A 44,775-nucleotide genomic window follows, 5' to 3' on the forward strand; every position below is an offset into this window, starting at 1 on the left:
CAGACGCCTCAGAAGAACGTGCTTCCGAAGACGGTGGCCACCGACAGCAGTAACTGCAGCGGCGCGTCGATGCGAACGGAGTCGGTAAAGCGGGAACCGCCGGGGCCGTAGACGAACAGGATCGTCCGATAGCCGATCGGGCCCAGGAAGGCAGTGCTCGCGGCGCTGGTCGGTCGGCGAAACCGTCGCCTTTACTCGCGCCGGCCCCGCGCACTCGAGTATGACCGACGACGCGAGCGGCGAGGACGAGAGCTTCGAGGTGATACCGGCGGTCGACATCCAAGACGGCGAGGTCGTCCAGCTCGTGCAGGGGGAGCGCGGGACCGAAAAGACCTACGGCGATCCAGTCGCGGCCGCCCAGCGGTGGATCGACGCCGGGGCGGAAACGCTGCATCTCGTCGATCTCGACGGTGCGTTCGAGGGCGAACGGGGGAACGCAGCGGCCATCGATGCGGTGATCGACGCCGTCGACGTACCGACACAATTGGGCGGCGGAATCCGCACCGCCGAGGACGCGATCGATCTGCTCGAACGCGGCGTCGATCGGGTCATCCTCGGTACCGCAGCGGTCGAGCGCCCCGAAATCGTCGCGGCGATCAGCGAGGACCATCCCGGCAGCGTCGTGGTCAGCCTCGACGCGAAAGACGGCGAAGTCGTCGTCGAGGGATGGACCGAAGGGGCGGGCATCAGTCCCGTCGAGGCCGCCCGCCGGTACGCGGATCTCGGGGCCGCCGCGATCCTCTTTACGAACGTCGACGTCGAGGGGCGACTCGAGGGCGTCGCCACCGAGCCGGTCCGCGAACTGGTCGACGCGACCGACATTCCCGTGATCGCCAGCGGCGGCGTCGCGACGCTCGCGGACGTACGGGCCCTCGAGGACGCCGGTGCGGCAGCGGTCGTCGTCGGGAGCGCGCTCTACGAGGGGAATTTTACGCTCGCAGAGGCACAGGCGACGGTCGACGCCGACGAGTAGCCCGCGGTCGTTCCCCGCATCTCGATTCGACGAATAGTCAGGGAGTCGATACCGACCAGTAAAGCTGTCGAACACGCCCGGATAGTCGCGTGTGTTGTCTTCCTCCGGCAATGGTGGTCATCGGGCCGCTCACCGCTAGTCGCGGCCTTGCCGTCGTGCTCGGCGCGTCCCGGGCACGAGTCGGCCGACAGTGAGGCGGTCGGACGGCGTCACGGGTCGACCGAGAGAGGCACCGACTTCGAGGCGTGAGAGGGCGGCGTGTGACTCGCGGAGCGCCCAGCCGGCTTAGCTGTTGTAGCCGTGCCCGACGTAGAGGGCGAGGACGTTGGCCGCCAACAGGAGGAGGAAGGTCAGCGTGACTGACGGATCGCCGAGACCCTGTGCGAGGAGGGGGAGATGCACGAAGGGCAGGGCGATGGCACCCCAGAACGACAGGAACTGGGTGGGCCCTTTGAGCGAGTGGACGAACCGCTCGGCGTAGTCGCGGCTCGGCTCCGTCTCAGGGCTGGATGGGGCGATCGATTCGTTCGAAACGGGGGAGGGGTTGGACATCGAAACGGGTCACCTCTTCTCGAGTACGACATTCAGCTACCGGATCATATAATCAGCCGAAGATTGGCGTCGTTTCGGACCGTTTCATTCCCGCTAATGAGAGGCAAACGACGTTTTGAAACTCGATCTAACGTACGGAGACATTTTATAGCCCATTTTCAGCCAATAATCACGAATTCCGACTGACGCGGGAACTGGACTCGATCGATCCCGTTGACGGCGACGAGCGGAACCGCCTTGTATCGGGGGCGGCATGACTCTCCCATGAGCGAGCGAACGGCGACTGTCACCCGTACGACCGCCGAGACGACGATCGAGTGTACGCTCGAGCTAGACGGCAGCGGGACGGCCACGGTCGAGACCGGTATCGGCTTCTTCGATCACATGCTGACGTCGTTCGCCAAACACGGCCTGTTCGACCTCGAGGTCGACTGTGACGGCGACCTCGGGATCGACGACCACCACACGGTCGAGGACGTCGCGATCGTACTCGGTGAGGCCATCGACGACGCGCTGGGTGACCGGGCGGGAATCGTCCGCTACGCCGATCGGCGGGTGCCGCTCGACGAGGCCGTCGCGGGGGTCGTCGTCGACGTCAGCGGGCGGCCGCGATTCTACTTCGACGGCAGCTTTTCGCAGGCACGGATCGGCGGGTTCACAAGCGACATGGCCCGCCACTTCGCCGAATCGCTGGCGATGAACGCCGGGCTCACACTCCACCTCGAGGTCGACGGCGAGAACGCCCACCACGAGGTCGAGGCGCTGTTCAAAGCGCTCGCCCGGAGCCTCGACGACGCGACGCGACGCGACGAGCGACGCGAGGGGACGCCGAGCACGAAGGGAACGCTGTAGCCGTCTGCCGCGCGGTATGCCGGGAACGCGTCCGGACGTGGAATCGAAACGGGCGTGGGCCGTCAGCTTACGAGCGCCGCAGCTTGCCCCCTTTTTCGACGAACTCGCCCTCGGCGACGGCGTAGTCGACGATCGCCGCTGCTTCGGGGCGCTCGAGGTCGTAGGCTCCCGCCGCCAGCTCCTCGACGGCGCTGCGTTCCATCGGAAACTCGCGGTTGCGGAGGAGGCGAATAACCTTGCTGTAAGCCGTCGGCGGGCCGGTCGGCGCGTCGGTCGTAGCTTCGTCGGGCGGCGACTCGTCGGCTGCCTGGTCGGTCGAACCGGCCGCGGCCGCCGTCCCTGTCTCGGTCCCGTCCGACTCGGTCGAGCCGTCGCCGGCCGCCCGCTCGGTGCGCTCGAAGGTGATCCCGTCTTCGAGGACCGACTCCGCGGGCGCTCCCGACTGCGATCCCGAGCCGGGGTCAGGGTCACCCTCGGCCCCCGCCCCGTCTCGAGGGCCCGTCCGCTCATCGCGCTCCGCTGCCGCGTCCGAGACGGTCGCGTTCGGACTGGTGGTCCGCCGTCGCTTCTCCGTCGATCGGTCGGCGCTGGCCACCACGTCCTCGGAGCCGTCGGCTGGGTCGGTGGGACGTCCGTCCCGATCGCGATCCGCAGCGTCGGGGCCGCGCTCGGCACCGGCCCGTGCGAGCAGCGGTTCGAGCAGCGTCTCGAGTCGGTCCTTGCAGTCACGGCAGGGAACGACGCGGCGCTGTTCGGTCTCGGTCGGCTCGAGTTCGGGGGGAACGATCTCGAACGCGCCGATCGCCTCGGCACCGCAGAAGTCACAGCTCCGGAGTTCGCGCATAGTGTCGGCCTGCACGGGAACGGTGAAAAATCATCCGTCAGACGACGTTCCGGGCGGCCGACCGCGAGCGGATCGCCGACGCCGCCGGCCGAGGCCGATCACCGGACATTATACCGGCGCAGCCGTACACTCGGCAACGAATGTTCGACGAGATCATGGAGAAGTTCGAGGGATCGCCGAGCCAGCAGGCGGTGATCCGGCTGCTACTCGAGCGCGGGTTCTCGGTCAACGACGACGGCCGGGTCGTCTCCGGCGGCATCGAAATTCCGAACACGGGAATCGCCCGCGAGATCGGCGTCGACCGACGGGTCGTCGACTCGACGACGGATGTCATCCTCGAGGACCCCGAGCTACGGCGGATCTTCCAGAACATCTCGCAGGTCCCGAGTCTGATGGATCTGGCACCGGTCCTTGATCTGACCGTCCTCTCCGTCGAAGTGACCAACGCCGAACAGGAGGGGATCGTTGCCGAAGTCACCGGCACGCTGGCCGACCACGACATCTCGATCCGCCAGACGATCAGCGAGGACCCCGAGTTCACCGACGAGCCGCGGCTCTACCTGATCACCGACGAGGAGCTCTCGGGCGAGGTCATCACCGCGATCCGCGACCTCTCGTTCGTCCGAAAGATAGAGATTCAGTGACCGACCGTCAGTCGTCGCCCCCGACCGCGACGGTGTCCGCGAAGTCGTCGAGGATCGACTCGAGCGCGCTGGTGAGTTCCTCGAACCGTTCCATCGACATGTCGTCGGTCGTCACCCAGACGCCGTGTGGCCCGCGAATGACCCGCGAGAGGTACCCGTTCTCGAACATGCGGATGGTCGCCTGATACTCGCCGAGTTGCGTGTTCCGGTAGGCCGACTGGGAGCGAAAGCCCAGCCGCTCGTGTTCGGCGAAGCCGATCAGGTCCGCGGTCTGTTCCAGATCCGACCGGAGGTACAACTGCTCGATGTCGTCCTCGGTAAAGTACGTGATGCTGCGCAGTTCGTCACCCACCGTCGTCCGACAGCTACTGTAGATCTCGTCCGCGAGTTCGGCGTCGATGGTCTCGCCGTTCATGTGTCCACACAGCGCATGGAAGACCAATAGCGTACGGGTCCCAGCGAAACGTTCACACGAGACTGCTCCGTCTCCCCGACGCGAAACGGACGGGACCGACGGTCTCTTTTCGCGGCCCGGCGTAGCACCGCTATGACTCGCTTCGAGACGCCATCTCCGCGTCGGAACGGCCGCCGACGAGACGAGGGAGGGCGGCCGTGAGCCGGGCGTATCGCACCGTTCCGGAACCGGCCACCGCCGAGTTCGTCGTCCAGGGCTCGGAGTTCATCGGGCACGTCCGGCCCGTCGAATCCGTCGACGCGGCCGAAACCTTCGTCGACGCCGTCCGCAAGGAGTACGCCGACGCGACCCACAACGTGCCCGCCTATCGCGTCCGGGCCGGCGACGAGGAGACGGACGGCCACTTCCTCCGGGAGTACTCGAGCGACGACGGCGAGCCCTCCGGCTCGGCCGGGAAACCGGCGCTGAACGTCCTCGCGCAACAGGACCTCGAGAACTGTGCGGTCGTCGTGACGCGCTACTACGGCGGGACGAACCTCGGCGTCGGCGGCCTCGTCCGGGCCTACTCCCGCGCCGTGAAAGAGGCAGTCGAAGCGGCCGGCATCGTCGAGGAGCGGCCACACGAACAGGTCGTGATCACCGTCGCGTACGACGATTCCGGAACCGTGCGATCGATCTTGGAGAGCGAGGGCTACGAGTTCGCGGCCGACTACGAGGCTGCAGTCACCTTCGACGTGCGCGTCCCGCGTGCGGAGGGCGAGGCGTTCCGGGATCGCATTCGAAGCGCAACGAGCGGGCGCGCCGACCTCGAGTGATGGACTGACTCGGGGGACGACCGGCAGCCGTCGCGAGGAGCATCAGCCGACGGATCGGTTCGGGAGCCGTCGTTCGATTTCCTCGTGTGCCGCCTCGAGGGCCGCGAGTTCGTCGCGTTCGAATCGCACGTCGAACAGGCCGCGAGAGACGACGAGTTCGTCGTTGCGAAGCCGGACGTGGGAGACGGTCGATAAAATAGGATCTTCGAGAGAGTATCCAACCCGATAGATACCGTGTACATACCAGCCGATAGTCGTCACGCTTCTTCGAATCGCTCTCGAGGTCCGGATCGAGGGTCGAAATATATAACCGATCGAATGCGACAGCAAATATGAACAAAATCGAGGCGGCGGACTACCACGCTATCGCGGGCGTCGAGGACCCCCAACTCTCGCCGGACGGCGAGCGCGTCGCGTTCGTTCAACGGCGTCCCGAGGACGAGGAATCGTACGCGGCGACGATTCACGTCGTTCCGATCGGCGGCGGCGGACCGACGCAGTTCACCGTCAGCGACGGCGTCGACAGTGAGCCCCGGTGGAGTCCCGACGGCGAATACCTCGCGTTCGCCAGCACCCGCGGCGAGGGAGACGATCGCGAGCAGCTCTGGATCGTCCCGACGAGCGGGGGTGAGGCCCGACGTGTCACGTCGGTCGTTGGCGGCGTCACCGATCTCGCGTGGAGTCCGGACGGCTCCCGACTGTGCTTCACCCAGCGGGTCACCGCGGCCGACCGAGAGACGGGACGCGATCGGGCGGTCGACTCCGAATACGAGCGCGACGAGCCTGATCCGCGCGTGATCGACCGCATGATCTACCGCGCGGATACGGCGTACCTCGACGGTCGGCGTAATCACGTCTACGTCCTCGCGGTCGAGACGGCGCTCTCGAATACCCCAGAGCCCGACGGCGACGCGATCACGCGACTCACTGGCGACGGGGAGCCAGCCGGCGCGGACGTCGACTACGTCGCCCCAACGTGGGGTGACGACGAGACGATCTACTACGCCGCCAAGACCGGCGACGAGGCCGACGACTCGCTGGAATACGAGCTGTACGAGCACGACCTCGAGTTGGATGCGGTCGACGCGTTCACGGAAACGACCGGCTGGCTCGAGTCGATCGATGCCACCGCGGACGGCAAGGTTGCGTTCGAGTACACGCCGGAAGAGCGGGCCTCGATGCGCCAGACGGAACTCCGCGTCCACGACCGCGAGAGTGGGTCGGAGACCACCCCGACGGAGCCGCTGGATCGAACCATCGGCCACCGGTGTGAGTTCCAGTGGGGACCTGACGGTGATGTGCTCTACTTCAGCACGCCGGACGAGGGATCGCGCGTCGTCTGGTCGGTACCCGGAGACGCGAGCGAGGAGCCGACGGCGGTCTACGGCGACGGCGTTACCGTCGAGTCGTTCGATGTCGGTCGGAACGCGATCGCCTACGTCCAGAGCGAGTGGGACCACCCCGGCGATGTCTTCGTGACGACACGGGGTGGAAACGAGACGACCCGGCTGACCCGGGTCAACGACGAGTATCTCGCGGATCGGGCCGTCTCCCAGCCGGAAGCGGTCCGGTTCGAGAGCGACGGCGCTGCCGGCCAGCTACAGGGGTGGCTTCTCACCCCACCCGACTTCGATCCCGACGAAACCTATCCGCTCGTCGTCGAGATCCACGGCGGTCCACACATCCACTGGACGACGGCCGGCACGATGTGGCACGAGTTCCAGACGCTCGCAGCGCGGGGCTACGTCGTCTTCTGGTGTAACCCGCGGGGATCGACCGGCTACGGCGAGGACCGGGCGACGGCCATCGAACGCGACTGGGGAGCGGTCACGCTGACCGATGTCCTCGCCGGCGTCGACGCGGTCTGCGAACGCGACTTCGTCGACGCCGACGACGTGTTCGTCACCGGCGGCAGCTTCGGCGGATTCATGACCGCCTGGACGGTCGGCCATACTGACCGCTTCCGCGCGGCCGTCTCCCAACGGGGGGTCTACGATCTCACCGGCTTCTACGGCTCGACGGACGCCTTCAAACTCCTCGAGGGGGACTTCGGGACGACGCCCTGGGAAGAGCCCGGCTTCCTCTGGGAGCAGTCACCCGTCGCTGCCGTCCCAGATGTCGACACGCCGACGCTCGTGTTGCACTCGGATCGCGACTACCGCACGCCGGCGAACACCGCAGAGCTGTTCTACCACGGGCTGAAGAAACACCGCGTCGACACCCGGCTCGTCCGCTATCCCCGCGAGGGCCACGAACTCTCCCGCTCCGGCGAGCCAGCACACGTCGTCGACCGCCTCGAGCGCATCGCCCGCTGGTTCGACGGCTACTCGGCTCACCACGAGACACCGCCAGCACTCGAGCGCGACCGCGACGCGGGCCTCTCCGCGCAGTCGGACGAAGCGGACGAGGACGAGACGGCGGGCGACGACACGGCGGCGTGACGCGAGCGGCGCTCGAACGTCCGCTTCGTCTGGGTTCGATCGAGACGATTTTGGCCGGCGAAAATCGGGTTCGACCGGAAACGTGGAGGTGAGGGAGCAGCTATACGTACGCTCACGTTCGTCGTTTCAACATGGACAGAAACGTCGGCGGAGCCGACCGCATCGGACGGGTCATCCTCGCAGCGATACTGCTCTCGCTGGGCTATCGACACCGGCAACACACGCTCGGAACGCTGGCGTTTATCGCCGGCAGCGATCTCCTCGCAACGACGGTCATCCAGCGGTGTCCGGTCAACGCCGTGCTGGGAATCAATACCGTCGAGACGGACGCGTCGTAGCGGTGCGATCGATGCGAACTGAGAAGCGGGAGGCGTCACGAGAACGAGCGACTGCTTACTCGGCGGGATCGGAGGGCGCGACGTCGTCGACCGACGGTGCGCCGATGGCGACGACCGAGACCGATCCCTCGGCGTCGTCGGGATTGTACGCTCGGTGTGGCGAGTCTAGCTGGGCCGCGAACATCGAGCCTGCGGAGACGACGCATTCTCCCGCCGGCGTCTCGACGTGAAGCGTTCCCGAGAGGACGAGAAACGCCTCCTCCTGCGTTTCGTGGACGTGGCAGGCCAGCGGAACAGTTCGTCCGACTCCGCGTCGAACGGTTGATCGCGACGGTGTTCAACCCCGCCGCCTCGTTCAGTCGGCGGAGGTCGCAGAAGCATTCGGCGACTCACCCGAGGCCGTCAGGATCGACGACATCGTACTCCAGAGGCGGTTAGTTCGGGGCGACCCGCAAAAGTCCGTCACTACCCGTTCGCTCGCCGACAGTTGGCAGTCGAGCACTCAGGTCGTCCGGAACGCGCGGTCACCGGCGTCGCCGAGGCCGGGGACGATGAAGCCGTCGTCGTCGAGGCGGTCGTCGATCGAGACCGTCAGCAGGTCGGCCTCGTCGAACTCGTCGTTGACTCGAAGCAGCCCCTCCGGTGCCGAGACCGCAGAAAGGACGATCAGATTCTCCGGTTGGACCGCGTTCTCGACGACGTGCTCGAGGACGGTACACATCGTACTCCCCGTTGCGAGCATCGGATCGGCGATGATGACGGTGTCCTCCTCGTGGATCTCGGGGAGTTTCACGTAGTCGACCGAGATCGGGAACGAACCGTCCTCCGCGCGGCCGGCTTCCTCGTCGCGGCTCGCGCTGATGACACCCTGTCGCGCCCGCGGGAAGGCCTTCAGCAGTCCCTCGACGAACGGCGTCGCCGCGCGCAAGACGTTGATGATGACGACATCGTCGAGCCCGCGGACGCGCTCGCCCATCGTCTGCTCGAGGGGCGTCTCGATCTCGACGTACTCGGTTTCCATCCGACCGTCGATGATCTCGTAGCCACAGATCCGGCCGAGTTTGACCAGCCCCTTCCGGAAGCTGACCTGCTCGGTCTCGACATCGCGCAGGCGCGAGAGCGTGTCCTTCGCCAGTCCATGCGTAATGAGATAGGCGTTGTCCCGGTTTTCGATCGGCATACCCGTACAGCCACCCGCCGGGTAGTTCACAGTGTCGATCACCGGCGACCGCGTGTCGGCTCGCGATTCGAGCTGGTGGAGGCGCGGGAAATACCGTCTTGAAACCGCTAATCCGCTGTTACCGGGCCGTCGATGGACCAGCGATCCGCGTTCGCGTGTCGTCGTCACGAGGTGAAAACGGCGGTTTGCGGCCGGAAACGATCGTAACAGTGGGTCCGGTTTAATCGACCCACCGGTGTAGCGCTCGATGCCTCATCACGGGCACTGAACTACGATGGGACACCAGTACGAGCAACAGCAACGGCAAGGACGGACCGAACAGCAGCCGACACGAATGCCCAGCAAGCGGCCGATGAGCGGCAACCAGGGAACGAGCGGTCAACAGCCACGGCCGATGGGTGGCGGACAGCAACCGATGACCAGTGGGCAACAGCAACCGACGGCCGGCGGCCAACAGCCGATGAGCGGCGGGCAACAGCCCTCCGGCCAAGCGATGGCCGGACAGGAGGCCCAGGGCCGGCAGTCGTTCGAGAACCACCTCACCAACGAGCTTCGGATCGCGCTCGAGGACTTCACGGAACTGTCGCACATCGCCGACTGGTGTGCGAAGATGTGTGCGTCGGAGGGCCCACAGCTCGCGACGTGTGCGGCGATCTGTCGTGACATCGCGGAACTGGCCGCGTTCAACGAGAAGCTGATCGCGCGCGACTCGATGTTCGGCCCCGAGGTCGCGGACACGTTCGTCCGGATCGCCGAGGAGAGCCTGCCCGAACTCCGGCAGTTCCAGCAGCACTCGCACGTCGCCGAGACGATCGCGGCGATCGATCGCACGATGGACTCCTGTCTGACGCTGCTCGAGACGGTCGAGGGCGGCCGACAGATGGGCGGCCAGCAGATGGGTGGGCAGCGAATGGCAACACAGCAGCCAAGCGGCGGGCGGACGAGGGGATAATCGGCGGCCAGTAGACGGCGAGCGAGGCAACGACCGGGGAGCGGTCGCTCCCTGCTGACCACCCCCGTCCAAGCGGTCGACGGGAGAAGTTTATACCTATCCGCACGCTACCACTCGGCCAGCCGAATGGAAGAGAGCATCTCGGGGTTCAAAGTTCGCGGTGACTGGGGCGACATCGTCGAACATGGCGAGCGTATCACGCGCGCGCTTCGGGACGTCGACGTTCACGATCCTGACGGAGAGACCGGTGCGCGCTTCGCGCGTGCCTTTGAGGAGTGGGAAGAGTGGCGTCCCAAAGCCCACGAAACCCTCGACTCCGACGTCAGCGAAAAAACAGCGGACCAGGCCAGCGTCGAAGAGGGAAAAGGCGAGAGAGCCGGGAAAGAGCCGGACGAGGACATCAAGACCGCCGGGGAGAAACTCTCGGAGTCCTACGAGCAACTCGAGGAGGACGATGCCGAGGCCGCGGTCGACAACTGGAAGCAGTCGGTCGATTACGTCGCGCGGGCGGCCGATTCGGCGAGTCGGAAGGCATTGCGCCGCGTCGAGGACACGGTCTATCAGAACGTGATGACCCAGCTCGCGCCCTACTACTTCGACAACGAACTCGTCAGTGCCAACGTCCAGCAGTCGACGCGCAACGGCGGCAACGGCGAACAGTTCGTCTTCGAGGTCAACGTCAACGACGACGAACTGAAAGAGGAGGTCTCCGACCGCCTCGCCGAATACGAGGACGAGATCGACCGCTGGCACGTCGAGGTCGAGAAAAACACCGACGCCGCCGAAGCGATCGAGGGCGCAGAGCCGCCGCCGGATAACGGCGACAGCTCGAAATCGACGACGAACTGACCGCTCGAACCGGTTCGAGTGAAGGATGTCCGCCGGGAGTGCCCTCGAGAGCGACGGAGACGCATCGATCGCAGCCCACGTAGTTGACTATGTTTTTAAATGATATAGTTAATATGTTTCCGGAGTGTCCGTCGTGACAGTAAACGCGGAGTGACGATGGGACTGACGAGACCCACGACGCGAAGCGGTTGCTCGAGCCGAATACGAACGAGACACCGTTCAGCGTCGGCATACTGGGCTGGTTAGTCCTTCTCAACGGACTGCGGATCGGTAGTCAAGGCATTGTGAGCCCGCTGGAGAACGGGCCGGCAATCGTCGTCGGTGTCTGTACAGTCGGAATCGGCTGGACGCTCATCACTGGCCGACCGGTCGGTCTCGCCGGTGGATTCCTCGGCTGGAGTTTCCACATTACAGCGGGGGGTGTTGGGATTCTCGACTCGGGGACTGTCCAAGACGATGGTGACCTACTACTCGGGGTCATGACGGCTATAACACTCTGGCTGGTCGGGCTGTGGGTCCTGTACAAACACAGGGCGTTCTTTCTCGAGCACGCGCGGCCGATGCCGAGCCGGGCGAGTAAGTCGCCACGTTCGCAAGCGTGCTGGTGGTCGGGATCGCGAGCCGGTTCGTATCGTGGGCAAGCAGGGTCGACTCGAGCGGCGAATCGATAGCGAAGCCGCTACTCGGTCGGCTCCTGCTGGCGACCCTCGGCACCGCCGAGTCCCGGGACTGCGACGCGGCGTTCCACGCGGCCCATGACGTTCGTCGCCGACAGCACCAGGCCGAGATAGACGATCGCGAGCAGCCCGAAGACCGACGTGTACTCGAGGGTCGAGGAGGCGATGTCGCTGCCACGATAGTACAGTTCGGGCACCGTAATAAACCCCGCCAGCGAGGAGTACTTGATGAGGTAGACGAGTTCGTTCGTCCAAGCCGGAATCGCGTACCGTAACGTCTGTGGCAGGACGACGTGGCGGATGCCCTCGAATTTCGACAGCCCGATCGCGCGTGCAGCCGTCAACTGCCCTTCGTCGACGGTCTCGAGCGCGCCGCGGATGTACTCGGCCTGGTAGGCCGAGCCGTTGATCGTGAATCCGAGGATGGCGATCCAGAACGCGTACCCGGGAACGAACCCGCGTCCGACGATGGAAAGATCGTTGAGCCAAGCTGACAGCGGTAGTCCGTAGTAGAGGACGAACAGTTGCGCGAGCAGCGGCGTCCCGCGGATCAGCTCCGTGTACGCGAGCGCGAGCCACCGCAGCGGGCCGCCGTAGACCCGCAGGATCGCGAGGGGAACTGCGATACAGAACCCGAGTACGATGCTGCTCAGCGTCAGGATGACCGTATACCAGGCACCGGTCGCCAGCGCCGGCCCGATCTCGACGCCGAGCGCCGCCGCGTTGGCTGCGGACGCGAGCCAGCCGAACGGGATGCCGAGCGGCCCGAGCGACCCAGCGGCGGAGGAAAGCGACGCGGCCAGCGCCTCGAACGGGGCCGGCGAGAGGAAGGCCTCGCCGGCACCCGGGCCGATGCCCGAGCCCGCGAGTACCCAGTCGTAGAGCCAGCGCGCCAGCAGCCAGCCCCAAAAGACGAGCCCGGCGAGTACCGTGAGCAGGTTCCCGGCGCGGTCGAACGAGCCACGGAGTCGGTCACGGGCAGTCGGTCCCGGCTCCGTCCCGGCGACCGGGTCCCGCTCGGTCGCCGTTGTGGCGTCGGTCCCCTCAGTCATGGTCGTGGCTGATGTTCTCGAAGAACTGCGCGGTCCGCTCGTGGGACGGGTTCTCGAACAGTCGTTCGGGCGGCCCCCGTTCGACGATCTGCCCATCGGCGAGGAACGTGATACCGCTGGCCGCGCCGCGGGCGAAGCGCATCTCGTGGGTGACGACGACCATCGTCATTCCCTCGTCGACGAGTTCGTCCATTACCGTGAGCACCTCGTTGCTCAGTTCGGGGTCGAGCGCGCTCGTGGGCTCGTCGAACAGCATCACCTCGGGGTCCATCGCCAGCGCGCGGGCGATCCCGACGCGCTGTTTCTGACCGCCGGAGAGCTGTGCCGGGTACGAGTCAGCCTGGTCCGCGAGGCCGACGCGGTCCAGTTCGGCATCGGCCCGCTCGCGGGCCGCTTCCGCGCTCATCCCCCGGACTTTCCGGAGGCCGAGGGTAATGTTCTTGCGGGCGGTAAGATGGGCAAACAGGTTGATGTCCTGGAAGACCATCCCGATCTGCTGACGGATTTCGTTCGGATCGGTATCCGAAGCCGTCACCTCGGTGTCGCCGAGATAGATGTGGCCGCTGTCGATCTCGGTCAGGCAGTTGAGACACTGTAGCAGCGTCGACTTGCCGCTCCCGCTCGGGCCGACAAGCACCTCGACATCGCCGCGATCGATCTCGAGGGAAACGCCCCGCAGGACCTCCTCGGCCCCGTAGGACTTGTGGAGGTCCTCGATCCGCAAGAGCGGGTCCGTCGCTGCGGTCGCGGACGACGGCGGAGCGGTCCGCTCGTCGCCATCGCCGCGTCGGTCGTCTGCTGTACGTCCATCACCGTCGTCCGTCCGAGGATTTGTCACGACGAGTCACCTGGAATTGCGAAGTAGTTGCTTCCATAGTCGAGCGTCCGATTAACGACGAACGTCAGGACGAAGTAGATCAGACTCATAAAGAGGATGATTTCGAGGACCGCGGTGGTCTGCTGGAGGAACAGATCGTGGCTGCGCTTGAGCAGTTCGGCGAGGCCGATCGCGAACGCGATCGAGGTGTCCTTGAGCACGATCGTGAACTCGTTTTGGAACCCGGGGACGCTCCGGCGGAGCGCCTGGGGAACGACCACGTGTCGAATTCCCTCCAAGCGGCTCATCCCGATCGATCTGGCCGCGGCCAGTTGGCCCTCATCGATGCTCTCCAAAGCGCCGCGGAAGATCTGTGACTGGTAGGCCGCACTCCGGAAGCCGAGCGCGAGCGTCGCCGCCATGAAGGGGCCCGGCACGCTCGTCGGCACGGTAAACGGCGTCGGCCCGAGTGCGGTGTCGACGGCCGTCAGGACCGCGACGATCGCATTGATCGGAATGTCGATGGGCAACACGTAGTAGGTGAAAATCATGATGACGATGATCGGCGTTCCGCGCAGCACCACGCCGAACTTGCGGACGAGCGTCCGCAGGACACCGTCGCCGTACACCTCGATCGCCCCTGCGGGAAAGCCAAGCAGGAAGCCGAGCACGAGGCTGGTCACCGTGAGGAGAACGGTAAGTACCGTCCCCCCGAGCAGATAGTCGGCATTCGCCGTAACGAACTCCCAGTCACCGACCTGAAATGGCCCTCCTGCGACCGGATCGACCAGCGCCGGGGCCGTCTCCGCGACGGCGAGGACTCCGTCCGGCCGGTGTGCAAGCGCTGCCAGGGACTGTCCCAGCCAGAGCGTGAGATCCATCTATGATCGCTCGGTTAGCCGCTGAACCACTCTTCGGAGATCTCGTCGTACTTGCCGTTCTCGCGGACCGCCGCCAGCCCCTCGTTGAGCGCCTCGAGCAGGTCGTCGTCGTCCGGCCGGACGGCGAAGCCGAACTCCTCGCCGGTCTCCTCGATGAACGCGACTTCCACGTCGCGCTCGGACGCGAACGTCTCCGCGACCGGATCGTCGAGTACGACGGCGTCGATCGTTCCGGATTCGAGTTCCTCCGTGGCCAACACGTAGTTGCCATAGGAGTTGAAGTCGCTCTCGGCGATCACGCCGGGTGCGATCAGGGAGTCCTTGACAAGCATCTCGCCGGTTGTTGCGCTCTGGGCCCCGACGGTCGTTCCCTCCAGGTCCTCGAGCGACTCGGGTTGAAAGTCGCCGTCGGACCGGACGAGAATCGCCTGGTCGGCGCTGTGGTACGGGTCGGTGAAGTCGAAGGATTCCTGGCGTTTCTCGTTGATCGTCATTGCCGCGGCAATGACGTCGATCTTGCCGTCCTTGAGGGCTGGCGGGAGCCCATCGAACCCCTGGTCTTGCCACTCGGCCAGTTCGTACTCGGTCTCGCCGACGATGGCCTCGAGCAGGTCGATGTCGAACCCGACCAGATCGCTGCCCCGCTTCATCTCGAACGGCGGGAAGCCGGCGGCCGTTCCCGGGACGATCACGTTCTCGTCGTCGGGGTCCGGGGAGTCGCTGCCGCTGCCCTCGAGACAGCCGGCGAGTCCAGTTACAGCGATTCCCGCAGTACCCGATAGTTTCAGATACTGGCGGCGGTCGAGCGCATCCGTGTCGTCCGTCCGTTCCGTGGTCTCCATACCCAGCACTAGAATAGCAATGGTTTATGTGTTAAGATACGGGTCGAACGAGGAGGCGATCGACGGCCGGGTGGGAACGAGAGGGACGTGAGCGGATCGAACGGGTCCCGACCGTGTGTTGCCGTCCGCTCTGCCGGCAGCGGGAGGTCGGCACACACTTGTAGGGGCCGCTAATAGGGACCCAGTAGATGGTCGATATCGCCACGTTCGGCACCTTTGCCGTGGCCGCAGTCGCGAGTCTCTTCATGGCCTGGGCGATCGGTGCCGGCTCGAGCGGCTCGACACCCTTCGCGCCGGCGGTCGGCGCGAACGCGATTTCGGTGATGCGGGCCGGCTTTCTCGTCGGCCTGCTCGGCTTCGCCGGGGCGGTCCTCCAGGGCGCGAACGTCTCCGAAGCGGTCGGCACGGAACTGATCGCCGGTGACGTCACGCTCTCGTCGGTGGCCGCGACGCTCGCCCTGCTTATCGCAGCCGGGTTGGTGGCGATCGGCATTTTCACCGGCTACCCGATCGCGACGGCGTTTACGGTGACCGGTGCGGTCATTGGAACCGGGCTCGCCATGGGCGGCGACCCCGCGTGGGCGAAGTATACCGAAATCGCGACGCTGTGGGTTCTGACGCCGTTCGTCGGCGGCTCCATCGCCTACGCGGTCGCCCGCGCGCTCCGCTCGGAGGTGATCGCCGAGGAGTCCCTCATCATCGTGTTGGCCGCCGTCGTCGGCGCGATCGTCGCCAACATCGAGTTCGCGATCCTCGGTTCGTCGGGGGGCGGCGGCGCGTCGATCGCACAGGCCTCGAGCACGTCGCTTCCGGGTCCGGCGGTCGCCGGCACCGCCCTCGCGACGCTCGCGATCGCGGCGCTGTGGGCGGTCGCGATCGGGGTCGACCTTCGAAACGGGACGGAGCGAGGCGAACGCCACTTCCTGCTCATCCTCGGGGGGCTCGTCGCCTTCTCGGCCGGCGGCAGTCAGGTGGGGTTGGCGATCGGGCCGCTGATTCCCCTGTCGGGGGAGCTCGACCTCCCGCTGCTGGCGATGCTCGTCGGCGGTGGGTTCGGTCTCCTGGTCGGCTCGTGGACCGGCGCGCCGCGGATGATCAAGGCCATTTCGCAGGACTACTCCTCGCTGGGGCCGCGGCGGTCGATCGCCGCGCTCATCCCCTCGTTTATCATCGCGCAGGCCGCCGTCTTCTACGGCATCCCGGTCTCGTTCAACGAGATCATCGTCAGTGCGATCATCGGGAGCGGTTACGCCGCGGCCGGTGCCGGCGGTGGCGTCAGCGCACGGAAGATGGGCGTTACCGTCCTCGCGTGGGTCGGCTCGCTGGCCGGCGCGGTCACCGTCTCCTTTATCGGCTACACCGCCGTCGCCGCGCTCGTGCTCTGATCGATGCGACATCGAACGGTCTTTACCCGAGAGGTCGTGAGTTCGACGCATGGACGAGGACGCCGTCGACGGCACCGACACCGCCGACGAAACGATACAGTGGCGTCGAGATGCCAGTACCTCACACACCGTACGACTCCTGTGGGCGTTCGGCGTCGGCACCTTCTTCGCCGCGATCGGGACCGTCGTCTGCTGGCGACTGTACAGGCTCGGCAGCGAGGCTGCGGGCGATCCCGGCGGGACCGTCGTGCTCGCTGCCATCGCGGCGTTCGCGGTGACCGTTCTCGCACTGGCCGCCTCGAGCCACACCGAGGCCCACCTGGCGCGGATCGCCGATGGACTCCCCATCGACGCACCGACGGGAACGAGCCTGGATCGTGCAGTCGACGCCGCCGTCGGCACGGTCGTCATGGGAATGGTCATCGGCGTACTGATGGGTATCGGGCGGTACGTCTCGCAAAACGAACTGCTGGCCGTCGGTGCCGGCCCGTTCACCGGGCTTGCCGCCCTGTTGATTCCGGGGGCCCTCATCGCACTCGTCCTCGCCTCGTTCCTGCAGTCGGTCGGCGCACTCGACCGCGAGGAGGGGACGATCTACCTCTACGAACCCGAACAGCGAATCGATCTCGCGATGATCGAAACCGTCTCGGCCCGACAGATCGGGGATGCAACCGTCCTGAATCTCAGGTACGCACAACCGGATAATCAGTACGTCCAGGGCCCACGCCGGGTCGTCGTTCCGCCGGCAGTCGCACGCGATGTCAGGGCGCTCGTCGGTTCGGAGGAGTAACGCAGTCACTCGTCGTTTTCATCGGGTTCAACACGTGCGGGTTCACTGTCCGGCTCTTCGGTGCTGCCTTCCGCCGCCTCGAGTTTCGTCAGCCGGGCCATCATGATTCGGGTGTTTTCGACGTCTTCGACGGTGATACGAACGCCGTCGTAGGTGATCTCCTCGCCTTCCTCGACGAGCCGCCCGGCGCGGTTGAAGATGAAGCCGGCGATGGTCTCGAACTCCTGGCCCTCGGGCAGGTCGATATCGAGCGCCTCGTTGACGTCCTCGATGTTGACCTCCCCGCGGACGAGGACGGTGTCGTCGTCGATCTCCTCGATGGGCTGTTCCTCGCCGCCCTCGAGGATCTCGCCGATAATCTCCTCGATCATGTCCTCCATGGTCACCAGCCCCTCGGTGGTCCCGAACTCGTCGATGACGATCGCCATGTGCATCCGGTTTTCCCGCATCTCGGTCAGGAGTTCGTCGACGTTCTTCGACTCCGGAACGTGCAGCGTCGGCTGGATGAGGTCCGCGAGCTCGAGTTCGCCGTCGTCCGCCTCGCCGTAGTTCAGGTCCCGCACCAGATCGCGGATGTGGACGACACCTTGCACGTTGTCGAGGCTGCCCTCGTAGACCGGAATGCGGGCGTGGCCGCTCTGGATACAGGTCTCGATCGCTTCGTCGATAGCGGCGTCTTTCGGGACCGCCGTCATGTCGAGACGCGGCGTCATCACCTCCTTGACGATGGTGTTGTTAAAGCGGAAGATCCGCGTGAGCATCTCGTGTTCTTCCTCCTCTAAGACGCCCTCGCGTTCGCCGGACTCGATCATCTCCTGAATCTCGTCGCGGGTGACGTACGGCGACTCGATCGGGCCCGTCGACCCGATGAGCTTGTTGATCTGTCGGGTGAGGTAATCGAAAAGGACGATCAGCGGAAAGAGGAGGTACTCCGTGGCCTTCAGCGGTCTCGCGATGCGAATCGACCACGCTTCCGTGTTCTCGACGGCGTAGGATTTGGGAACGCTCTCGCCGAACAGGAGCACGAGGGCAGTGATCCCGAACGTCGCCAGCAAGACGCCGGCCAGCCCCCCGAAGTGGATCGACAGGATCGCCGTTGCGATCGAGGACATCGCGATGTTGACGACGTTGTTGCCGACCAGGATCGTCACGAGCAGCCTGTGAGGGTCGTCCTTGAGTCCCTTGACCAGGCTCGCACCCGGGATATCATCCTCGATCATCCTCTCGAGGCGGTGTTTCGGAAGGTTGAACATCGCGATCTCCGACGAGGAAAAGAACGCGGAGAGCCCAATGAGGGCCGCGATAGCGACCACTCCGAGCACCGTCACTGTGGACTGATCGAACCCGACACCCACGACTGGGACCTCGTAGGCGGCCAACGGGACCGCAAACAGCGGAGACAACGCCATTGATATACAGCGTTATGGCTGGATCGGTTAACCGTTTCCCATTTTCCACCGACACATGGCCATCGACACCGGCGACGACACGTTTACCCGGCCGTTTCCCGTACAGGCGGCCATGAGCGAGACCGGCGAGCCACCGATCACGTTCTACCGACTGCAGGGCTGTCCGTACTGTGAGCGCGTCACCCGGCTGCTAAACGAGTACGACCTCGCGTACCGCTCGCGGTTCGTCGAGCCGATGCACTCCGACCGCGACGTCGTCAAACGCGTCGCCGGCGTCCGGACCGTTCCCGTCGTGGTTGACGAGAATACGGGGGTCACGATGGCGGAAAGCGCCAACATCGCCGACTACCTCGAGGCCACCTATGGCGCGGGCGACCGCCCCGACGCGGCCGCGGCGAGCGCCGGAGGTGACGCCTGATGCCGGCGTTCGATGTCGTCGAGTTGGGTCCGGCGGACCACCCCGACCCCGGCGCGGAAGCCCCCGACTTCACCCGGCCGCTCGTCACCGACGAATTCTGGGAGGACCGGACGCTCTCGAGGCTCGTCAGCGAGACCGACGGACCGACCGTCCTCGTCTTCACGCCGATGACTGGGTCCTTCCTCGCCACGTACGTCTGGGACGAACTCGCGGAGCGAAACTGGGACGACCGCGCGGGCCGGGTCGTCGGCGTCACGGCCTCGACACCCTACGGCATCAAACGCTACCTCGACGACAACGGGTATCCGTTCGCGTTCTTCGCCGACCCGAGCAACCGGGTGGCGGCGTCGTACGGCGTCGACCACGATCTCGACGGGATGACCGGTATCAGCGAACCCCGCGTCGCCTTCTTCGCGCTCGACGACGACCGCACGGTCGAGGGCGCGTGGGTCGCCACCGACTGGCCCGACTTCCCCGACTACGACGCGCTCGAATCGGAACTCGGCCTCGAGTAAGGGCTCGAACCCGAACGATACCTTTTTGCTCGACATCCGCCGACTTCGAACCGAATGAGCGAACTCGACCGCGCGGCCGACGCGATCGAATCGGGGGCCCTCGTCGTCTATCCCACCGAAACGGTCTACGGCCTCGGCGGAGCGGCGCTCGAGCCAGAGCCCGTCGAGCGCATTTTCGAGGTCAAAGGCCGTGACCGCACGAAACCGCTCTCCTTCGCCGTGCCGTCGGTGCCGTCGGCGCTGCAGTACGTCCGTGCGACCGACCGGGAGCGGCGGTTCATGGCGACGTTCCTCCCCGGGCCCGTGACGGTGCTCTGTCGGCGACGGGCGGCCGTCCCGGACGAACTCACGGCGGGCCGCGAGCGCGTCGGCGTCCGCATCCCCGACAACGACCTCGCGCTCGCGCTCTGTGAGCGAGCCGGCACGCCGATCACCGCGACGAGCGCGAACGTCAGCGGCCGCGAGAGCGCCCGCCGACTCGACGACCTCGACCCCGAAATCCGCGAAGCGGCCGCGGTCGTCCTCGACGGCGGCCGAACCGACGGCGGGACCGAGAGTACCGTCGTCGACGTCTCGAGCGGGACGATCCACCGCCGTGGAGCGCAGGCCGACGAGATCGACGCCTGGCTCGAGCGCCACTGACGGCGGGACGAATTCGACAGCGGGCTGGGACGATCCGACGGTGGAAGCCGCTCGCGAACCGCTCAGATGGGAAAATTATTTGATTTCGGGCCAACATGTTTCGTACGTCACCGCATGCACCGTCGTTCCCAACACACCGAGTCGTGGGTTCGGACGCATCCAGTGCTGTGGTTCGTCCTCGCTATCACCGTCCCCGGGCTCGGCTATACCGTGAGCCAACTCGTGATCGCCGATCGAGCGCTCGCGAGTGCAGCACCGGTCGGCCTCGTCTTCGGTCTCGTCTTCGCCGCCGGGACCGCGTTCCTGAAAGTCGCGCTGGATCGGTAGGTCTCTCGAGGCGAGCCCATGTGGGCTACTCGATCCCTAACAACGATCGGAGCGTCCGCATCTTGACGCCACACTCCGCCACGAACTCGCAGGATTCGCACTTCGAGCGGTTGGTCGTTCGCGCGGGTGGGCCATCCAACTCGCGGACCGCCCGAAGTGCGCTCCGATACTGCGCCGTCCGCCGCGTCGTCAGTTCGAACGAGCGGATCACGCCGTAGGCGGGATACTCGAGCCAGGCCCGGTCGACCGTCTCCTGGTGCTCCCAGGCCAGCGCCTTCGCGGCCGCGACCGCGTGGACGGACTGGGGTTCCCAGACGCCGTGTTCGGGCGGTCGTCCCGACGAGATCAGCGTCGGCTCGAGCGGATCGGCGAGAACCTTATGAACAACGCCACGACAGTGGCGACCGGTCGCGAACACCGCTCGGTCAACGGGGGTACAGAGCCGGTCCCAGTGGCCCGCGTCGGCGAGTCGCTCGCGGGTCGCACCCAACCGATCGCGGTAGCGAGTGGCCGGAACGGCGATCGGTTCCTCCTCGAGAGCCCCCAGCGGGGACTCGAGCAGGTCGTCGTACCGGGTCGCAAGTGCCCGAATCGACTCGACCTCGGGCGGCGGCTCGCGGTCCTCGTCCGGCAGCCGTCGCTGGTAGTAACACTTCCGCGGACAGTAGGCGGCGGTCCGCAGATCGCTAAACGAAACCGGAGTCCGTGTCACACCCCGTCTGGTCGCGGCTTCGTATAAGAAGTCTCGTCGCGGCGGCGGTCCTCGGAGAACGGATCGGTACAGCCGCGATTGAACCCGACGGAGGAGCGAGGATGGCGACGATCCCGCGACGCGTTGATTCTCAGACACGGGAGACCGACGCCTGCTCACACGATCGCGGACGAAATCAGCCTCAGAAGTCCACGTCGGTCTCCATGCCCTCCGTCGCGTCCTCGAGACCGTCCTCGCGGAGGTCGGAAGTCATGCGCTCGGAGAGGTCGGCGTCAGCGAGGATGCTGTCGAACTCGTCACGATAGCGGTCGTTCGCGGCTCGTGACTGGTCTTCCGCATCGGCAACGCGGCGGTAGCGACGGATCTGGGCTTCGCTGACGTCGTACTCCGCGGCCAACGTCGTGTCGTCCGCCTCACGGTCGCGGATCGCCGCGAGATCGACCTCGTCGGCGTCGTCCTCCCCGACGAGATGCAGCGATAGTCGCGCCTCGAAGACCTCGGCCGCCTCGACGCCGAGTTCGTCGGCGATTGCCGCATCGCTGGTGTCGTCGTAGAAGGCTCTGGCGACCCGTATTAGTTCGTCGTCCGAGAGTTCCGTCTCGAACTCGTAGCGCTCGCGCATCTGCTGGACGACGCTCTCGAGTCGGTCCGCGTCGGACCGCTCGTCTCGCTCGAGGGACCCGCGGGTGTTCTCCTGCGATTCGGTGACGGTTTCCTCGCCGTCAGTGACGTCGGTGAAAATATCTCGGAGTTCCTCGGTTTTCTCGTTCATGGGTGGACACTCCAGACGGGAGTCTATTTAAGCCTGTTGCCAGATCACGTTGGGCGGCCGAGTCACACACGGTCGACAATTATAAACTCGAAATAGTGAGGAAATTTTCGCAAGACGGCGTCGGGGTTGTCGTCCAGACGGTGTGGCAAGAATTAAGTTACAGCCCTCCCCGTCATTGGACATGCACGCCCTCGCACAGTCGGACGTGGCCAGGGAAACGTACTGGGGAATCACCAGCGTCGAGTACGCGGTGTTTTACTTCCTTGCGTTTACCGCCATCGCCGTCTTCACCTACGGCGTCTATCAGCGGTTCGCCCGCTACGCAGCGGGGGACGACGATTCGTTCCCCCGGCTCGATGACCTGCAGAGCCGCGTCGTGAGCGCAACCAAGATCGTGCTCTCGAACGAGAAACAGTTCAACAGGGACCTCTACGGCGGTCTGATGCACTCGTTTATTCTGTGGGGCTTCCTGACGCTGTTCGTCGCGACGCTCATCCTGATGGCCGAGGAGTACGCCGCGAAGAAACTCCTCCACATGTCGTTTTGGAACGGTGACTTCTATCTCGCTTACCAGTTCATGGTCGACGCGCTGGGACTCCTCTTCGTCGTCGGCATCGGAATGGCGATGTACCGCCGCTACTGGGTCCGCAACACCCGTCTCTGGGATCGGCACACATCCAACGAAGACGATATCTTCATCTGGACGCTGTTCGCGCTCGGCATCGGCGGCTTCCTGCTCGAGGGGTTCCGGATCTATATCGCCGGGATTCCGGACCACGAAATCGTGAGCTTCGTCGGCTACGGACTCGCAACGGCGTTCGATGGGATCGGTCTCCCGAGCACCGAAGCCGCAGTGGCCGCCGGTCCCGAGTACAGCGCGTCCGCCAACCTCGGTGCCAACGCCGAGACGCTCCACTGGCTCACGTGGTGGTCCCACTCGCTGCTCGCCTTCTTTTTCATCGCGTGGATTCCCTACGCCAAGCCTTTCCACATGATCTCCTCCTTTGCGAACGTCGTCACGCGCGACGAGAAAGCAGGGCAGCGCCTGCCCAACGTCCCGTCGGACCTGGACGCGACCAACGCCGACTCCATCGACGACTTCACCTGGAAGGAACTCCTCGATCAGGACGCCTGTACCAAGTGCGGTCGCTGTTCGTCGGTCTGTCCGGCCAAGGCTTCCGACCGCCCGCTCGACCCGCGGAACGTCATCCTCGACCTGAAATCCTACCGGGAGGAGCTGGCCGCCGGCGGCGAGGAGAAACCGATCATCGCCGACGGCGGCACCTCGGTGATCAACTCAGAGACGATGGACTCCTGTATGGCCTGTATGGCCTGTATGGACGCCTGCCCCGTCGAGATCGAACACCTCAAGAGCTTCACCCGGCTCAACCGCCAGCAGACCGATCAGGGCGATGTCTCCTCGAGCATGCAAGACGTCTTCCAGAACGTCATGCAGAACGGCAACACCTTCGGCGACTCGCCGCGCAACCGGGGCGACTGGGCCGACGAACTCGAGTTCGACGTCACCGACGCCCGCGAGGAGGAAGTCGACTACCTCTGGTACGTCGGCGACTTCCCGAGTTACGACGAGCGCAACAAGCAGGTCGCCCGCTCGCTGGCGACCATTCTGCAGGAGGCCGACGTCAGCTTCGGCATCCTCTTCGACGACGAGAAGTTCGACGGCAACGACATCCGACGGGTCGGCGAGGAACTGCTCTACGTCGAACTGGCAGGTCACCACGTCGAGACGTGGGAGGACTGCGAGTTCGACAAAATAGTCTGTACGGACCCCCACTCCTACAACACGTTCAAAAACGAGTATCCGGAGGTCAACTTCGACGAGTTCGCCGACGACCCGATGATGCCATTCGAGTACGACGAGCAGTGGAACGACGACGGCGAAATCGACGTCTACCACTGGACCCAGGCCGTCGAGGAACTCGTCGAAGAGGGCAAACTCGACCTGAACGGGACCGAACTCGACTACACGGTCACCTACCACGACCCGTGTCATCTGGGCCGATACAACGACGAGTACGAGGCCCCGCGCGAACTCATCAAAGCGACCGGCTGTACCCTCGACGAAATGCCCCGCAACCGCAGTAACTCCTTCTGCTGTGGCGGCGGCGGCGGCGGCCTCTGGATGGACTTCGAGGAAGAACCCAAGCCCAGCGAGGAACGGATCCGCGAGGCGCTCGAGGACACCGACGCCGGCAGCGGGATCGAGAAGTTCGTCGTCGCCTGTCCGATGTGCATGACGATGTACGAGGACGGCCGCAAGACCGGCGACTTCGAGGACGAGATCGAGATCGTCGACGTGGCCGAACTCATCGTCGAGGCCATCGGCAAGGCAGACGAAGCGCAGGTCGAAGTCGCTGCGGACTGACCGCTATTCCGGTCGTCCGTAGCCGACGACTCGGATTCGGTTCGTGGCCAAGCGGGAGAATTCGAACGAGAGAGTACCGTTAGTCGTCGCTGATCATCGTCGGGTCGATTCGATCGACGAGCCCGTCGAAGTCGTCGTCAAAGCTGAGAACGGAATCAATACCGTGCCGCTCGACGATCGCGATCGTGTTCGCGTCCGTGAAACTGAGCGAATGATCCCCATAGTTCTCGAAAGTTTCGAGCGTCTCCTCGAACAGTTCCGGTGTCGTCTGCTGTAGTTCGATCCGATCCGGGTATCCACTACGGCCCAGGATCCGCTGTCCGATAGTCCACGCGGCGTCGTAGCTACCTGTTCGTTTCCGGGTAAGCGTGATCGATTCGTCGATCACGTAGTCGCTCGTGTATGGACGGCCGAGATTGCCTGCGAGGACTGTCTGCATTGCATTGGCTGCCGCTTCATGTCTCGCTGCGGCACGGTCATGCTGCGCGAAGAAAACACCAGTGTCGATAAATACGCTCATTCGCCGTACAGAACCGCATCGATGTCTTCTTCCGTCGTCTCGATACCTGAGTCGACGGTTCCGGACAGCCACCGATCGATCCCGTCCTCCGACAATGGCTCGAAATCGTCCCGATAGGAGTCGATTATCTCGTCTTTCGATTCGTACGTGTTCGTAACGATCCGTTCGAGGAGGTCCTGTTGAGTCACGTTCGTTCCCGTCTCGAGTCGAATCTCTGCTTGAAGTTCCTCGAGGTGTGATTTCGTGATATCCGTAACCTTGATCGAGGTACTCATATGCGCTAGTAGCGGACTCCACTGAGAAAACTGTTCTCCCGCTACGAGCAATGGCTTCCGACAGGCGAATTCAGAACACTACAGTCGCTATCGAAGGACGGTCGAGCAGTAGAACGGGCTAGTCAGTCGGAGCGAGCGACTCGAGTCGCAGTCCGATTGTCTGCCCCGGAATCGTCTCCGTCCGCCCGCACCTCGCGGACGAACTCGAGGAAGTTGTCGAAGACGAGTTTCGCTTCGCAGGCTTCCTGGTAGTTCTCGGCCGTGATCTCCGCGAGTACTGACTCGCGGCGGTCGTCGGAGAGGTCCTTACGGTGGACGAGTTCGCGAGCGGTTTTCGTGTCGTACTCGGGATGGAACTGGACGCCGAAGACGCGATCCTTGCGGAAGCCGTGATTGGAGTACTCGTTCGCCGCGAGGGGATCGGCACCGGGCGGGAGGGTCGTCACCGCATCGGAGTGGCTGGTAAAGGAGCGGAAGGTCTCGTCGATGCCGTCGAACAGCCGCGACTCGCCGGTGTGTTCGATCTCGCTGTAGCCGACTTCGTAGACGCCCATGTCTTCGACGGTGCCACCGAGGACGTCGGCGAGCAACTGGTGGCCCCAACAGACCCCGAGGAAGGGAATGCCGCGATCGATCGCCTCGTCGACCCACTCCGTGACCGGTCGCATCCAGTCGTCGTCCCAGTAGACCGACGAGCGGGAGCCGGTGACGACGGCACCATCGTAGTCGAAGTCGTCCGGGACCGTCCCGTCGGTGGCGTCGAACTCCACCAACGAGGCGTCGAGTTCGCGCCGAAAGTTCCGCGTCGTGTTCGCGTCCTGGTGAGCCGCGTTCAGGACGGCGATTCGGGGTTGACTCATTACGCCATACTGCCCACTGAACAAGAATAGGCTTTCCGCCCGGTGCCGTGGTTGCCGCGACCGCCGACGGCGATCGGAGTCACTGAGACGAGTGGCACACCGTTGTCCTGCAACTCGAGTCGGTGACATCGACACCGATCACGGACCCGCGAGCGGCGGCTCATCGCAGGTGATAGCCCCCGGTGTCGTCCCGACGGAACCGGTCGCCCGTGTCGAACCAGCCGTCGGTGAACCGACTGCGATTATCGGCGTCGTCGTCCTCGGCGCTCGGGAGCGGAGCTGGCTCGGCCGACTGGTCGTCGTCGATTCCGGCAGGAGTTACGTAGCCGTCGGCGACGACCGGTCCCGAAACGTGGAGGCGGCCGACGGCTGCCCCCTCGAGGACCGTCCCCTCGTCGTCGACCAGCCGGGCACGACAGCCCGGAACCGGACGGCCGACCGGCAAGTCGTCGGCGTCGCCGGCTCGGGTATCGTCAGCGACCCCCTCGCTGGTGGCCGTCGGACACTCGAGGCGACCGTAGACCCGTGCGATCGGTACGTCTCGGTCCCGGTAGGGTTCGATCACGTCCTCGTCGACCGGCGCTTCGCAGATCGCCCGTTCGAGGGCGTCGGCGGCCGCGTCGAAATCCGATTCGGCCGCGATATCTCGGAGGACCGTTGCCCGACCGGACAACAGCGTCGCATCCTCCATGGCGATGGCCCTCGTGGTGTCGCCGGGGTCGAAGGCCCGATCGAGCAGGAGCGTCCCGCCGACGTACAACACCGACAGGGCGACACGGACGAGTCCGTTCGGGGCGGCCAGCGGTGTCGTGAGCGGAACGACGTCGTTCGCGGCCAGTCCCCACGCGGCGATCGCCGTCCGGCAGTTGGACTCGAGCGTCTCGCTCGCGTAGCCCGCGACCGGGCGTCCCGACTGGCCGTGGAGAGCGAGCGGAGGGGACTCGCCCGGCCGCTGGGCGTCGACCGTGATACTGGCGCGGTCGGTCTCGGACAGTTCCGCGAGCGTCACCGACCGGTCGAACGGGATCGACCGCACGAGATCGCGCTGAGCCGGCTCCGCGACGACGATCTCGGGCTCTAAGACGTCGAACGGGCGTTCGACGGAGGCGGGCGTCAGGAAATGTGAGATCGGCGCGAGCGTCGCCCCGAGCCGTCGGCAGGCGAAGAACAGCCCCAGAGACACGACCCGGTTGCGGGTGACGAGACAGACCGTGTCGCCGGGACCGATCCCGAGCGCGGCGAGGCGTTCGGCGGTTCGGGTCGCGATCGCCGACAGCTCGCCGTAGGAGACTCGGTCCTCGTGGATCGTCGCCGCGGGCACGGACAGCCGATCCGCCGAGATGTCGACGACCGCCGTCCGATTGGGGAAGCGGTCCGCCCGGCGGGCCAGCGAGAGGGTCACAGCAGTCGCTTCCACGCTCGCGTACGTAGTAGGGTGGGACTCAGTCGCAAGCACGGGCTCGAGAGCCGAACGAACTACTGAGACGGCGCGCTGAGCAGCGATGAGCGAGGGGCGAATCGCTGCTCGAAGCGCGAGGGATGAGCGAGCGGTGCGAGGGGTGAACGGAGTGAGTTCCCTCGGTACGCGAGCGAATCGGTTGGGGAGGACGTGGCGCACCCTGTTGTCGCAATCTCTCGAGTCGTCGTCGATGTCGCCGACCCGACGCCGCGGACTCTCCCTCTCGAGTCCTTCCACCGCTGCCCGACCGAGTCACTCGGAGGCGTCCGTCTGCGTCTCGAGAAAGCCCAACAACAGATCGTTGACCGTCCGCGAGCGCTCGATGAAACAGAGATGGCCCGCCCCCTCGAGCGCCCGGAACTCCCCGCGGGGCAGTCCGCGGGCCAGCTCCCGGCCGGCCGCGGGCGACACCAACTCGTCCGCGCCGCCGTGGATCACTCGCGTCGGCTGGGTCACCTCGACCAGCCAGTCGGTCGCGTCGAAGTCCGCGAGCGCCGCGGCCTGTGCCTCCCAGCCCGCCCGGTCGGCGTCGCCGTCGGCCCGCCAGTCGACGATCCCCTCGAGCGCGTCGGGTTGAGCTTCGCGAAAGTCCGTCGAGAGACCCACCGTCAGCGACTCGCGAAGCGCGTCGCGGTCGTCCGGCGGCGCGAACAGGGGCTCGAGGTCGACCGCCGCGCCCTCGGCCGCCGTGCCGAACAGCGTCAGTGTCGCGACGCGACTCGAGGTTCGGGCGGCTTCGAGCGCGATTGCCCCACCGAGGCCACAGCCCACGAGGTGCGCGGAGGTGAGGTCGCAGTCGGCCAGCACCGCCTCGAGATCGGCGGCGAGCGTCTCGAGGTCGTAGGGACCGGGCGGCGAATCGGAACGCCCCGTTCCACGGAGGTCCCAGACGATGGCCTCGTGGGGGCCGGCGACGGCGGCGTGTTGCCAGCCCCACAGCCAGCCGCCGAGACCCGCTTCGGGGACGAAGACAACGGGGTCGCCCTCGCCAGCGCGGTCGTAGTACAGCGAGACGGCTCCGTTCGATGCGGTCGGCATACGTGGACGATCCGGGTGGAGCAAGGCGACGGTTTCGGTTCCGATCGATGACGCGCGTCACTGGGCGCGTGACGACGGGACCTACGCCGAGCAAGCGCGGCCGTGAACCGGGTCCGTGAAACTGCCGCCCCCGGCTGTAAAGACGAACCCAGCCGTGGAGGGCCGACGGTAGAAGTCACTGTTCGATGCATTTTTCGCAGGCACGTGTCAAGCAACAACGTCTATGCGTACACATATCTCTCCTCCGCTGACGGACACGCAGCAATCACGGACGGTCGTGATCATCTTTGCGAGTACGCTCGTGAGCGTCATGGGCGTCTCCCTGATCAGCCCGGTACTGCCGACGATTCAGACGGCGTGGAACATTTCGGCGAGTCAGGCCAGCCTGCTCATTTCGGCGTTTACCTTGCCCGGTGTCGTGCTGACACCGTTCGTCGGACTCGTCGCCGACCGCGTTGGTCGCAAGCGCGTCCTCGTCCCGGCGCTGTTCCTGTTCGGCGTGAGTGGCATTGCAATCGTATTCGTCGGCGGCTTCACGACTATTCTCGGCCTCCGCGTCGTCCAGGGAATCGCCGGCAGTGCGATTATGAGCCTCACCGTAACGTTGCTCGGTGACCTGTTTTCGGGAGCCGAACGGAGCCGCCTCATCGGATTGAACGCGGCGATCCTCGCCATCGGCGCGGCCGGCTACCCCTTCCTGGGTGGGAGCCTCGCACTGCTCTCGTGGGCGGCCCCGTTCGCCTGTTTCGGGCTCGGGATCGTCGTCGCGATCGCCGGCTCCGCGATCCTTACTGAACCCGAGGGAAGCGACAGTTCGTCCGGCCTCGCCTACGTCGCTAACGCGATCCAAGCGGTCCCACTGTGGAGAGCGATCGGGCTGTATGCGGCTGTGTTCGGCATTTTTCTGATCCTTTACGGCGCACAGCTCACTGTCATCCCGTTCATTCTCGACGAATCCTACGGCCTCTCGTCCGGAACGATCGGGCTGTTGCTTGGACTCCCGGCAGTCACGATGGGACTGACGTCCTCGCAGTCGTCACGTCTCATTCGCCATCTCTCACCTCCGCGGCTCATCACGCTCGGTTTCGTGACCTACGGGGTCGGGATGACACTCGCCGCACTCACCCACTCGGTCATCGTCCTTGCCGGCGCGCTGTTCCTGTTCGGTATCGGGCAAGGGTTTGCGGAGCCGATTACTGATACCGCACTGAACACACTCGCCCCCGATGCGTTCCGTGGCGGTATTATGAGTATCCGAACGAGCGTGCTGCAGTTCGGAACGACTGTCGGCCCGCCGGTGTTCGTTGCCGTCGCCTCGATCGTCGGGTACGCCAATACGCTCCTCGTCGCCGGGATCGCCGCCTTCGCCCTCGGTGTCTCCGCGTTCGGCTTGCTCACGTTTTCGGAGGTCTCGTAACCGGCGTCTCGTCGAACGGACACACGGCTCGGGGCGTACGATCGGAACTCAAAAGAACGATCGTCGACCGATCAGGCGTTCAGAACCTGCCGCAACACGTCGGGCGCGTCCTCGAGCGCCTCGTCGAGATCGTCGACATTCGGGCCGCCGCCCTGGGCGAAGTCCGGCGGGCCGCCGCCGCCGCCGCCGACCTTCGCGGCGAGTTCGCCGACGACTTCGCCGGCGTTGACGCCGATGTCGTCGGGGACCGCGACGACGAACTGTGCACCGCTCTCGCCGCTCCCGATAACGGCGATTTTGCCCTCGTCGGCGAGGGCGTTGGCAGTCGCTCGGAGTTCGTCCATGTCGGCGTCGAGGCGCTGGACGACGGCCGTCGCGTCGCCGACCGTGACTTCCTCGCCGCCACCACCGCCGCTTGCGCGGGCCGCGGCGAGCTGTTCTTTGAGGTCCTCGATCTGTTTCCCACGTCCCTTCCACTCCTCGAAGAACCGCTCGGCGGTTTCGGGGACGTCTTCGGGCGACACGTCGAGGATGGCGGCGGCCTCGTAGAGCGCGTCCTCCTTGTCCTGGGTCGCCTCGATGGCGGCCTCGCCGGCCGCGAAGGTGATCCGCTCGACGCCGTCCTGAACGCGCTCGGTGTTCAGCACCTTGATCGCCCCGATATCGCCGGTCCGGGCGACGTGAGTGCCACCGCAGGCCTGGGTGTCATCGTCGACGTGGATCAGCCGGATCTGCTCGCCCGGCGGAATCCCGCCCTGGTAGAGGTCGAAGCCGTGTTCGGCCTCGGCGTCGTGGCGGTCCGGCCACTCCTGGGAGACCGCGGTGTTGTCCATCACGATCTCGTTTGCACGGTCCTCGATCCGCTTGACGTCCTCGCGGCTGATGCGGTCGTAGTGGCGAACGTCGATCCGCGACCGCTCGACGCCCTTCTGGGCACCGGCTTGCCGGATGTGCTCGCCGAGGACCTGCCGTGCGGCGTGGATGACGATGTGGGTCGCCGTGTGATGGCGCATGAGCTGTCGCCGACGACTGCCGTCGACCTGCCCGTTGACCAGTTCACCCTTCCCGGGGTCCTCGTCGGTTCGGTGACAGATGACGCCGTCCTCGATCTGGACGTCTACGACCTCGACGGTCGTATCGTCCGTCGAGAGCGTCCCGGTGTCGGCGGGCTGGCCACCGCCTTCGGGGTAGAACATCGTCTGATCCAAGACGACGTCGTAGCCCTCGTCGCGCTCGAAAACGTCGAGAACCACCGCCTCGAACTGGGTCCGCTGTTGATCGTCGTAGTAAAGCTTCTCCGTCTCGGGGAGGTCCTCGAGACGCTCGTCCTCGTCCTCCTCGGCCTCCGCAACCGTCTCGGGCGTGTCGTGGCGCTTCGCGACGAGGCTGTAGAAGTCGTCGGGGACCGCGACATCCGCGCCGGTTTCCGCGGCGATGTCCGCGACCATATCGGGCTGGATGCCGTGGGAGTCGTAGAGTTCGATCAGTTCGTCGGTCGGGATGGGCTCGCCTTTTGCGGCGTACTCCTCGGCCAGCGCTTCGACCCGGCGACCGCCGCGCTCGAGCGTCTCGCGGTACTTCTCGACTTCGGTGCGGACGATGTCACGGATCGTGTCGCGGTTCTCGTACGCGAGGCGCTCGGCCTGCATGTCGACGAGTTCGTCAAGCGGCGCGTCGACGCCGACCGTGTCACAGAGCCGCTTCGTCCGTCGGAGGACCATCCGCGCGAGGTAGCCGGTGCCGACGTTCGAGGGGACGATCCCGTCGCCGAGCATGTACGCGAGCGTCCGGCAGTGATCGGCGATGGCGTAGATATCCTCGAGGGGCTCCATCAGTGCCTCGAGGTCGGCGGCGTCGACATCGAGTTCGGCGGCGATCTCGCCGCGGGCGGTCGCCATGTCCTCGGCCTCGTCGATGTCCATGTGACCCGCGAGCTTGGCGGCCCGATGAATCAGGGCCTCCTGCTCATCGGTGTGATCGAGCCCGGCGTTGTCCTTCAGGAAGGCGATCATATCGGGGTAGACCGCTTCGTAGACGGTCGGGGTGCCCTGTGAGACCCAGGTCCAGCGCTCGAGCCCGTAGCCCGTGTCGACGATGTAGGTGTCCATCGGGCTGTAGCGGTTCCCGTCTTTCATCTCGTACTCGCCGTCGGGGTCTTGCTCCATCGACATGAAGACCAGCGTGGCGAGTTCGACGCCCCGGTAGATGACTTCGATAGCGGGGCCGGCGTTGCCGCCGCCGACCCACGGGTCTTCGATGTAGATGACTTCCTCGAGATCGACGCCCATCGAGTCGAAGAAGCCGTCACAGAGTTCGACGGTGCGGTCCTTCCAGTAGACCTCGCCGTGATAGGCGTACTCGTCTTCGGGAACGTCCTCGCGCGTGTTGAACGCGTGGTGGGCCATCATCTCGAAGGCCATCGTGTGTCGCCCGGTCTTGCCGACGTTGTCGATGTCCTGCATCCGGATGCAGGGCTGGGAGACCGTCAGCGGGTTCGCGGGCGGCGGCGTCTCGCCGCTGGTCACGAGCGGCTGGAAGTCGTAGATCGACGCCTGTGTCAGCAAGACGTCGTCGCGCCAGCGGTTCGCCGCGACCGGGTAGGGATCGATGCGCTCGTGGTCGTGGTCCTCGAAGTAAGAGAGAAACGCCTCGCGCATCTCGGTCAGGTCGTACGACTCGTCGAAGCCCGAGTTGTCGATGAAGTCGTACTCCTCACAGGGGGGCTCGCCGCAGGTTTCCCTGCTCCCGTCGCGCGTCCAGAAGTGAGCGCCACACGATGGGCACTCCTTGCGCTCGAATCCTTCCTCCTCGAAGTACTCGAGGCGGTACTCCTCCTCTAGTTCGCTCATTACGCGTGTATTGCCCCTGCAGCGCGTAAAACAGTTCCGCAACTGACGCCGCGAACGGAGCGGCCGACGCGAACGTGATCGGCCGTCGACCGCCGACTCGTCGGGCGGCGGGTGAGACGGACGCGCTCGTCTCGCGAGACCGCACATCGGCTCCAACAGATCAGTATCCTAACGTTCTTTAGGATAGATTGCGTATCGCACGGATGCGCACGAAAGTGCGCCAAGCCGGAGTGCCACAGCATCCAACCAAGCACTCCGGCTCAACGGCCGCCCCCGCGTAGCGGGAGCAATCCACCATTGGCGTTGGCGAAATAAAGACCTGCCGACGTCCATCGACCAGTTGCGACTCTCGCTGGCTCGCTCGCTGGATTGTGTCCTGGCGCGTCGGGGCCAGTACACTGAAGAGACATGATTTCCAGCATCACACTCCACTGTGACTGTGGTACAGACATCCGTCTCGCGCCGACGGATCACACGACTACCTGTCCCGACTGCGAAACGACGGTCGCGCTCTCGCTCGTCAACGACCCGGAGCACGATATCCATGCATCCAGCACTCGCTACGGCTCTCGATCGTATCGCGGCCCGTAAGGGCTGTGCTCCGACGGCCCTCCCGCCGCTGTACGAGGCCGTCGATCCCGAGGCGCTGGCGGCTGTCCTCGAGTCGAATCCGGACGTGACCGTCCGCTTCGAGTATGCGGGCTATCGGGTCGTACTCGGCCCCGGGCCCGACGAGGTCGGGGTGATCGACAGTCGTGGGTAGGTGAGCGAGACACGGGAGGCGGGACGGGATCGGACGCGTCCCGAACGGCTCGATACGGACGGCAAACTTTTATCCTGACGGACGGTCTCGGGGTCTAGACGATTGCACAGCGACGGAATGACGACGGCGACAGCGACCCAGCGGCCGCGGACGGTGCTCTACGTGGCCGACGCGGAAACCGATGCCAGCGACGGCGCTGGCGCTCTCGAGGGGGTCGACGCCGGACCCGAGCGGTCGGTCCACGCCGTGACGGCCGTCGATCGCGTCCGTAACTGGGCACCCGACGCCGACTGTGTCGTCTTCGCCGAGACGCCGACGACGGCCGCGGGCGCATCGCTGCTCGAGGTGATCGAGGCCGCTGGCTCGACGCCGGTGATCCTCTTTACCGACCCGTCGTTCGCGCCGACCGCCGCACGGTCGACCGACGGGATCGACGGCTACGTCCGCCGCGACACCGACGACGCCGTCGCCCACCTCGCGGACGAGATCGAGTGGGTCTGTCGCGAGACCGGAGACGCGGGGAGCGCCGACCGCGCCGCGTCGGCCCCCGGACCCGCCGAGCGCTTCCTCGAGTCGGTCCCCGAGGTGGTGGCCTGTCGCGACCGTGACCGACTCTTCGAACGCCTGGTCGAGACCGCGGCGGACGCCCTCGACTGCGAGACCTGCTGGCTCTCGACGGTCCACTTCGGGGAGTTCACTCCCCGGGTGAGCGCGTCGGGGGTTCCGGACGACGAACTCGAGCCAACCTCGCGCGACGGGGTCCTCGGCGAGACCCTTCGAACCGGCGAGGCGCTTCGGATCGACGAGATCGCGACCGACGATCGACTGACGGCCCCCCTCGACGGGGTGACATCGCTGTGTTGCGTGCCGGTCGGCGATATCGGACTCCTGCAGGTCGCCGCCGAAGAGGCGGCCGCGTTCGACGACCGCGACTGTGACTCGCTCACCGCGTGGTGTCGCGTCGCCGCCGCGGTCCTCGAGCGGATCGACGCCGACGCGAGCCAGCGGACGGCTCACAAACAGTTACAGCAGGAGCGCGACCGGCTGGCCAGCGAACGGGACGAACTGGCGGCCGAGCGCGACCGCCTCGCCGACGAACGGGACCGCATCCGTGCGCTGTTCGCGGCCATCCCGGAGCCCGCGGTCCACTACGGAATCGACGGCGGACGGGTGCTCGTCCGGGACAGCAACGACACCTTCAGCGAGGTTTTCGGGACCGATCTCGAAGAGGACGGCGACGAGGCCCCCGTCGCGCCGGGACTCGAACACCGGGGGGCAACGCTGCTCGAGTCGCTCCGGGCGGGCGAGCGCCGCCAACTCGTCAGTCGCCGGGAAACCGCCGACGGCATCCGCGAGTTCCTGCTGACGCTGGTTCCGGTCGACGCTGGCGCGAGCGACGGCGAGGCATCCGGCGCTCACGCTCCCGACGGGCTGCTCGTCTACAACGACGTGACCGAGGCGAGCCGCCGCGAACGGGCAGTCGCCGCCGCCGAGGCCCGACTCGAGACGATCGAGACGCTGGTCGAGGAGGAGATGCGGACGCCGCTGAACGTCGCCCGCGGCTACCTCGAACTCGCCGACGAAACCGGCGCTGCCGAACACTTCGCGGAGGTCGACGACGCGCAGAAGCGATTGGGGGAGCTCGTCGATCGGCTCGTCTCGATCGTCCGGCGGGACGACGTGCTCGTCGAGACCGAACCCGTCGCCATCCACGACGTCGCGCGGCAGGCCTGGGTCACCGTCGAGACCGGCGATGCGCGCCTCGTGACACGCACAGCCGACGACCGCGTACTCGAGGCGGACAAGGCGCGGCTACGGGAACTGTTCGAGCAGTTGCTGGGGACCGTGCTCGACGCGGCCGACGGGAACGACTGCGGAACGAACGGCGGCGACGAACCGGTCGTCCCGGACGACGCGACGGACGAGACGGACACCGAGCCGACCGTCGTCACCGTCGGAGCAACCGACGACGGGTTCTACGTCGCGCGACGCGACGCCGAAACCGACGCCGCGGACGCCGACGGCGGGATCGAGACGACGCCCGTCCCCGACCAGTCGATCGCGACCGACGGCACCGGCTTCGGGCTCGACACCGTCGAACGCATCGCCGACGCCCACGGCTGGAACGTCGGCGTTGCGGCGGACGACGGGCGCATCGCCGTCGCGTTCCGCGGTGTCGACGCCGCGGACGGCCAGTATGGTGATCACTGAACGTCACAACACACCTGCTCGCACGACTGCGAGGCCACCGCTGTGTCCCGACTAGATCTCGCCGATCAGGCGTCCGCGTCGAGCGCCAGCGACGCCAGCATCGCCTCGAGTTGCAGGCGCTCGTTTGCGCCCTCGGTAATGCGGTAATCGACTTCGCCGAGTCGCTCGAGCAGCCGCACTGTCGCCCGTTCGGGAACGTCGAACTCCCAGGCCGACCGGTGGAGTTGGTCGATGACGTCGCCACCGGCGAGCCCGCGCTCGGTCAAGAGGTCCTCCAGGGCGGCACGGGCAGCGGTGAAGTCGCCGTCGATGGCGTGTTCGACCATGGCTTCGACCTCCTCGGGGCGGGCGGTGGCGGTGATCGCGAAGACGGTCCCCTCGTCGACGGTTTCGCCCATCACCGCGGCGGCCTGCAACGCGTTGATCGCCTTGCGCATGTCGCCGTCGGCCGCGTAGACCAAGGCGTCGACGCCGTCGTCGGTCACCGCGATGTCCTCGGTGGCCGCGATCTCGCGCACCTGGGCCTCGATCGCGTCCGCGGTGAGTTCGGTAAAGCGAAAGACCGCACAGCGGGACTGAATCGGGTCGATGATCTGGCTCGAGTAGTTACACGAGAGGATAAACCGGGTGTTGTTCGAGAACTGCTCCATCGTCCGGCGCAACGCGGACTGGGCGTCGGAGGTCAAGGCATCGGCCTCGTCGAGGAAGATGATGCGATGGGAGTAGCCGCCGAAACTCGAGCGAGCGAAGTCCTTGATCCGGTCGCGGACGACGTCGATCCCCCGCTGATCGGAGGCGTTGAGTTCGAGGAAGTTCTCCTGCCAGTCGTCGTCGTAGACTTCTCGGGCGATGCTTTTCGCTGCCGTCGTCTTTCCCGTGCCGGCCGGGCCTGCAAAGAGGAGGTGGGGGAGGTCGTCCTGTTCGACGTAGTTTTTGAGCCGCGGAACGATGTCCGTGTGGCCCTTGATGTCGTCGAGTCGCTCCGGACGGTACTTCTCGATCCAGACTTCGGTCTTGCCGGGTGTGGACTCCGCCGCCTCGGCGTCGGCCTCGCTCATACCGGTCGAAGGTGGGGCCGCAAGATAAAACGACCGAAGGTCGCCATCGGCTCGCGTCGCCGGCACCCTCGAGGTGGCGAACCGATCACGAGACGGGACAGTTTTCGTCCCTGACACGGTGGTGTCGGGTTTTACACCCTGCTCGGAGAAGGGACATCCACAATGGTTGGATCAAGCACACGATCGCGGCTCGTCGTCATCGCGGTAGTCGTTCTCGCCGTCGTCGGTACCGTCCCGGTGCTGGTCGCCGCACAGAGCAACGGGCAAACCGGCGGGACGGTCGTCGTCGAGGAAGGCGAGACGGTCGAGACACTCGAGGGGATCGGCGGCTCAGTCGTCGTCCGCGGGACCGTCACCAACGATGTCAGCGCCGTCGGGGGCGATGTCCGGGTCGAACGAACCGGTTCGGTCGGCGGTGACCTCGAGGCGGCCGGCGGGAGCGTGACCATCTCGGGGGCCGTCGAGGGTGACGTGGATGTCGGCGCGGGGAGTCTCACAATCGCCGAGAACGGGACCGTCGGTCAGGACCTCACGGCGGGCGTCGGGAGCGCGACGATCGACGGCACGGTCGAGGGTGACGCCGAAATCGGGGCGGAAACGATCCGGCTGGGAGAGAGCGCCTCGATCGCGGGTAACCTCCGGTACGACGGCGACCTCGAAGGGAACACCGACGCGGTCGCGGGCGACATCGTGGAGGACTCCTCGCTCGGCGTCGATGTCGCACCGACGGTTCAGCCCTTCGCATCGTGGCTGTTCACGGCCTACGCGCTGGCAGTGAACCTGCTGCTCGGAGCCGCGTTGCTCGCGCTGTTCCCGCGGTTCTCCGACGGGGTCGCCGACCGCGTCGCGTCGGGTCCCGTTCGGTCCGGGCTCGCCGGGTTGCTCGTGTTCGTCGGGATCCCGGTCCTCCTGATCGCGCTCGCAATCACCGTCATCGGGCTTCCGCTGTCGCTCGTTGGCGGCTTCGCGTTCGGCCTGCTGCTGTGGATCGGGACCATCTACGGGCGTTTCGCCGTCGCCGCGTGGCTCCTGTCGCTGGTCAGGCTGGGCAATCGCTGGCTCGCGCTCGTCGTCGGGCTGGTGGCCGGCGCTGCCCTCGGTCGGCTTCCGGTCCCGTTCGTCGGTGGTGCGATCAACCTGCTCGTCCTCCTGCTGGGACTCGGCGCGCTCGTCCGCGCCCTCTACGGTCACTGGCGCGCCGGCCGGAAACGCGGTCGAGAGCAACGAGCCGGATCGGACGAATCAGCGGCGGAATAAGCGGCGGCGCGCCGACCCGCGAGCGACGCGCTCAAGGCCACCGCGGCGTAACGGGGCGTATGCACGTCACCGTCGATGTCAAGGGCGAGGACACCTACGAACTCGAACTCGAGGCGGTGACAGGGGTCGCGACCGACGGGGAGGCGACTGGCGATCCCGCCGACGCCACGCCGACGTACGCCGACCTGCTCCGCGAGGTCGGGTTGAGCCCCCACGAGGTGAGCGTCCTCGTCGACGGGCGTCCGGTGCCGGAGGATCAGCCCGTGGAGAGCGACCACGTGACGGTGTTGCGGCTGATCAAGGGCGGATAACGCTGGCGACGCGGTCCGTCGCGGCTCCGGTTCGGGGGAGCAGTTGCCACCCCGCATCCGAGTCGCTCGCCATGCATGCTCAGCTGGCAACGGTTTCTGTGGCACCGACCCGCTCAGTGAGTCCAGCATCACCGGGCGACGAATCAGACAGTGCTCGATCGGTGAAAGCCCAGCCGCTTTCCCGATCGATGTGGTACTCCACGTATGTCCCTGAAGACGGCCCTGCCGAGAACGAGAGTCGATCCAGCGACAATCGACGCGCTGTTGGCCCACGACGGCCGACGCTCCTGACGCATGTTCGTCCGTACCGCCACCGCCGACGACGTCCTGGAGGTCCGTCGCATCCTCGACGCAGCGATGCTCGAGCCGGGTGACGTAGAACGGCGAATCGATGACGGAGACGTCTTCGTGGCCGGCGATCGGCGAGGCGGCACGGAGCCGGCCGCTGAATCCAACGGGAGCGAACGGGTGCTCGGCACGGCCGTCCTCGAACCCCTCGAGAGCGAGCCGGGCGCACACGTCGGGGCGATCGGCGTCCGCCGTCGCCACCGGGGGCGGGGAATCGGCTCGGCGCTGATCGACCGGGCGCTCGAGCGGGAAAAACGGCTCACGGCCCGGTTCGACGACGGCGTCAGGCCGTTCTACGAACGACTGGGGTTTTCGATCGAACCGATCGACGACCACCGCCACCGCGGCGTGGCGGTGGCGGCTGGGTACGTCTGACGGCCCGGCTCATGGAGCCCCGTCGCCTGCCGGGGTAGTTTTATCCGGTCTGAACGTGGTACGTGCCCAAGCATGGCGCTCCAACGGATGCTCAGCGGCGATCCGTCGAAGAGTTCGAAGGTCTATCTGGCGATCGGGCTTCTCTCGCTGGTGAAAGCGATCGCGGTCCGCAACGACCGGGACCGGTTCCGACGCGAGATCGTCGACGCCGGGTTGTTCCTCGGCGTCGGATTCGCGCTTCGCCGGTTCAGCAGGATGAAAGCGCAGAAACGCCGAGAGCTCGAGTCACAGGTCCCCGATTGGGCGGCCGACGTGATACGGTCCGAAGCGACATCGAAGGGGCTGCAAACGATCGCGAAGCGACGATTCGGTCGATCCGAGCCCGAACCGAAGACGGTTCGAGAGCGAGCGCGCGGCGTTTTCTCGACCCGGTAACTCGTGTCGGCCGCGCCCGTCCGTCAGTCCGATCCCGCGTCGACAGTGGTCGCTGCTTCGGCCGAGATCGGCTCGAGCGACGCCGAAAAGTGACGCAGCTCGGGGACTGCGGGGTTGGAAACGATCTCGAGTCCGGACACCTCGTGTCGGTTCTCGAGGACGGCTTCGGCCGTCTCGACGACGTGCTCGAAGTGTTCGCGGTGGTATGTCCGGCGTGGGACCGCGAGCCGAACCAGTTCCGGCCGGTCGGTCTCGGGGAACGCGAAGCTCCCGAGTTCGACGCCCCTGACGCCACCTTCCCGATACAGTTCACAGACCAGCGCCTGTCCCGGGAACTGCTCGGCCGGGATCTCCGGAAAGATCGCCCCCGCGTCGAGGTAGACCGCGTGCCCGCCGGTCGGCGTGTACACCGGCAGCCCGGCCTCCTCGAGCATCGCGCCGAGTTCGCGGACCTGTTCGACCCGATCCTCGATGTACGATTCCTCGACGGCCTCGCGCAGGCCGACCGCCATCGCGGCGACATCGCGTCCGGCCATGCCGCCGTACGTGGGGAACCCCTCGTAGAGGATCGCGCGCTGTTTACACTGCTCGAAGAGGGCCTCGTCGTCGGTCGCGACGAACCCGCCGACGTTCGCCAATCCGTCTTTCTTCCCGCTCATGACGAGCGCGTCCGCGAGTCCAAGTTGCTCGCGTGCCACCTCGGCGACCGTCGCGTCGGTGAACTCGTCTTCGCGCTGGGTCACGAAGTAGGCGTTCTCCGCGAACCGGCAGGCGTCGATCACGAACGTGGCGTCGATCTCGTCGGCGAACGCCCGGACGCGACGGGTGTTCTCGACGCTGACCGGCTGGCCCGCCGTCGAGTTGTTCGTGATAGTGAGGATCACCAGCGGGACTTGGTCCGCACCGACCTCGTCGACGACCGCGCGGGCCTGCTCGATCGAGAAGTCACCCTTGAACGGCTCGTCCGTCGCCGGATCGTGGGCCCCTGGAACCGGACAGTCGACCGGATCGGCACCTTGATTCGAGACGTGCGCTCGCGTCGTATCGAAGTGCGTGTTATTGAGCGCGACGTCGCCCTCGGAGAGCAGGCTGCCGTAGAGAACGTTCTCGGCACCACGGCCCTGGTGGGCCGGGACCACGCGTTCGAACCCCATCACGTCCGCGACCGCGGACTCGAGGCGATCGAAACTCGACGAGCCGGCGTACGCCTCGTCGCCCTGCAGCAGCGCGGCCCACTGGTCGTCGCTCATCGCGCCCGTCCCGCTGTCGGTCAGGAGATCGATAAACACGTCGTCGGCGGGGAGATTGAACGCGTTGTATCCGGCTTCCTCGAGCGCCTGCGTTCGCCGTTCTTTCGATGGAAGGGTGATCCGTTCGACTACTTTCGACTTGTACGCGACCATACCCGCTCAACGCCGTCGAGCGTGTTCAGTCTAGTTGAGAGGTTGTGCGCGTCGATGGCTCGAGACGGTCCCCGCCGGACGGATCGACGCATCGATGGACGGAATCGGTGGCCCACACGCGAACGGAGCCGACGGTGACACAGTGTGGGCAGAGACGGTCACGCCCGCGGGCTCAGTGAGTGTCGACACAGACGCCGCCGAAGACATCGTCGGCTCGTCCCGTCCCGTCGGCATCGGTGGCGTTCGCAGCCGACGGCTTACCGTCCGTGACGGTCGCAACCGCCGTCTCGCCGGCGTCGACGAGGTCGGCGGGCGAGTCCGCGTCGAACGCCGTGAGGATCGCGTCCGGGTCGGCCTCGCCCTCCTCGAGGACCGCTGTCGCTGTCGGGTCGGTGCTCATGTGTCCGTCCGCGCCGACCACCGCCTTCGTTACGCTGCTGTTACCGACGTAGTAGCGACTGCATACACCGGCCGTGCTCGCTGTAGCAGCGACTGCATACGCGGGCAATGACGGAGATACTAGCCAGCGGTCGCGTCCGGGTCGGCGACCCGAAAACGCGAGTCGTTCCCAGCACAGCCCCCGAGGAGTCGCTCGAGCTAGAACAGGTCCTGGGTCAACTCGAGGGTCTCCTCGCGGTCGTCCCAGTCGACGAACAGCGCGACGCTGGTGGCGCTGGTGATGATGTCCTGGAGGTGAATCCGGGCCTCGGCCAGCGGGTTGACGATCTCGCTGATGATCCCCGGCTGGTTGGGGAGTTCGCCGCCGGTCACGCGGATGACGGCGATCGGCGAGTCGACGGTGACACTCGAGAGTTCGTCGCGGGCGATGACCTCGCGGTGGAGGATGTTTTCGGCGCGTTCGGCTTCCTCCTCGTCAATGTAGAACGTAATGGTGTCCATCCCGCTGGCGACGGCGTCGATATTGATGTCGCTCTCCGCGACGGACTCCGAGAGATGGTTGAAGATACCGGGCTGATTGCGGATGGCACGGCCGGCGACGGTCAGACAGGCAAGCGGCCGCTCGCGCAGGTCGACCAAGTTCTTGAACTCGCCTTCGATGCTCGTGCCGCCCGACAGGAGATCGCCGTGCTGGTAGTGGACGACGCGGACATCTAGCTGCCCGTCCTTGTACGACAGCGCGGACGGGGCGACGACCTCGGCCCCGCGGAACGACAGGTTCCGGAGTTCGTCGACGGAGATCTCGCCGACGTTGCGAGCCCCTTCAACGACGTGGGGATCGCCGGTCATGACACCCTCGACGTCGGTGACGATGACGACCTCGTCGGCGTCCATGTACTTACCCATCATGACGGCCGTGGTGTCGCTGCCGCCTCGACCTAGCGTCGTGATCGAACCGTCCGGCCCCTCGGCGAGGAAGCCGGTGATGACCGGCACCGTCCCGTCGAGATCCGCCGCGACCTCCTGGGCGCGTTCCTGGGTTTCGTCGACGTTGACCTCGCCGTACTCGTCGGTGACGACCGGCCACCGATCGCTGCCCGGCTCGAGGAAGATCGCATCGATGCCGCGCGCCGACAGTGCGGCCTTGAGCATGCGAACTGACGTCCGTTCACCCATGCTGACGATCTGCGCGCGGTCGGCCTCGTCGGTCTCGAAGGAAATCTCGTCGAGCAGTTCGTCGGTGGTCGATCCCATGGCACTGGCGACGACGGCGATCTCGTGGCCGTCCTCGACGGCCGCGGCGATCGAATCGGCGGCGCGGTTGATCCGGTCGCCGCTGCCGAGACTCGTCCCGCCGAACTTGGCTACAACGCGCATACTGACACCTCACGGGCCGCGAGCGTGACGATAGTGTGACTCATACTCCGTCCGTAACCAGAGCGGGCAAATAACTGTGTTCATCGTCCGCATTTTTACCTGGGACAGTAATCCCCGCTCCCCCACAGGCACGGCGCCGACGCGAGCGCACGGCGAACGGCGACGGATGCGCGACCGGGATTTATTGTCGTGCACCGCATTACCATACGCCGATGAACGTACGGGACGCACTCGAGGCCGACGCCGACGCGCTCGCGTCGATCGCCGACTCCCCAACGGACGTGATGCGGAATCTCGTCCACGACCGAACGGTACGCGTCGCCGAGGATGGGAATCACGATCCGAACGCGGACGTTTCGGATTCGCAGTACAGCGGCTCCGATCCCGAGGACCTGCTGGGGTTTATTAGCTTCGACGCACGCGAGGAGACCGTCCACGTCACCCAACTCGACGGCACCTGCGAGGCCTGCAAACGGTTGCTGGCCGAACCCGTCCGGTTCGCCGAACGCGAGTCGATGGCCGTCGAAGTGCTGGCAGCACAGGACGCCGATTCCATCGAGACGGCCGCCGAGGATCTCGGCTTCGAACGGCGCGGCCACGGCCCGCGGTTCAACGGTTCCCCGACGGTTCGGTTTCGGCTCGAGCCGTGACGGGGTGGTCCCGAAGCTTCGAAGCGAAACTGTGGCAAAAGTGGTTATTCCGAGAGCGCCGGAGGCGCTCTCGGGCCGACGACCGATGCGAGCGAGTGGAACGAGCGAGCGGAGGGAGGAGTGCTTTTGATCGAAATTTTGCCGAGGGCCAGTTTGCTGGCCCTCGGCAAAATTTCGTTAGGAGAACTTCTGGACGGTCACGTCCAGCGTATCCAGGTCGACGATCGGCGCGAAGCCGGCGTCGGGGTCGATGTTGACGCTCTTCTGGAAGTCGGTCTGGGCCTGCCAGCAGCCGGAGTTGATCGCGAGCACGTCGTGGTACTTGCCGAAGCCGAGTTTGTGGACGTGGCCGGTATGGAAGATGTCGGGGACCTCGTCGATGATGAGGTAGTCCTTCTCCTCGGGAGCCAGACGAGTGTGACCGCCGAACTGCGGCGCGACGTGGCGCTTCTTGAGGAGGTGGTACATCGCCTTGTGCGGGTCGTCGTAGCTGGCTTTGTCCTCGGGTAGTTCCGCGATCACCTCGTCCAGCGAGACGCCGTGATACATCAGGACGGAGACGCCCTCGAGGGTCACCGTCGACGGGTTGCTCACGATCTGTGGGTCGTGTGCGGACATGATCGTCCGGAGTTCCTCGTCGAATCCGGGCTGAGGCTCGGCGAGTCGCACCGCGTCGTGGTTCCCCGGGATCATGACAATCTCGATGTCGCCCGGGATCTTTTTGAGGTGCTCGCTGAACGCCTCGTACTGTTCGTAGATGTCGACGATGTCGAGTTCCTCGTCCTGATCGGGGTAGACGCCGACGCCCTCGACCATATCGCCCGCGAGCAGCAGGTACTCGACGTGCTGGGCGTCGGGAGTGTGTAGCCAGTCGGCAAAGGCGTTCCAGGCGTCAGCCATGAACTCCTGGCTGCCGACGTGGACGTCACTGATCAGCGCCGCCTGCACGTGACGGTCCGCCGTCGACGGCTCGTGCGTTCGGGGCACGTCCGGGAAGTGCATCGCGTCGACGAACGCGATCCCCGAATCGTCCGCCAGGGTCCCTTCCATCGCCAGCACCTCGTCGCAAAGCAGTTCCCCGACGAGGTCGGCGTACTCCCTGTCTTTCATCACGAGCCACGGAAACGTTCCCGTCGCGTCCTCGAGTTCGATCAGCCAGTGGCCGCTGGCGGTCGAGCGGATGTCGTTGACCAACCCGACCATCGCCACCTCGCTGCCGCCCGGCATGTCCTGGATGGCCGTCGCCGGCCGGTGGTTGACTCGGCCCCGCAGTTTCGCGCCCAATCGATC

General features: G+C 65.8%; 47 protein-coding genes. 23 read left to right on the top strand and 24 right to left on the bottom strand.

Annotated elements, in window-relative coordinates; translation table 11 throughout:
• Window positions 1-220 precede the first annotated feature (220 nt).
• On the top strand, window positions 221-973 hold the full coding sequence (gene hisA, locus C486_RS10900; RefSeq protein WP_008456042.1) for a 1-(5-phosphoribosyl)-5-[(5-phosphoribosylamino)methylideneamino]imidazole-4-carboxamide isomerase: 753 nt from the start codon (window positions 221-223) through the stop codon (window positions 971-973).
• Window positions 974-1,258: 285 nt separating this feature from the next.
• Here hisA and C486_RS10905 read toward each other — a convergent pair whose 3' ends face one another.
• Window positions 1,259-1,525, bottom strand: a complete 267-nt coding sequence (locus tag C486_RS10905) for a hypothetical protein (protein WP_008456043.1) — start codon at window positions 1,523-1,525, stop codon at window positions 1,259-1,261.
• A 264-nt stretch (window positions 1,526-1,789) separates the two neighbouring features.
• Between C486_RS10905 and hisB the strand changes: the two genes are divergently transcribed.
• The gene (gene hisB, locus C486_RS10910; RefSeq protein ID WP_008456044.1) at window positions 1,790-2,377 is read left to right on the top strand and encodes an imidazoleglycerol-phosphate dehydratase HisB; all 588 of its coding nucleotides are present in this window, start codon (window positions 1,790-1,792) and stop codon (window positions 2,375-2,377) included.
• A 67-nt stretch (window positions 2,378-2,444) separates the two neighbouring features.
• Here the strand turns inward: hisB and C486_RS10915 are convergent, their stop codons facing one another.
• Window positions 2,445-3,221 carry a hypothetical protein gene (locus C486_RS10915; protein ID WP_008456046.1) on the bottom strand — a complete coding sequence of 259 codons (777 nt, stop codon included), beginning with the start codon at window positions 3,219-3,221 and terminating at the stop codon, window positions 2,445-2,447.
• Window positions 3,222-3,361: 140 nt separating this feature from the next.
• On the opposite strand from C486_RS10915, the gene C486_RS10920 reads away from it, so the two are divergent.
• Window positions 3,362-3,865 (top strand): amino acid-binding protein, encoded by a 504-nt coding sequence (locus tag C486_RS10920; protein WP_008456048.1) that lies wholly within the window; start codon window positions 3,362-3,364, stop codon window positions 3,863-3,865.
• Between the two features lie 7 nt (window positions 3,866-3,872).
• Here C486_RS10920 and C486_RS10925 read toward each other — a convergent pair whose 3' ends face one another.
• The gene (locus C486_RS10925; protein ID WP_008456050.1) at window positions 3,873-4,280 is read right to left on the bottom strand and encodes a DUF7522 family protein; all 408 of its coding nucleotides are present in this window, start codon (window positions 4,278-4,280) and stop codon (window positions 3,873-3,875) included.
• A gap of 197 nt (window positions 4,281-4,477) precedes the next feature.
• On the opposite strand from C486_RS10925, the gene C486_RS10930 reads away from it, so the two are divergent.
• Window positions 4,478-5,095 (top strand): IMPACT family protein, encoded by a 618-nt coding sequence (locus C486_RS10930; RefSeq protein WP_008456053.1) that lies wholly within the window; start codon window positions 4,478-4,480, stop codon window positions 5,093-5,095.
• A gap of 42 nt (window positions 5,096-5,137) precedes the next feature.
• On the opposite strand, the gene C486_RS10935 is transcribed toward C486_RS10930, so the two are convergent.
• Window positions 5,138-5,356, bottom strand: a complete 219-nt coding sequence (locus tag C486_RS10935) for a hypothetical protein (protein ID WP_008456054.1) — start codon at window positions 5,354-5,356, stop codon at window positions 5,138-5,140.
• 71 nt (window positions 5,357-5,427) lie between these two features.
• Here C486_RS10935 and C486_RS10940 point away from each other — a divergent pair, with 71 nt between their 5' ends.
• Both C486_RS10940 and C486_RS10945 read left to right on the top strand, forming a co-directional pair.
• Entirely contained in the window at window positions 5,428-7,536 is a 2,109-nt protein-coding gene (locus C486_RS10940; RefSeq protein WP_008456056.1) for a S9 family peptidase, read from the top strand.
• A 131-nt stretch (window positions 7,537-7,667) separates the two neighbouring features.
• Window positions 7,668-7,874, top strand: coding sequence for a YgaP family membrane protein (locus tag C486_RS10945; RefSeq protein ID WP_008456057.1), 207 nt, complete (start codon window positions 7,668-7,670; stop codon window positions 7,872-7,874).
• A gap of 55 nt (window positions 7,875-7,929) precedes the next feature.
• On the opposite strand, the gene C486_RS22655 is transcribed toward C486_RS10945, so the two are convergent.
• Together C486_RS22655 and upp are read right to left on the bottom strand one after the other, a co-directional pair.
• Window positions 7,930-8,163, bottom strand: coding sequence for a cupin domain-containing protein (locus C486_RS22655; RefSeq protein ID WP_338042897.1), 234 nt, complete (start codon window positions 8,161-8,163; stop codon window positions 7,930-7,932).
• Between the two features lie 213 nt (window positions 8,164-8,376).
• Window positions 8,377-9,054, bottom strand: a complete 678-nt coding sequence (gene upp / locus C486_RS10950) for a uracil phosphoribosyltransferase (protein ID WP_008456063.1) — start codon at window positions 9,052-9,054, stop codon at window positions 8,377-8,379.
• Window positions 9,055-9,328: 274 nt separating this feature from the next.
• Here upp and C486_RS10955 point away from each other — a divergent pair, with 274 nt between their 5' ends.
• Together C486_RS10955 and C486_RS10960 are read left to right on the top strand one after the other, a co-directional pair.
• Window positions 9,329-10,006 (top strand): hypothetical protein, encoded by a 678-nt coding sequence (locus C486_RS10955; protein WP_241432496.1) that lies wholly within the window; start codon window positions 9,329-9,331, stop codon window positions 10,004-10,006.
• 126 nt (window positions 10,007-10,132) lie between these two features.
• Window positions 10,133-10,855 (top strand): DUF5828 family protein, encoded by a 723-nt coding sequence (locus C486_RS10960; RefSeq protein WP_008456067.1) that lies wholly within the window; start codon window positions 10,133-10,135, stop codon window positions 10,853-10,855.
• Window positions 10,856-11,534: 679 nt separating this feature from the next.
• Here C486_RS10960 and C486_RS10965 read toward each other — a convergent pair.
• The 4 genes from C486_RS10965 to C486_RS10980 are packed head-to-tail and all read right to left on the bottom strand — an operon-like array spanning window position 11,535 to window position 15,124.
• Complete coding sequence (locus tag C486_RS10965) at window positions 11,535-12,584, bottom strand: amino acid ABC transporter permease (RefSeq protein ID WP_008456068.1); 1,050 nt, start codon at window positions 12,582-12,584, stop codon at window positions 11,535-11,537.
• On the bottom strand, window positions 12,577-13,422 hold the full coding sequence (locus C486_RS10970; protein WP_008456070.1) for an amino acid ABC transporter ATP-binding protein: 846 nt from the start codon (window positions 13,420-13,422) through the stop codon (window positions 12,577-12,579). Before C486_RS10970 ends, C486_RS10965 begins: the two co-directional genes overlap by 8 nt.
• On the bottom strand, window positions 13,419-14,282 hold the full coding sequence (locus C486_RS10975) for an amino acid ABC transporter permease (protein WP_008456072.1): 864 nt from the start codon (window positions 14,280-14,282) through the stop codon (window positions 13,419-13,421). Before C486_RS10975 ends, C486_RS10970 begins: the two co-directional genes overlap by 4 nt.
• Before the next feature lie 14 nt (window positions 14,283-14,296).
• Entirely contained in the window at window positions 14,297-15,124 is an 828-nt protein-coding gene (locus C486_RS10980; protein WP_008456074.1) for a basic amino acid ABC transporter substrate-binding protein, read from the bottom strand.
• Window positions 15,125-15,312: 188 nt separating this feature from the next.
• Between C486_RS10980 and C486_RS10985 the strand changes: the two genes are divergently transcribed.
• Both C486_RS10985 and C486_RS10990 read left to right on the top strand, forming a co-directional pair.
• On the top strand, window positions 15,313-16,509 hold the full coding sequence (locus C486_RS10985; RefSeq protein WP_008456077.1) for an inorganic phosphate transporter: 1,197 nt from the start codon (window positions 15,313-15,315) through the stop codon (window positions 16,507-16,509).
• Window positions 16,510-16,558: 49 nt separating this feature from the next.
• Window positions 16,559-17,299 (top strand): hypothetical protein, encoded by a 741-nt coding sequence (locus tag C486_RS10990; RefSeq protein ID WP_008456078.1) that lies wholly within the window; start codon window positions 16,559-16,561, stop codon window positions 17,297-17,299.
• Window positions 17,300-17,304: 5 nt separating this feature from the next.
• Here C486_RS10990 and C486_RS10995 read toward each other — a convergent pair whose 3' ends face one another.
• Window positions 17,305-18,708 carry a hemolysin family protein gene (locus tag C486_RS10995; RefSeq protein WP_008456080.1) on the bottom strand — a complete coding sequence of 468 codons (1,404 nt, stop codon included), beginning with the start codon at window positions 18,706-18,708 and terminating at the stop codon, window positions 17,305-17,307.
• A 112-nt stretch (window positions 18,709-18,820) separates the two neighbouring features.
• Here C486_RS10995 and C486_RS11000 point away from each other — a divergent pair, with 112 nt between their 5' ends.
• The 4 genes from C486_RS11000 to C486_RS11015 all read left to right on the top strand — a co-directional run bounded on the left by C486_RS11000 (window position 18,821) and on the right by C486_RS11015 (window position 20,610).
• Window positions 18,821-19,126, top strand: a complete 306-nt coding sequence (locus tag C486_RS11000) for a glutaredoxin family protein (RefSeq protein ID WP_049910458.1) — start codon at window positions 18,821-18,823, stop codon at window positions 19,124-19,126.
• Window positions 19,126-19,641: a redoxin domain-containing protein gene (locus tag C486_RS11005; protein ID WP_008456086.1), complete on the top strand. Its 516-nt coding sequence runs from the start codon at window positions 19,126-19,128 to the stop codon at window positions 19,639-19,641. The genes C486_RS11000 and C486_RS11005 overlap by 1 nt, the downstream gene beginning before the upstream one ends.
• 54 nt (window positions 19,642-19,695) lie before the next feature.
• A complete protein-coding gene (locus C486_RS11010) occupies window positions 19,696-20,283 on the top strand; it encodes an L-threonylcarbamoyladenylate synthase (RefSeq protein WP_008456087.1) in 588 nt (195 codons plus the stop codon).
• A gap of 114 nt (window positions 20,284-20,397) precedes the next feature.
• Window positions 20,398-20,610 (top strand): hypothetical protein, encoded by a 213-nt coding sequence (locus C486_RS11015; RefSeq protein ID WP_049910439.1) that lies wholly within the window; start codon window positions 20,398-20,400, stop codon window positions 20,608-20,610.
• 25 nt (window positions 20,611-20,635) lie between these two features.
• On the opposite strand, the gene C486_RS11020 is transcribed toward C486_RS11015, so the two are convergent.
• Entirely contained in the window at window positions 20,636-21,322 is a 687-nt protein-coding gene (locus tag C486_RS11020) for a CRISPR-associated protein Cas4 (protein WP_008456090.1), read from the bottom strand.
• Window positions 21,323-21,503: 181 nt separating this feature from the next.
• On the bottom strand, window positions 21,504-22,094 hold the full coding sequence (locus tag C486_RS11025; RefSeq protein WP_008456093.1) for a hypothetical protein: 591 nt from the start codon (window positions 22,092-22,094) through the stop codon (window positions 21,504-21,506).
• 181 nt (window positions 22,095-22,275) lie between these two features.
• Between C486_RS11025 and C486_RS11030 the strand changes: the two genes are divergently transcribed.
• Entirely contained in the window at window positions 22,276-24,480 is a 2,205-nt protein-coding gene (locus tag C486_RS11030; RefSeq protein ID WP_008456094.1) for a (Fe-S)-binding protein, read from the top strand.
• A gap of 79 nt (window positions 24,481-24,559) precedes the next feature.
• Here C486_RS11030 and C486_RS11035 read toward each other — a convergent pair whose 3' ends face one another.
• The 5 genes from C486_RS11035 to C486_RS11055 form a co-directional block, all read right to left on the bottom strand.
• Window positions 24,560-25,000 carry a type II toxin-antitoxin system VapC family toxin gene (locus C486_RS11035; RefSeq protein ID WP_049910441.1) on the bottom strand — a complete coding sequence of 147 codons (441 nt, stop codon included), beginning with the start codon at window positions 24,998-25,000 and terminating at the stop codon, window positions 24,560-24,562.
• Entirely contained in the window at window positions 24,997-25,275 is a 279-nt protein-coding gene (locus C486_RS11040; protein WP_008456099.1) for a hypothetical protein, read from the bottom strand. The genes C486_RS11035 and C486_RS11040 overlap by 4 nt, the downstream gene beginning before the upstream one ends.
• 122 nt (window positions 25,276-25,397) lie before the next feature.
• A complete protein-coding gene (locus C486_RS11045; protein WP_008456101.1) occupies window positions 25,398-26,135 on the bottom strand; it encodes a type 1 glutamine amidotransferase in 738 nt (245 codons plus the stop codon).
• Window positions 26,136-26,295: 160 nt separating this feature from the next.
• Window positions 26,296-27,552, bottom strand: coding sequence for a class I adenylate-forming enzyme family protein (locus tag C486_RS11050; RefSeq protein ID WP_008456103.1), 1,257 nt, complete (start codon window positions 27,550-27,552; stop codon window positions 26,296-26,298).
• A 294-nt stretch (window positions 27,553-27,846) separates the two neighbouring features.
• A complete protein-coding gene (locus C486_RS11055) occupies window positions 27,847-28,632 on the bottom strand; it encodes an alpha/beta fold hydrolase (protein WP_008456105.1) in 786 nt (261 codons plus the stop codon).
• A gap of 223 nt (window positions 28,633-28,855) precedes the next feature.
• Between C486_RS11055 and C486_RS11060 the strand changes: the two genes are divergently transcribed.
• Window positions 28,856-30,049, top strand: coding sequence for an MFS transporter (locus C486_RS11060; protein WP_014862905.1), 1,194 nt, complete (start codon window positions 28,856-28,858; stop codon window positions 30,047-30,049).
• Window positions 30,050-30,120: 71 nt separating this feature from the next.
• Here the strand turns inward: C486_RS11060 and alaS are convergent, their stop codons facing one another.
• Window positions 30,121-32,898, bottom strand: coding sequence for an alanine--tRNA ligase (alaS, locus tag C486_RS11065; protein WP_008456109.1), 2,778 nt, complete (start codon window positions 32,896-32,898; stop codon window positions 30,121-30,123).
• Window positions 32,899-33,442: 544 nt separating this feature from the next.
• Here alaS and C486_RS11070 point away from each other — a divergent pair.
• Together C486_RS11070 and C486_RS11075 are read left to right on the top strand one after the other, a co-directional pair.
• Window positions 33,443-33,661 (top strand): HalOD1 output domain-containing protein, encoded by a 219-nt coding sequence (locus tag C486_RS11070; RefSeq protein WP_008456111.1) that lies wholly within the window; start codon window positions 33,443-33,445, stop codon window positions 33,659-33,661.
• Between the two features lie 117 nt (window positions 33,662-33,778).
• Window positions 33,779-35,872, top strand: coding sequence for a GAF domain-containing sensor histidine kinase (locus C486_RS11075; RefSeq protein WP_008456113.1), 2,094 nt, complete (start codon window positions 33,779-33,781; stop codon window positions 35,870-35,872).
• 65 nt (window positions 35,873-35,937) lie between these two features.
• Here C486_RS11075 and C486_RS11080 read toward each other — a convergent pair whose 3' ends face one another.
• Window positions 35,938-36,930, bottom strand: a complete 993-nt coding sequence (locus C486_RS11080) for a replication factor C small subunit (RefSeq protein WP_008456115.1) — start codon at window positions 36,928-36,930, stop codon at window positions 35,938-35,940.
• A 162-nt stretch (window positions 36,931-37,092) separates the two neighbouring features.
• Here C486_RS11080 and C486_RS11085 point away from each other — a divergent pair, with 162 nt between their 5' ends.
• From C486_RS11085 to C486_RS11100, 4 genes are all read left to right on the top strand, one after another.
• Complete coding sequence (locus C486_RS11085) at window positions 37,093-38,187, top strand: bactofilin family protein (protein ID WP_008456118.1); 1,095 nt, start codon at window positions 37,093-37,095, stop codon at window positions 38,185-38,187.
• Between the two features lie 59 nt (window positions 38,188-38,246).
• Window positions 38,247-38,498, top strand: coding sequence for a ubiquitin-like small modifier protein SAMP2 (gene samp2 / locus C486_RS11090; protein WP_008456120.1), 252 nt, complete (start codon window positions 38,247-38,249; stop codon window positions 38,496-38,498).
• A 294-nt stretch (window positions 38,499-38,792) separates the two neighbouring features.
• Window positions 38,793-39,221, top strand: a complete 429-nt coding sequence (locus tag C486_RS11095; protein ID WP_008456122.1) for a GNAT family N-acetyltransferase — start codon at window positions 38,793-38,795, stop codon at window positions 39,219-39,221.
• Window positions 39,222-39,293: 72 nt separating this feature from the next.
• Entirely contained in the window at window positions 39,294-39,656 is a 363-nt protein-coding gene (locus C486_RS11100; RefSeq protein WP_008456124.1) for a hypothetical protein, read from the top strand.
• A gap of 23 nt (window positions 39,657-39,679) precedes the next feature.
• On the opposite strand, the gene C486_RS11105 is transcribed toward C486_RS11100, so the two are convergent.
• The 3 genes from C486_RS11105 to C486_RS11115 all read right to left on the bottom strand — a co-directional run bounded on the left by C486_RS11105 (window position 39,680) and on the right by C486_RS11115 (window position 42,835).
• Window positions 39,680-41,059: a tryptophanase gene (locus C486_RS11105; protein ID WP_008456126.1), complete on the bottom strand. Its 1,380-nt coding sequence runs from the start codon at window positions 41,057-41,059 to the stop codon at window positions 39,680-39,682.
• 172 nt (window positions 41,060-41,231) lie between these two features.
• Window positions 41,232-41,459, bottom strand: a complete 228-nt coding sequence (locus C486_RS11110; RefSeq protein WP_241432497.1) for a hypothetical protein — start codon at window positions 41,457-41,459, stop codon at window positions 41,232-41,234.
• Between the two features lie 197 nt (window positions 41,460-41,656).
• Entirely contained in the window at window positions 41,657-42,835 is a 1,179-nt protein-coding gene (locus C486_RS11115; RefSeq protein WP_008456129.1) for an aspartate kinase, read from the bottom strand.
• Between the two features lie 212 nt (window positions 42,836-43,047).
• On the opposite strand from C486_RS11115, the gene C486_RS11120 reads away from it, so the two are divergent.
• Entirely contained in the window at window positions 43,048-43,485 is a 438-nt protein-coding gene (locus tag C486_RS11120; protein WP_008456130.1) for a hypothetical protein, read from the top strand.
• A gap of 177 nt (window positions 43,486-43,662) precedes the next feature.
• Here the strand turns inward: C486_RS11120 and C486_RS11125 are convergent.
• Window positions 43,663-44,775 (bottom strand): DNA-directed DNA polymerase II small subunit (locus C486_RS11125; RefSeq protein ID WP_008456131.1); only part of this gene is annotated, 1,113 nt, incomplete at its 5' end.

Origin of the sequence: Natrinema gari JCM 14663, assembly GCF_000337175.1 — an archaeon.
GTDB lineage: Archaea > Halobacteriota > Halobacteria > Halobacteriales > Natrialbaceae > Natrinema > Natrinema gari.

Bases quoted from the DNA above. Each gene is read 5' to 3' on its own strand.
- upp (WP_008456063.1), bottom strand. From the start codon at position 9,054: ATGCCGATCGAAAACCGGGACAACGCCTATCTCATTACGCATGGACTG.
- C486_RS11060 (WP_014862905.1), top strand. From the start codon at position 28,856: ATGCGTACACATATCTCTCCTCCGCTGACGGACACGCAGCAATCACGG.
- C486_RS10945 (WP_008456057.1), top strand. From the start codon at position 7,668: ATGGACAGAAACGTCGGCGGAGCCGACCGCATCGGACGGGTCATCCTC.
- C486_RS11100 (WP_008456124.1), top strand. From the start codon at position 39,294: ATGGCGCTCCAACGGATGCTCAGCGGCGATCCGTCGAAGAGTTCGAAG.
- C486_RS11085 (WP_008456118.1), top strand. From the start codon at position 37,093: ATGGTTGGATCAAGCACACGATCGCGGCTCGTCGTCATCGCGGTAGTC.
- C486_RS10920 (WP_008456048.1), top strand. From the start codon at position 3,362: ATGTTCGACGAGATCATGGAGAAGTTCGAGGGATCGCCGAGCCAGCAG.
- C486_RS10925 (WP_008456050.1), bottom strand. From the start codon at position 4,280: ATGAACGGCGAGACCATCGACGCCGAACTCGCGGACGAGATCTACAGT.
- C486_RS11040 (WP_008456099.1), bottom strand. From the start codon at position 25,275: ATGAGTACCTCGATCAAGGTTACGGATATCACGAAATCACACCTCGAG.
- C486_RS10960 (WP_008456067.1), top strand. From the start codon at position 10,133: ATGGAAGAGAGCATCTCGGGGTTCAAAGTTCGCGGTGACTGGGGCGAC.
- C486_RS10995 (WP_008456080.1), bottom strand. From the start codon at position 18,708: ATGGCGTTGTCTCCGCTGTTTGCGGTCCCGTTGGCCGCCTACGAGGTC.
- C486_RS10915 (WP_008456046.1), bottom strand. From the start codon at position 3,221: ATGCGCGAACTCCGGAGCTGTGACTTCTGCGGTGCCGAGGCGATCGGC.
- C486_RS10980 (WP_008456074.1), bottom strand. From the start codon at position 15,124: ATGGAGACCACGGAACGGACGGACGACACGGATGCGCTCGACCGCCGC.
- C486_RS11000 (WP_049910458.1), top strand. From the start codon at position 18,821: ATGAGCGAGACCGGCGAGCCACCGATCACGTTCTACCGACTGCAGGGC.
- alaS (WP_008456109.1), bottom strand. From the start codon at position 32,898: ATGAGCGAACTAGAGGAGGAGTACCGCCTCGAGTACTTCGAGGAGGAA.
- C486_RS11095 (WP_008456122.1), top strand. From the start codon at position 38,793: ATGTTCGTCCGTACCGCCACCGCCGACGACGTCCTGGAGGTCCGTCGC.
- C486_RS10985 (WP_008456077.1), top strand. From the start codon at position 15,313: ATGGTCGATATCGCCACGTTCGGCACCTTTGCCGTGGCCGCAGTCGCG.
- C486_RS11055 (WP_008456105.1), bottom strand. From the start codon at position 28,632: ATGCCGACCGCATCGAACGGAGCCGTCTCGCTGTACTACGACCGCGCT.
- C486_RS11110 (WP_241432497.1), bottom strand. From the start codon at position 41,459: ATGAGCACCGACCCGACAGCGACAGCGGTCCTCGAGGAGGGCGAGGCC.
- C486_RS10955 (WP_241432496.1), top strand. From the start codon at position 9,329: ATGGGACACCAGTACGAGCAACAGCAACGGCAAGGACGGACCGAACAG.
- C486_RS10990 (WP_008456078.1), top strand. From the start codon at position 16,559: ATGGACGAGGACGCCGTCGACGGCACCGACACCGCCGACGAAACGATA.
- C486_RS11075 (WP_008456113.1), top strand. From the start codon at position 33,779: ATGACGACGGCGACAGCGACCCAGCGGCCGCGGACGGTGCTCTACGTG.
- C486_RS11070 (WP_008456111.1), top strand. From the start codon at position 33,443: ATGCATCCAGCACTCGCTACGGCTCTCGATCGTATCGCGGCCCGTAAG.
- C486_RS11015 (WP_049910439.1), top strand. From the start codon at position 20,398: ATGCACCGTCGTTCCCAACACACCGAGTCGTGGGTTCGGACGCATCCA.
- C486_RS11035 (WP_049910441.1), bottom strand. From the start codon at position 25,000: ATGAGCGTATTTATCGACACTGGTGTTTTCTTCGCGCAGCATGACCGT.
- C486_RS11120 (WP_008456130.1), top strand. From the start codon at position 43,048: ATGAACGTACGGGACGCACTCGAGGCCGACGCCGACGCGCTCGCGTCG.
- C486_RS11105 (WP_008456126.1), bottom strand. From the start codon at position 41,059: ATGGTCGCGTACAAGTCGAAAGTAGTCGAACGGATCACCCTTCCATCG.
- C486_RS11115 (WP_008456129.1), bottom strand. From the start codon at position 42,835: ATGCGCGTTGTAGCCAAGTTCGGCGGGACGAGTCTCGGCAGCGGCGAC.
- samp2 (WP_008456120.1), top strand. From the start codon at position 38,247: ATGCACGTCACCGTCGATGTCAAGGGCGAGGACACCTACGAACTCGAA.
- C486_RS10975 (WP_008456072.1), bottom strand. From the start codon at position 14,282: ATGGATCTCACGCTCTGGCTGGGACAGTCCCTGGCAGCGCTTGCACAC.
- C486_RS11025 (WP_008456093.1), bottom strand. From the start codon at position 22,094: ATGAACGAGAAAACCGAGGAACTCCGAGATATTTTCACCGACGTCACT.
- C486_RS10940 (WP_008456056.1), top strand. From the start codon at position 5,428: ATGAACAAAATCGAGGCGGCGGACTACCACGCTATCGCGGGCGTCGAG.
- C486_RS10905 (WP_008456043.1), bottom strand. From the start codon at position 1,525: ATGTCCAACCCCTCCCCCGTTTCGAACGAATCGATCGCCCCATCCAGC.
- C486_RS10965 (WP_008456068.1), bottom strand. From the start codon at position 12,584: ATGACTGAGGGGACCGACGCCACAACGGCGACCGAGCGGGACCCGGTC.
- C486_RS11030 (WP_008456094.1), top strand. From the start codon at position 22,276: ATGCACGCCCTCGCACAGTCGGACGTGGCCAGGGAAACGTACTGGGGA.
- C486_RS11045 (WP_008456101.1), bottom strand. From the start codon at position 26,135: ATGAGTCAACCCCGAATCGCCGTCCTGAACGCGGCTCACCAGGACGCG.
- hisA (WP_008456042.1), top strand. From the start codon at position 221: ATGACCGACGACGCGAGCGGCGAGGACGAGAGCTTCGAGGTGATACCG.
- C486_RS11080 (WP_008456115.1), bottom strand. From the start codon at position 36,930: ATGAGCGAGGCCGACGCCGAGGCGGCGGAGTCCACACCCGGCAAGACC.
- C486_RS11005 (WP_008456086.1), top strand. From the start codon at position 19,126: ATGCCGGCGTTCGATGTCGTCGAGTTGGGTCCGGCGGACCACCCCGAC.
- hisB (WP_008456044.1), top strand. From the start codon at position 1,790: ATGAGCGAGCGAACGGCGACTGTCACCCGTACGACCGCCGAGACGACG.
- C486_RS11010 (WP_008456087.1), top strand. From the start codon at position 19,696: ATGAGCGAACTCGACCGCGCGGCCGACGCGATCGAATCGGGGGCCCTC.